The sequence below is a fragment of the Ramlibacter sp. genome (assembly GCF_036383835.1).
GTDB lineage: Bacteria > Pseudomonadota > Gammaproteobacteria > Burkholderiales > Burkholderiaceae_C > Ramlibacter.
Genome location: NZ_DASVNN010000109.1, coordinates 1 through 55676, shown reverse-complemented (window position 1 = coordinate 55676; position 55676 = coordinate 1). Strand labels below are relative to the sequence as shown.

Below are 55676 nucleotides of genomic sequence, written 5' to 3'. Positions count from 1 at the left end.
GCCCCCACTGCGCGCGGCTGCGCGGCCAGGCGGCGCGGGCGAGGAACGCCCACGCCAGGAAGGCCAGCACGGAAAGAACGTAGCGCAGCGCCAGGAACTTCATCGGCGGCGCATGCGGCATGCCGTAGCGCGCCACGATGAAGCCGGTGCTCCAGATCAGGACGAAGACGGCGGGCATCGCCCGCACCAGCGGGCCGCCGCGGTCCGCCGCGCTCATTTCACCCGCCGGCGGATCTCGGGCAGCGCCTTCTGCAGGTAGTAGATCATCGACCATACGGTGAGGATGGCCGACATCCAGATCAGCCAGGTGCCCCACACCTCGGTGTCGATCACGCCGAACAGCTGGCCGTCGAACAGCAGGAAGGGGATCGCGACCATCTGCACGGTGGTCTTGACCTTGCCCAGCATGTGCACGGCGACGCTCTTGGAGGCGCCGATCTGCGCCATCCACTCGCGCAGCGCGGAAATCGCGATCTCCCGCCCGATGATGATCAGGGCCACGAAGACGTCCGCACGTTTCAGGTGCACCAGCACCAGCAGCGAGGCGCACACCAGGAACTTGTCGGCGACCGGGTCGAGGAAGGCGCCGAAGGACGAAGTCTGGTTCAGGCGGCGCGCCAGGTAGCCATCGAGCCAGTCGGTCGCCGCGAAGACGATGAACATGACCGTGGCCACCAGGTTCTGCAGCCGCGGCTCCAGCCCGATGTAGAACACGCCGACCAGCAAGGGGATGGCGATGATGCGCGTCCAGGTGAGGAGCGTCGGGACCGTGAAGAACATGGGCACCGATTCTGGCATGCCCGGGACGAACTCAATGCAGCGCCCGGTAGATATCCTCCGCCAGCTCGCGCGAGATGCCTTCCACCGTGGCGATGTCCTCCACGCTGGCCGAGGCCACGCCGCGCACGCCGCCGAAGCGTTGCAGCAGCCGCGCCCGCTTCTTCGCGCCCACGCCGGGGATCTCCTCCAGCTGGCTGCCGCCCACGCGCACGCGGGCGCGGCGGGCCCGCATGCCCGTGATCGCGAAGCGGTGCGCCTCGTCCCGGATCTGCGCCACCAGCATCAGCGCCGCCGACTCGCGACCCAGGTAGACCTTCTCGCGGCCGTCGGCGAAGACCAGTTCCTCCAGGCCCACCTTGCGGCCCTCGCCCTTCTCCACCCCGACGATCACCGACAGATCGAGGCCCAGTTCGGCGAACACCTCGCGCGCCATGCTCACCTGGCCGCGGCCGCCGTCGACCAGCACGAGGTCCGGCAGGCGCTGGGCGCTGCCGCCGCCCCCGGGCTTCTCGCGCTTCGGCTTGGCGGGCGCGTCTGCCGGCACTTCGATCGTGGCCGCTTCGGCGGACACGGTTTCTGCCGCGACGACTTCGTCGGCGACGGCATCGCCGGCAACGGACTCGTCCTCCGGCGGCGTCGCATCCGGCGTGTCGCGCCCGGCCTGCGCCAGCCGCGCGTAACGCCGCGTCAGCACCTGCCGCATGGCGGCATAGTCGTCGCCCGGCGTGATCCCATCGATGTTGTAGCGGCGGTACTCGCGGTTCTGCATCACGTGGTGGTGGAACACCACGCAGGACGCCTGCGTCGCCTCGCCCGCCGTGTGCGAGATGTCGAAGCACTCGACCCGGAAGGTGTCGAGATGGTCGGGCGCGAGGTCGAGCGAGTCCACCAGGGCCCGGGTGCGGGCCTGCTGGGAACCCTCTTCCGCGAGCAGCCGCGCAAGCTGCAGCTGCCCGTTCTTCTGGGCCATCTCCAGCCACAGCCGCCGCTGCCCGCGCGGATTGTGGACGGCGCCGATGCGCACGCCCGTCTGCTCGGACAGCGCCTCGGTCAGCTCCGGCGCGACCGGGTGGCTGGTGATGAGGGCCGACGGCACCGGCACGCCGAGGTAGTGCTGCGCGATGAAGGCCTCGAGCACCTGCTCCTCGACGGGCCGCGCCTTCACCGCATCGGCCGCATCGTCGAACTCCTGCACCACACTCGCGTCTTCGACGTGGCTCGGGAAGTAGGCACGGTCGCCGAGGTGCCGGCCGCCGCGCACCATCGCCAGGTTGACGCAGGCCTTGCCGCCCTGCACCACCACCGCGAGGATGTCCACGTCCTTGTCGGAAACCGTCTCCACCGACTGCTGGTGCAGCACCTTGGACAGGGCCGCCATCTGGTTGCGCAGTTCGGCCGCCTGCTCGAACTCCAGCTTCCCGGCGTGCGCCACCATGCGCTGCTCCAGCTGGTTCAGCACGGCCTGGGTGTCGCCGCGCAGGAAGGCCTCCGCATTGAGCACGTCCTGGTGGTAGTCCTCGGGCGAGACGAGATTCACGCAGGGACCGGTGCAGCGCTTGATCTGGTACAGCAGGCAGGGCCGCGTGCGGTTGGCGAACACGGTGTCCTCGCAGGTGCGCAGGCGGAACACCTTCTGCAGCAGCTGGATCGACTCCTTCACCGCCCAGGCGCTGGGATAGGGGCCGAAGTAGCGGTGCTTGCGGTCGACCGAGCCGCGGTAGTAGGCCACGCGCGGGAACACCGCGGCGGACGGCCCACCCGCCTTGCCGTTCGAAGCGAAGCCGAGCTTGTCCGGCGAGCCGGTGATCTTCAGGTAGGGATAGCTCTTGTCGTCGCGGAACAGGATGTTGTAGCGCGGCGCGAGCGTCTTGATCAGGTTGTTCTCGAGCAGCAGCGCCTCGGCTTCCGAGCGCACCACCGTCGTTTCCAGCCGCGCGATCTTGCCGACCATGTGGCCGATGCGCGTCCCGCCATGGTTCTTCGTGAAGTAGCTCGAGACGCGCTTCTTCAGGTTGCGCGCCTTGCCCACGTAGAGCACGGTGTCCTGCGCGTCGAAATAGCGGTAGACGCCCGGCAGCGCCGGCAGCGCGGCGACCTGCGCCAGGAGTTCATCGGAGTGGTCCTGCACCATGGCCCTATTATCCGAGCCACATGAAGTGGGACCTTTTCTGCCGGGTGATCGACAACCACGGCGACGTGGGCGTGTGCTGGCGGGTGTCGGCGGAGCTGGCCGCGCGCGGGGAAGAAGTGCGCCTGTGGATCGACGATCCCTCGGCTTTGCAGTGGATGGCGCCCGGTGGCGCGCCGAGGGTCCAGGTCGTGCACTGGACCGGCGAATCCCCCGACCTCGGGCCCGGCGACGTCGCGGTCGAAGCCTTCGGCTGCGATCCGCCGCCGGCCTTCGTCGCGCGCATGGCCTCCGCGCAGCGGCCGCCGGCGTGGCTGAACCTCGAATACCTCTCGGCGGAACCTTATGTGGAGCGCAGCCACGGCCTGCCCTCGCCCGTGATGTCCGGGCCGGGCGCGGGCCTGACCAAGCACTTCGTCTACCCGGGCTTCACCGGCCGCACGGGCGGCCTGCTGCGCGAGGCCGACCTGCCCCGCCGCCGCTCGCAGTTCGACCGCGCCGGCTGGCGCGAACGCCACGGCATCCCCGTGGAAGGCAGCCGCGTGATCAGCCTGTTCTGCTACGAGCCGGACGCCTTGCCGGACCTGCTCGCGCACCTGGCGGGCCTGCCGGACCCCACGGACCTGCTCGTGACGGCAGGTCGGGCCACGGCGGCGGTGCGCCCCTACGAAGGCCAGTTGGGGAACGGCGTGCGCCTGCACTTCCTGCCCCTGATGAGCCAGCGCGCTTACGACGAACTGCTGTGGGCCTCCGACCTCAACTTCGTGCGCGGCGAGGATTCCTTCGTCCGCGGATTGCTGGCGGGCGTGCCCTTCGTCTGGCAGATCTACCCCCAGCAGGAGGACGACGCCCACCACGCCAAGCTGGAAGCATTCCTCGCCTGGCTGCAGCCGCCGCCCGACCTGCGTGATTTTTTCCTGGCGTGGAACGACGTGGTGGCCGCGCCCTTGCCCCCGCTGGACCCGGCGGGCTGGCGCGACACTTTCGCGCGGGCGCTGGAGCGGGCCCAGGCCCTGCCGGAGCTCGCCACCGAGCTGCAGCGATTCGCGGCCGGCCGGGTTAGAATATAGAGCTTTGCGCTTGCGGGCCCCACCGCTCGCGCGCATTCGCCGCCACCCGCAGAATTTCTTCAGCGCGAGCGCGGCTTCCACCCGAAGACACCGTCATGAAAATCGCCCAAGAAATCCGCGCCGGCAACGTGATCATGCAGAACGGCCAGCCGTGGGTCGTGCTGAAGACCGAATACTCCCGCGGTGGCCGCAACGCCGCCACCGTGCGCATGAAGCTCAAGTCCCTGCTGAACAACCAGGGCACCGAACTCGTCTTCAAGGCCGACGACAAGATGGACCAGGTCATCCTCGACAAGAAGGACTGCACCTACTCCTACTTCGCCGACCCGATGTACGTCTGGATGGACGCCGAGTACAACCAGTACGAGGTGGAGAAGGACAACATGGGCGACGCCCTGAACTACCTCGAGGACGGCCTGCCCGCCGAAGTGGTGTTCTACGAAGGCAAGGCCATCTCGGTCGAACTGCCCACCAGCGTCGAGCGCGAGATCACCTGGACCGAGCCCGCCGTCAAGGGCGATACCTCCGGCAAGGTGCTCAAGCCCGCCAAGATCGCCACCGGCTTCGAGATCGGCGTGCCGATCTTCGTGGCGCAGGGCGACAAGGTCGAAATCGACACGCGCACCGGCGAATACCGCCGCCGCGTGTAAGCTTCGCGCACATGACAGGAAGGCTCCGCAAGGAGCCTTTTTTGTGTCCGATGCCTGCCCCCCGCTTCGATCCCAACCGCATCGCCGTCCCGTTCCGCATGCAGCCCGGGCTGCAGCGGCTCGGCCCCGGCGCGACGCACCTGACGCCGCTCGCGCCGGGCAGTGCGCTGTGGCAGGAGAAGAAGCGCGTGCTGGACGCCGGCGCGAGCCGGCTCGCGGTCCCAGGCTTCGATGCACAGCCGGCGATCGCCGCGATCCTGGCGCGGGCGCGCGCCGAGGGCCTGGCCGCCGGCGAACCGATCGAACTCGCCTTCGAGGAGGATTTCGCCGTCCTCGACGGCGCCACCTCCACCCTGCCCTGGCTGTGCGTCTGCGTGCCGTCGCACTGGGCGCCGGAAGACAAGCTGGGACTGCACTTCGCCGCCGTGCACGCACCGGTGGCCGACAACCAGGCCATCCTCTCGGCCGGCCAGCATCTCGTGCAGCTGGTCACCGGCGGCGAGCGCTTCGAGCGCTCCGTGTGGACGATCACGCCCAGCTGCCGCCACGACCAGCATCCGCGGCGGCATCCGCGCGCGCCTTGGCCTTCCACACCGGACCCCGGGGGCTTCGCGCAGGCCTGCTTCCTGCGCGCCGAGCGCCAGACCTTCTTCCCGGTGGCCGGCGTGCCCGGCCAGGCCGTTTTCACGATCCACGTGATGCTGACGCCGCTCACGGAGGCGGTCGCCACGCGCGAGGACGCACTGCGCCTGCACGACGCGCTCGCTTCCATGAGCGAAGCCGTGCTCGCCTACAAGGGCCTGGCGCCGGCGCGCGCGCCACTGCTCGCATGGCTCGCGGACCAGGCGTCCTGAGCGCCGCCCCTCAGTGTTGCGTCAGCACCCAGACGAGCACGCCGCCCACCAGCAGCACGGTGCCCACGACCGCCGTCCACAACATGGGGTGCAGCGCACCGCCGCCCTGCCCGCGTGCCGCCAGCGGCTCGCTGCCCGGCCACGGCGCGGTGTAGGGCAGCTTCTCGGTGAGCTCGCCGGCCGCTTCCGGCGTGAACATCTCCAGCGTCACGCGCTGCAGGCCCTGCTTGGCATCGGCGGTGCGCACCCAGAGGTCGACCACGCTGCCGCGCAGGCGGGCATGGGCGATGTCGTCCAGCGGGAACTTCACGCGGTCTTCCTTCCACGACTTGCCCTCGCGGAAACGCCCCGCCACCCGCAGCACCTTGGTCTGCACCCGGACTTCCACCTCGCCCTGGAACTTCGGGATCTCGTAGCCCTTGCCCTCGACCTCGACGATGCTGCCGGACAGCGTGGACTGGATGATGGAATAGCTGCCGGTGCCCTCGCCGCGGCTGGGCTGGAACGCCGGAACGGGAGGCTGGCCGCGCACGAGCTCGCCCACCGTGAGACGCCCGCCGTCGGCATCGACGAGCACGTCCTGGCTGCTCAGCGTCTTCTTGATGCGCATGCCGACGATGGTGCGCCGGTCATACGGGCCGAGCGTGCGGCCCTCGAGCACCACGTGGTACACCGGATTCTCCAACCTCTTCCCCCCGGGTTGTTTGCGCCACAGCATACGCCTCCTCGACAGTCGCGGCCCCGCCCGGGCGGCGAATCCGGCCACAATCGGCGCTTATGTCTTCGACCCGCAACATCCACGACCGGCGCCTGGCCGATGCCTGGGCCACCCTGAAGTCCCATGCCGATGCCGGTCTGCCCCTCGATCCGGACGCCAGCCGTCTGGCCTTCGCCGACCCCGAATTCCTCCTGCGCCGCGAGACGCGCGGCATCCGCTTCCAGCTGGAACTGCTCAAGCCCGACCTCGAACAGCAGGCCCACGGCATCGAGAACACCATCGTCGTGTTCGGCAGCGCGCGCTTTCGCGACCAGCAGGAGGCCGACGCCCTGGTGCAGCAGGCCGCGGCCGCCGGCGCCGTGACGCAGCAGCCCGCCGGCGCCGACGCCGGCGGCGAGACCGGTCCCGGCAAGGTGGACGAACGCCGCGCCCGCGCCCTGGCCCGCAACGCGCACTACTACGAGAAGGCGCGCGCCTTCGGCCGGCTGGTGGCCGAGTACAGCGCGGACAAGGAGCCGCGCGACCAGCTGTTCGTCTGCACCGGCGGCGGCCCCGGCATCATGGAAGCGGCCAACCGCGGCGCCGACGAAGCCGGCGGCGTCAGCGTCGGCCTGTCGATCGCGCTGCCCATGGAGGAAGCCGCCAACCGGTACGTCACGCCGGCGCTGTCCTTCAAGTTCCACTACTTCGCGCTGCGCAAGATGCACTTCATGATGCGCGCGAAGGCGCTGGTCGCCTTCCCCGGCGGCTTCGGCACGCTGGACGAGCTGTTCGAGGTGATCACGCTGGTGCAGACGCGCAAGGCGCGCCAGGTGCCGATCGTGCTGTTCGGCTCCGACTACTGGAAGCGGCTGGTCAACTTCGAGATGCTGGTGGACGAAGGGGTGATCTCGCCGGCCGACCTGGACCTGTTCCAGTTCGCCGACGATCCCGAAACGGCCTGGAACCTGATCAAGACGTTCTATCGCCTTTGAGGCCGAAGGCGAGGCGGGAACCGGCGCCCACCATCGCCGCCACCGTCCAGAACACGGCGCTGATGCCCACGGCGGCGCCGGCCGCGCCGAACAGCATCGGCATCGCCACGCTCGAGGCGTTGATCACCATCAGCCGCATGCCCACCGCCTCGCCATGGCGGTGGTGCGGCGTGATCTGGTGCAGCATGCTCATGATCATCGGCTGCACGCAGCCCAGCGCGAGGCCGAGCAGCACCGAGCACACGCCCATGGTCACCGCCGTCTGCATGAAGGGATAGACGGCATAGATCATGGTCGTGGCCAGCATGGCGCCCGCCACCAGCGCCCACTCCTGGATGCGAGAAGCCAGGACCGGCAGCACCACGCGCAGCGCCGCCGCCGCGGCGGCGAAGGCGCCGAGGATGGTGCCGATCACCGAGGCCGACAGGCCGCGCTCGTTCCCCAGTACCGGCACCACGAAGGTGTGCACGTCCCAGGCCGAGGACAGGAACCAGTTGACCAGCAGCAGCCGCCGGAACATCGGGTCGCGCAGCAGGTCCCAGGCGCGCTGCCGCCCCGCGTTGGCGGAGCGTTCGGGCAGCGGCGCCTCATGCGCGCCGCGGATGAAGGCCCAGGCGAGCAGCGGCAGCACCGCCATCACGAAATAGGCCCAGCGGAAGCCGGCGTGGTCGATCACCAGCCCGGCCACGAAAGGCCCCAGGAAGTTGGAGAACGCCGGCCCGATCGCGAGCCAGGAGAACACCTGCTTCAGCTCCGTGGGCGTTTGCGCGGCTCGGCCCACGTGCCGCTGCAGCGCGATCACCGACGCGCCGGTGGCGCCGCCGGTGAGCAAGGCCGCGACGCACAGCACCGGGAACACGGGCCAGGCCACGGCCAGGCCTGCGCCCACGACCGCCGCGGTCACGCTCAGGCCCACCGGCCGCTTCAGGCCATGGCGGTCGGCGAAGCGCCCGGCCGGCAGCGCCAGGAACACCTGGGTCAGCGCGAACAGCGCCAGCAGCACGCCCACCGCCGCCGCGCTGTAGCCTGCGCGCAGCGCCATCAGCGGCGCGGCCAGCCGCATGCCCGCCATGCAGGCGTGCAGGAAGATCTGGCCGGAGATCAGGCGCGCGAGCTCGCGCCCCGTGCCGCGGGGGTCAGGCGTCGCTGTCGTCACCGTTGTCGGCCAGGGGCAGCAGCGCCTGGGCCTGGCCGTCCGGCAGCGCCTCGACGTTCTTCAGCGCGCGCCGCATCATCTTCGTGCGGGTGTCGGCCTTGTCGACGGTGTCCGCGGCCTTCTGCACCTGCTCCTTGATGCGCGCGACCCATTCGCCATAGCGGTCGAATTCGGTCTTCACCGCGCCGAGCACCTTCCACACCTCCGACGCCTGCTGCTCCAGCGCCAGCGTGCGGAAGCCCATGTGCAGGCTGTTGAGCATCGCCAGCAGCGTGGTGGGTCCGGCCAGCGTGACGCGGTAGTCGCGCTGGATCCGGTCCATCAGGCCGGGACGGCGCAGCACCTCGGCGTAGAGGCTCTCGATCGGAAGGAACAGGATCGCGAAGTCGGTGGTGTACGGCGGGCACAGGTAGTACTCGCAGATCGACTTGGCTTCCTCGCGGATGCGCACTTCCAGCGCGCGGCCCGCGCTTTCGACGCCGGCCGCATCGGCGCGGTCCTGCGCGTCGAGCAGGCGCTCGTAGTCCTCGCGCGGGAACTTGGCGTCGATCGGCAGCCACACCGACGAGCCGTCGGAGCTGCGGCCGGGGAACTTGATCGCGAAATCGACGCGCTGGTTGCTGCGCGGCTTGGTCTCGACCTGCTTGCCGTACTGCTCCAGCGTCAGCACCTGCTCCAGCAGCGCCTCGAGCTGCACCTCGCCGAACATGCCGCGGGTCTTCACGTTGGTGAGGACGCGTTGCAGGTCGCCGACGCCCTGCGCCAGGTTCTGCATCTGCCCCAGGCCGTGGTGCACCTGCTCCAGCCGCTCGGCCACCTGCTTGAAGCTCTCGCCCAGGCGCGCTTCCAGCGTGGACTGCAGCTTCTCGTCGACCGTCCTGCGCATCTCCTCGAGCTTCGCCGCGTTGGTCTGCTGCATCGCGTTGAGCTGCGTTTCCAGCGTCGCGCGCACCTCCGAAATGCGGCGGGCGTTGGCCTCGCTCAGGTCGCGCAGCGAATCGGCGATCGTCTTCTGCGTCAGCGCGAGCTGCTGCGCGAAGGCGTCGATCTGCGCGTTCTGCGTGCGGTTGGCTTCCTGGGCCTGCCGCATCAGCGTTTCCTGGAAGGTCGCGAGCGTCTGCGTCAGCTCGCTGCGCAGGCCCCGCGAGCTCTCGCTGATCTCGCGCCGCAGCTCGCGCTCGAGCCGTTCGTTGGCTGCCATCAGTTCGGCACGGCCGGTGTCCAGCACCGGCGGCTTGCGCATCAGCAAGGCCACCATCAACACGACGCTGGCCAGCGCCAGCGCCATCACGATCCAGATTTCCACTACTTCGTCAGTACTTCAGGGTTCAGGGGAGTGAGCGGCTTGCCGTTCACCAGGAAGCCGACCAGGTTGTCGGCGGCGAGGTTCGCCATCGCCTTGCGCGTGGGCACCGTCGCGCTCGCGATGTGCGGGGTCAGCACCACGTTGGGCACGGTCAGCAGGTCGGGGTGGACCTTGGGTTCGCCCTCGAACACGTCGAGCCCGGCGGCGGCGATGCGCTTGTCGCGCAGGGCCTGGGCCAGCGCGGCGTCGTCGACGATGCCGCCGCGGGCGACGTTCACCAGGGTGGCGGTCGGCTTCATCCGGGCCAGTTCCTGCGCGCCGATGGTGTGGTGCGACTCCACCGAATAAGGCAGCACCAGCACCAGGTGGTCGGCCGTCTTCAGCAGTTCATCCTTCGACACATAGCGCGCCTTGCACTCGGCTTCCAGCTCCGGCGAGAGGCGCGAGCGGTTGTGATAGATCACGTTCATGCCGAAGCCGTGGGCGCCGCGTTTGGCGATGCCCTGGCCGATGCGGCCCATGCCCAGGATGCCCAGCGTGCTGCCGTGCACCTCGGCGCCGGCGAACATGTCGTAGCTCCACTTGGTCCACTGGCCGGCGCGCAGGTAATGCTCGCTCTCGGTGATGCGGCGGGCCGTGGCCATCAGCAGCGCGAAGCCGAAGTCCGCCGTGGTCTCGGTCAGCACGTCGGGGGTGTTCGTGCCCAGGACCTTGCGCGCCGTCATCGCGGGGATGTCGAAGTTGTTGTAACCCACGGCCATGTTGGCGCAGATCTTCAGATCGGGGCAGGCGGCGAGCACCTCGGCGTCGATGCGCTCGGTGCCGGTGGTGAAGGCGCCGGCCTTGCCTTGCAGGCGCTGCGCGAGCTCCTGCCTGGTCCAGGTGGCGTCCGCCTGGTTGCTTTCCACCTCGAAGTGCTGCGAAAGGCGGGCTAGCGTTTCCGGGAACACGGCCCGGGCGACGAGGATGCGGGGTTTCGTCATGGTTTGTGTGGCTGGGTCTGGACGGGAGCAGGCGATTCGACCGACGGGGCGGACGGCTTCTGGCGCGCGTGGCCTTCGGGATCCCACCCGACGACGGCCAGCAGCACCGCGAACCCGAGGATATAGCCGACCGCCACGTGCCAGCCGCCGCGCAGCCAGGCGCCGACCGAACGGGCCTGCGGATACATGTTGGACAGCGCGACGCCGGCGGAAGAGCCGAACCAGATCATGGAGCCGCCGAAGCCCACCGCGAAGGCGAGGAAGCCCCAGTCGTAGCCGCCCTGGCGCAACGCCAGCGCGGTGAGCGGGATGTTGTCGAACACCGCGCTGACGAAGCCCAGGCCGAAGGTGGTGGCCCAGGTGGGTGCCGGCAGCGCCTTCACGGGCATCATGGCAGCGCACATCACCAGCGAGAGCAGGAAGACGCTGCCGCGCAGGGCCCCCGGCAGCAGGCTCCAGGTCGGCCGGCGCCAGCCCGCCGTGGCGAACAGCGCCACCCAGACCGCGATGCCGATGACGGGCAAGGCGTTGAGCACTTCCGGGTGCCGCAGGTTGAACCAGACGTTGGCCGCGATCGCGGTCGCCAGGATGATCGCCACGATCGCGAGGCGGGCGTGGTCGAGGTGGATGTCGCGCGGGTTGTCGCGCATGATCGGCTGGCAGGCGTGCTGCTGGCGGGCCGCGACCACGCCGAAGAACAGGGTCGCCACGATCGCGCCGGCGTAGGCCTCGAACACCTGCACCGGGGAAACGCCGGCGATCCACATCATCGTCGTGGTGGTGTCCCCGATCACGCTGCCGGCGCCGCCCGCGTTGCTCGCCGCCACGATGGCCGCCAGGTAGCCGACATGCACCCTGCCCGCGTACAACACGTGCGCCATGGCGCCGCCGATCATGGCCGCGGCGATGTTGTCGAGGAAGCTGGAGATCACGAAGATGATCAGCAGCAGCACGAAGCCGCCCTTCCAGTCGTCCGGCAGGATGCGGGGCAGCAGTTCGGTGACCTCGCTGCGCTCGAAGTGGTCCGCGAGCAGCGCGAACCCGAGCAGCAGCCCCAGCAGGTTCCCGAGCGTGACCCACTCGTGCGCCAGCAGGCCCAGCAGGCCCTGGACGCCGGGAACGCCGGCGAAATCGCCAAAGCCCAGCTTGTACAGCGCGATCGCCACCATCCCGGTCACGGCGACCGCCAGGGTGTGACGGTGGAACAGGGCCACGCCGAGCAGCGTCAGGGCGAACAGGACGAAGTCCAGCGGGAGGCCGGCCAGGGTCAAGAAGGCTCCTCGTCGTTCTTGTTGGGCAAAGCGCGCATTATCCGCCGGGCAGGACCTGCCGTCGCGCTGCAAGTGCCGGGCATGTCGGCCGCAGCCTACGGCGCGTGCGCGGAAGCTCCTACCTCGTGCGCAAGCTGTGCGATACGAAGATGCGCTGGAGGCGAAGGAGTGCAGTCATGAACCAGGATCGCATCGAGGGCCGCTGGAAGCAGTTGAAGGGCAAGGTCAAGGAACAGTGGGGCAAGCTGACCGACGACGACCTCGACGTGATCGCCGGCCGCCGCGACCAGCTGCTCGGGCGCATCCAGCAGCGCCACGGGCTGGCGAAGGACGAGGCCGACCGGCAGGTGCGCGAGTTCGAGCGAACCCACCCCGATGCCAGGCTCGAGGACAAGGAACGGCTGTAGCGTGGGCAACCGCGTTGCCCCTCGTTTCCGTCACTCCACCCAGTGCGTGAACGACGCCGCCGGCTCGCGCGGCGTGTGGAAGGCGTTCACCCGCGCTTCGAGGTCCGCGTAACCGAGCGACATCCCGCACACCAGCATCTCGTCCGGCCCGGCGCCCACGTGCGGCAGGATGATCCGCGCGAAGCCGTTCCAGGCGGCCTGCGGGCAGGTGTGCAGGCCCCGCGCGCGCGCGGCCACCATCACGTTCTCGATGAACATGCCGTAGTCCATCAGCGAGCCGCGCCCGAGGATGCGGTCCATGGTGAACATGAAGCCGACCGGCGCGTCGAAGAAGCGGAAGTTGCGCTGGTGCTGCGCATGCATCCTGTCCTTCTCGCCCTTGGCGATCCCGAGCAGGCCGTACAGGCTCCAGCCGTTCTCGCGCCGCCGGTCGATGTACGGCGACACCCACTTTGTCGGGTAGTAGTCGTATTCCTCGCGGTAATCTTCGGCGAGCGCCGGGTTCGCGTAGACCGCGTCGTGGGCCGCGCAGACTTTCTGCACCAGTTCGTCGCGCCTGGCGCCCTGCAGCACGTACACGCGCCAGGGCTGCGTGTTGGTCCCGGAGGGCGCGCGGCTCGCCACCGTCAGGATCTCCTCGATCAGGTGGCGCGCCACCGGCTTGCCGCGCAGGAAGGCGCGGCAGGAGAAGCGGCTGGCGATCGCCGCGTCGACGCTGGCCGTGTCGCCGACGACCGTGCCGACCTGGTTCATGAGGGTCACTGCAGCGCCTCCAGCACTTTCTTCAGCGGTGCCGGCAGCGCCGCCGGGCGGCGGCTGGCGCGGTCCACGTACACATGCACGAAGTGGCCCTTGGCCACGGTGAGCGGCTCGCCCTGCACGAACAGCCCCACCTCGTAGCGGACGCTGGAGGTGCCGATCCTCGCCACGCGCAGGCCCGCTTCGACGACCTGCGGGAATGCGACCGGCGCGAAGTAGTTGCACTGCGTCTCGATCACCAGGCCGATGGTCTCGCCGCGGCGGATGTCCAGCACGCCCTGCTCGATCAGGTGCGCGTTGACCGCGGTGTCGAACCAGCTGTAGTAGACGACGTTGTTGACGTGGCCGTAGGCGTCGTTGTCCATCCAGCGGGTGCTGATGGCGCGGAAGGCCTTGTAGCCTTCGCGTCCCTCGGGCTGCGGCTTGGCGTGCGATTCGCTCATCGCGGGCGATTGTGCCAGCGCCGCGCGTATGCGACTGCCCCGGCGAAGGTGTTCATCTGCACCTGCACGGTGTCCTCGATGCGGTGGCCGTAGCCGCCGGCCATCGCGAAGGCGAGCGGCACGCCGCGCTGCCAGGCCCAGTCGAACACGCGGCGGTCGCGCGCTTCGAGGCCGTCCCAGGTCAGCTTCAGGCGGCCGAGGCGATCGCCTTCGTGCGGGTCGGCCCCGGCGAGGTAGATCACCAGGTCGGGATCGAAGCGGTGCGACAGCTCCTCCAGCGCGCGTTCCAGCGCCTGGAGGTAGGGGTCGTCGCCGGTGCCGTCGGGGAGATCCACGTCGAGGTCGCTCGCTTCCTTGCGGAAGGGAAAGTTCTTCTGGCCGTGGATCGACAGCGTGAACACCGTGGGGTCGTCGCGGAAGATGCGCGCCGTGCCGTTGCCCTGGTGCACATCGAGGTCGACGATCGCCACTTTCAGGGGCGGGCGCCGCAGCCGCGTGTGCTCCGCCTGCATCAGGCGCGTGGCGACCGCCGCATCGTTGAACACGCAGAAGCCGCCGCCCTTGTCCGGATAGGAGTGATGGGTTCCCCCGGCGATGTTGGCGGCGATGCCTTGCCCAAATGCGGCGCGGCATGCGGAGATCGTCGCACCGACCGAACGGCGGGCGCGGTCCGCCATCGCCTGGCTCCACGGGAAACCGATCTCCCGCATGACCTGGGGGTCCACCGAACCATCGCTGATGGCCTCGATGTAGCCCGGCGTGTGGACCAGCGCCAGCTGGCCGTCGGTGGCGGGTTCTGCCCGCATGAGCTTGATGTCCGGCAGTTCGGCTGCAATCCGGTCCCGCAGCTGCCGGTACTTGGCCATGGGAAAGCGGTGGCCCGGCGGCAGCGGCAGGACGAACTGGTCGGCGTAGAAAACCTGCATCGACCCATTGTCCGGCCGGTCCGGAACTAGGGTCGGGCGCCTAGATTGTTGCATCGCAGCAAAAAACTCTTGAAATAGGCCGGGACGCCCGTATACTTCCTCCATGCTGCGCTGCAACATAGAGTTCAGGGCAGTGACCGAGAAGTCCGCTCCCCCACCCTTACCCGGAGAATTCCATGCTGACCGCTGAGCAAATCCTGGCCGCCCAGAAGGCGAACGTCGAAACCCTGTTCGGCCTGACCACCAGGGCCTTCGAAGGCGTCGAGAAGCTCGTCGAGCTGAACGTCACCGCTTCCCGTGCCGCCCTGGCCGAAGCCGCCGAAACCACCCAGACCATCCTGTCCGTCAAGGATGCGCAGGAACTGCTGGCCCTGCAAGCCGCCCTCTTCCAGCCCCTGGCCGAGAAGACCGCCGCCTACAGCCGCCACCTGTACGACATCACCTCCGCCACCGGCGCTGAATTCAGCAAGGCCGTGGAAGGCCAGTTCGCCGACGCCCAGAAGAAGTTCCTGGCCGTGGTCGACAACGCCGCCAAGAACGCGCCCGCCGGGTCCGAGACCGCCGTGGCCGTGTTCAAGAGCGCGGTGGCCGCCGGCAACAATGCCCTCGAGTCCGTGCAAAAGGCCGTGAAGCAGGCCACCGACGTCGCCGAAGCGAACTTCAACGCCGTGGCCAACACGGCCGTGAACGCCGCCAAGACCGGCAAGGCCAAGCGCGCCGCCTGAGGCTTGATTTGCAGGTTCCTGACACCACGTTGGTGGAGCAGGAACTCTGCGAACCGCGGTCCGTCTGACCCATACTCTCACGGACACTGAACGGGAGAGTTCTTCAGGTTGTCTCCTCGGGTCCTTTCGACACCTTCAATGGTTCAGGGATCCCTTGGCCCTCAGTCGCAAGACTGAGGGCTTTTTTCATTCCCTCAATGCGGCGCCGCCGTGCGGGTTTCCATCGCCGCCTTCAACTGCGGCAACAAGGACTGCATCGCCGCCCGCCCCGCATTGATCGCGCGCTGCTTGCCCGCGAAATCGCCGCTGCCCATGCCCACCAGCGAGGGCCGCACGACCAGGTCGGCGTCCTTCAACTCGAAGGTGTTGATGCTCTTGCCCATGATCGCGAAGGTCTGCAGCAGGATCTGCAGCGGGTCCGACGACGGGTTGCCTTCGGGCGCGCTCGAGATGTCGACGGCGATCACGAACTCGGCACCCATCTCGCGCGCATAGCGCACGGGCACCGGCGACACCAGGCCGCCGTCGACATACTCGTGCGTGCCGATGCGCACCGGGAGGAACACGGCCGGCACCGCGCTCGAGGCTCGCACCGCCGTGCCGGTATCGCCGCGTCGGAACAGCACGCCCTGTCCCGAATTCAGGTCGGTCGCGACGATCCCGAGCGGCAGCGCCATGTTCTCGATCAGCCGGTGGTTCACCTGCGTGTTGACGTAGCGCGCCAGCGCCTCGCCGCGCAGCACGCCGCGGCTGAAGATCGGCAGCGTCCAGTCGGCGAACGCGGCCTCGTCCATGTTGAGCGCCACGGATTGCAATTGCCCGCCCGAGCGCCCGCTCGCGTAGAGCGCCGCCACCAGCGAGCCCGCCGAGGTGCCCACCACCAGCGTCGGCTTGATCCCGGCCTCCTCGAGCACCTGGATCACGCCGACGTGCGCGAAGCCGCGCGCCGCGCCACCGCCCAGCGCCAGCCCGATCTTCGGCAGCGGCCTGGGCGCGGTCACCACCGGCGCCGGCGGCTCGGGCGGCTTGGCCGGGGGTGCGCTCGCGCAGGCGGCCAGCAGCCAGGCCATGACGCAGATCAAGCTGCGACGCGCCTGCGAGTCGCCTATCTTATTGAGAATGATTCGTGTTTGTCTTATGATGCTCTCCGTTCCAACCGACGTCCCCGAAAGGAAACTTCCATGATCTCCAAGGCCGCAGGCTTCGCGGTGCTGCTCGCCGCCGCCGCCACGTCCGCCGGCGCGCAGGAGCAGGTGCTGAACCTGTACTCCGCCCGCCACTACAACACCGACGAGGCGCTGTACAACAACTTCACCAAGGCCACCGGCATCAAGATCAATCGCGTCGACGCCGACGACGCCGGTATTCTGGCCCGCCTGAAGGCCGAAGGGACCGCCTCGCCCGCCGACGTGATCCTGCTGGTCGACGCCGCGCGTCTCTACCGCGGCGAAGTCGACGGCCTGTTCAAGCCGGTCAAGTCCAAGCTGCTGGAAGACGCGATCCCGGCGCAGTACCGCGGCGCGTCCACCGCCGAGGGCACCAGCTGGTTCGGCTTCTCCACCCGCGCGCGTGTGGTGGTGTACGACAAGGTCAAGGTCAAGCGCGAAGACGTCGACACCTACGAGGAACTCGCCGACGCGAAGAACAAGGGCAAGGTCTGCCTGCGTTCCGGCTCGCACCCGTACAACCTGTCGCTGTTCGGGTCCGTGATGCAGCACGTCGGCGAGCAGCAGACGGAAAGCTGGCTGAAGGGCATCGTGGCCAACATGGCGCGCGACCCCAAGGGCGGCGACACCGACCAGATCAAGGCGGTCGGCGCCGGCGAGTGCCAGATCGCCGTGACCAACACCTACTACATCGCGCGCCTCCTGCGCTCGAACGACGCGGCCGACAAGGCGCTGATGGAGCGCGTGGGCATCGTGTTTCCCAACCAGTCCACCTGGGGCACCCACCTGAACATCGCCGGCGGTGCGGTGGCGAAGAACGCGAAGAACACGGCCGCCGCGGTCAAGTTCCTCGAGTACCTCGCGAGCGCCGAAGCGCAGAACTACTTCGCCAACGGCAACAACGAGTGGCCCACGGTCAAGGGCGTGAAGGTGAACAACCCCGCGCTGCAGACCATCAGCGGCGGCGGCGACTTCAAGGCGGAAACGATCCCGCTGGCGGCCGTCGGCGCGAACACGGTGAAGATCCAGCAGATGCTGGACCGCGTCGGGTTCAAGTGACGTGCGCGTAGCGCCGCGTCGCGGCGCAAGGCACGTCATCCCCGCGCAGGCGGGGATCCAGGGCATTCGAAAAAGGCGGCCTGCGGGCCGCTTTTCCTTTGGACGCTCTGGGTTCCCGCCTGCGCGGGAATGACGTTGGACCATAATTGACGTTTACGTCAACGTCACCAGGAGCGAGAGATGGACATCCAGGGTAAGGTCTTCATTGTGACCGGCGGTGCATCCGGCCTCGGCGAAGGCACGGCGCGCATGCTGGCCGCCGCCGGCGGCAAGGTCGTCGTGGCCGACATGCAGGCCGACAGGGGCGAGGCCGTCGCGAAGGACATCGGCGGCGTCTTCGTCAAGTGCGACGTGAGCCAGGAAGCCGACGCGCAGGCCGTCGTCGCCAAGGCCGTCTCCCTCGGCAAGCTGGTGGGCCTCGTCAACTGCGCCGGCATCGCGCCCGCGGAGAAGACCGTCGGCAAGAACGGCGCGCACAACCTCGGTGTGTTCAGCAAGACCATCATGGTCAACCTGGTGGGCAGCTTCAACATGATCCGCCTGGCCGCCGAGGCGATGGCGAAGAACGAGCCCGAGTCCACCGGCGAGCGCGGCTGCATGATCTCCACCGCCTCGGTCGCGGCCTACGACGGCCAGATCGGCCAGGCCGCGTACAGCGCCTCCAAGGGCGGCGTGGTCGGCATGACGCTGCCCATCGCGCGCGACCTCGCGCGCAACGGCATCCGCAACATGACGATCGCCCCCGGCATCTTCGGCACGCCCATGCTGTTCGGCATGCCCAAGGAAGTGCAGGACGCGCTCGCTGCCAGCGTGCCCTTCCCCTCGCGCCTCGGCACCCCCGAGGATTACGCGAAGCTGGCGAAGCACATCTTCGAGAACGACATGCTCAACGGCGAGGTGATCCGCCTGGATGGCGCGATCCGGCTGGCGCCGAAGTAACCCGGCCCCCGGCGCGGGCGGCGCGCCCTATAGTCGCTGGACAAGACATCCAACGACAGGAGCCACGATGCGCCGCCCGATCCTGACCTGGCTGGCTGCCGCCAGCCTGCTGGCCGCTTGCACCAGCACGCCGCCCTCCACCGCGCCGTCGGCGCGCGCGGGCAGCTTCAGCTACAACGTCCCGCAACAACCCGAGGCGGCCTCGGGCCTCACGGCCAAGCCGGGATGGGCGACGACCAAGTTCGCCGTCGCCGCCGCCAATCCGCTGGCCACCGACGCCGGCTACCAGGTGCTCAAGGCAGGCGGCTCCGCGATCGACGCGGCGATCGCCGTGCAGATGGTGCTGACGCTGGTGGAGCCGCAGTCCAGCGGCATCGGCGGCGGCGCCTTCCTGCTGCACTACAACGGCCGCGACGTCGAGGCCTTCGACGGCCGCGAAGTGGCGCCGATGGCGGTGGACGAGCGCCTGTTCATCGGCGCCGACGGCAAGCCGCTCGCCTTCTACGACGCCGTGGTCGGCGGCCGCTCGGTCGGCGTGCCCGGTGCGGTGCGCATGCTGGAGATGGCGCACAAGCAGTACGGCAAGCTGCCCTGGGCCGCGCTGTTCCAGCCCGCCATCCGGCTGGCCGAAGGCGGCTTCCGGGTGAGCCCGCGCCTGAACACCCTGCTGGCCGGCGAAGCGCACCTGAAGAAGGATCCCACCGCGCTCGCCTACTTCTACCAGGCGAACGGCGAGCCGCAGGCCGTCGGCACCCTGCTGCGCAACCCGGAACTGGCGGCGGTGCTGCGGCGCATCGCGGCCGACGGCTCGCGCGCGCTGCACGAGGGCGACATCGCCCGTGCGATCGTCGACAAGGTGCAGAAGCATGCCTCCAATCCCGGCAGGATGACGCTGTCGGACCTCGCGGCCTACCAGCCGAAGAAGCGCGCGCCGATCTGCTACGACTACCGCACGCCGCCGCGCGAGTACCGGGTCTGCGGCTTCCCGCCGCCCAGCTCGGGCGCGATCGCGATCGGCCAGATCCTCGGCATCCTGTCCAACACCACCGCGGAATCGCTGCCGCTGGAGGACGGCTTGCCCTCGGCCGACTGGCTGCATCTCTATACCGAGGCGGCGCGCCTGGCCTTCGCCGACCGCGCGCAATACCTGGGCGATCCCGACTTCGTGCAGCCGCCCGGGGGCAACTGGATGAGCCTGCTGAACCCCGCCTACCTCGCGTCGCGCACCAGCCTGATCGGGCCGCAAAGCATGAAGGTCGCGCAGCCGGGCAATCCCGCCGCGCGCGCCAGCCTGTACGGGCCGGGCGCCGAGCAGATCGAGCACGGCACCTCGCACATCAGCATCGTCGACCCCTTCGGCAACGCGATCGCCATGACGACCACCATCGAAGACCAGTTCGGCGCCCGCCAGATGGTGCGCGGCTTCCTCCTGAACAACGAGCTCACCGACTTCAGCTTCGCGCCCGCCGACGCGCAGAACCGGCCCGTCGCCAATCGGGTGCAGGCCGGCAAGCGTCCGCGCTCCTCGATGGCGCCCACGCTGGTGTTCGACAAGGCCACCGGCCAGCTCGTGATGAGCGGCGGCAGCCCCGGCGGCGCGCTGATCATCCACTACACGGCGAAGACGCTGTACGGCGTGCTGCACTGGGGCCTGACGCCGCAGCAGGCGGTGGACCTGCCGAACTTCGGCTCCACCAACGGCCCCACGCTGCTGGAAGAAAAGCGCTTCCCGCCGGCGACCGTGCAGGCGCTGCAGGCCCGCGGCCACGAGGTGCGCGAGATGAACATGACCAGTGGATTGCAGGCGATCACGATCGGCAACGTGCACGGACGGCAGATGCTGCTCGGAGGCGCCGACCCGCGCCGCGAAGGCATCGTGATGGGCGACTGAGATTGTCATTGCGGGCCAGCCCCGCAATCCATGGGTCCCGGGTCGAGCCCGGGACGACAATCATTGGCGGTCGAGCCGCTCGTACTCCGAGATCACCTGCGCCCCCAGCAACAAGAGGGTCGCGGCGATCTCCAGGCTGAACAGCACCACGATCGCCGTGGTGAGCGAGCCGTACACCACGCTCACCTGCGACAGGGTGCTGAAGTACCACACCAGCACCCTGCGCGTGACCTCCCACAGCAGGGCCGCGGTGACGCCGCCGACGAAGGCATGGCGCCAGTGCAGCCGGCCCACCGGCATCACCATGTAGATCGAGGTGAGCAGGAAGATCTCGCCCATCAGCCCGAGCAGGTACAGCAGCAGACCCGACACGCCCTGCAGCGACCACTCCCCCCCGAGGAAGTGGATGGTGTTCTCCCCCATCGCCTGGATCGCGCCCGCCACGAAGGTCACCACCAGCAGGCCCACGCCCAGCGACAGGATGTAGAGATAGGGCAGCAGCGCCGACACCAGGAAGTGCCGGCGCCGCACGGCGAAGCGGTGCAGGAAGATCACCGACATCGCCTTTTCCAGCACCGTGAAGGCGAGCGAGCTGAAGAACAGCATCGTCACGAACAGCACCCAGCCGACCACCTCGCGGTGCTGGACGAAGTTGGACAGCTCCTCGATGATCGCCTTCGACTGTCCCGGCACGACCCATTCGAGGTAGCGCCCCAGCGTGGTGAGCAGCTCGGCCCGCTCCACGAAATGCGACAAGCCGATCACCGTGAGGATCAGGAGCGGCACCACCGACAGCAGCGCGTAATAGGCGACCGCGCCGGCCAGCAGCAGGCCCTGGTTGGACTGGAAGCCCTTGAGCACCCGGCGGGCGAAGGTGCCGGGGTGGGCGATGACGTAGGTCCCCGCGGCGCTGAACACAGGCATGGCGGCGAGTATGCCGCGCGTGCGTGTCGCAGGGGCGACCCGGCCCCGGGCTTTCCCCGCCTTGCCTGCGCGGAGCCCTGTCCTACATTCGGCGACGAGAACACAGGAGACCGCCATGCACCAACCCGACCGTTCGCGCCGCCGCCTCGTGCAGGCCGCGCTGGCCGCGCCCGCGGCGATCGCGCTGCCGTCATTCGCCCAGGCAGCCTTCCCCTCGCGTCCGATCCGGCTGATCTGCCCCTGGCCCGCGGGAGGGTCCACCGACGCCGTGCTGCGCGCGCTGGGCCAGAGCGCGTCCAGGACGCTCGGCCAGCCGATCGTGGTGGAGAACAAGGGCGGCGCCGGCGGCATGCTGGGCGCCATCGACCTCGTGACCGCCGCTCCCGACGGCTACACGCTGAGCCAGCTGCCCCACGGCGTGTTCCGCATCCCGCACATGCAGAAGGTCGCCTTCGACACCCAGAAGGACTTCACCTGGATCGTCTGCCTCACCGGCTACACCTTCGGCCTCGTGGTGCCGGCCGACTCGCCGATCAAGTCGGTGAAGGACCTCGTCGACTACGCCAAGGCCCATCCCGGCAAGTTCACCTACGGCTCCACCGGCATCGGCACCAGCCCCCACCTGGCCGTGGAGGAGTTCTCGCAGCGCGCCGGCATCCAGCTCAATCACGTTCCCTTCAAGGGCAACGCGGAAAACATGCAGGCCATCCTCGGCGGCCACATCATGGCCGCGAGCGATGCGACCGGCTGGGCGCCGCACGTGGAATCCGGCAAGCTGCGCCTGATCGCCACCTACGGCAGCAAGCGCACCAAGCGCTGGCCCACCGTGCCCACGCTGGACGAACTGGGCTACAAGACCGTGTCCGATTCGCCTTTCGGCGTGTGCGGCCCCAAGGGCATGGACCCCGCGGTCGTGCGCACCCTGCACGACGCCTTCCGCAAGACGCTGGAAGACCCCGCGGTGATGGCCACCTTCGACAAGTACGACCAGACGGTCGTCTACATGAACACCGAGGCGTACACGAAGTGGGCGCGCGAGACGTATGCGGCCGAGCGCGCCACGATGGAACGCCTGGGGCTGACGCAGAAGATCTAGTTCACACGTCGATCGCCGACGCCGACCCCGCCTTCTTCCGCAATTCGAATTTCTGGATCTTCCCCGTGGAGGTCTTCGGCAGTTCGCCGAAGACCACCGCCCTGGGCACCTTGAAGGCCGCCAGGTGCCGGCGGCAATGCGCCACCACTTCCTCCGGGGTGAGCGTGGCGCCGGGCTTCAGTTCGACGAAGGCGCAGGGCGTCTCGCCCCACTTCGGGTCCGGCCTGGCCACCACCGCCGCGGCGAGCACGGCGGGATGGCGGTACAGCACGTCCTCCACCTCGATCGACGAGATGTTCTCGCCGCCGGAGATGATGATGTCCTTGCTGCGGTCCTTGATCTTGATGTAGCCGTCGGGGTACTGCACGGCGAGGTCGCCCGTGTGGTACCAGCCGCCGGCGAAAGCCTCCTGCGTCGCCTTCGCGTTCTTCAGGTAGCCCTTCATCGTGATGTTGCCGCGGAACATGATCTCGCCCATGGTCTCGCCGTCCAGCGGCACCGGCTGCATCGTCTGCGGATCGATCACGCGGGCGCTGCGCTGCAGGTGGTAGCGCACGCCCTGCCGCGCATTCAGGCGAGCCCGCTCGCCGATGTCCAGGCCGTCCCATTCCTCGTGCCTGGGGCAGGCGGTCGCCGGGCCGTACACCTCGGTGAGGCCGTAGACGTGCGTCAGGTCGAAGCCGAGCGTCTCCATGCCTTCGATCAGCGAAGCGGGCGGCGCCGCACCGGCGACCATCGCTTTCACGCCGCGCGGCAGCCCCTGCCTCAGCTCCGGGGGCGCGTTCACCAGCAGGCCGTGCACGATGGGCGCGCCGCAGTAGTGCGTCACGCCGTATTCGCGGATCGCGTCGGCCATCGCCCTGGCTTCCACCTTGCGCAGGCAGACATTGACGCCGGCGCGCGCGGCCACCGTCCACGGGAAGCACCAGCCGTTGCAATGGAACATGGGCAGCGTCCAAAGGTAGACCGGATGCTTGGGCATGTCCCATTCGAGGATGTTGGAGATCGCGTTGATCGCCGCGCCGCGGTGGTGGTAGACCACGCCCTTGGGGTTGCCGGTCGTGCCGCTGGTGTAGTTCAGCGCGATGGCATCCCACTCGTCGGCGGGCAGCTCCCAGGCGAAGGCCGGGTCGCCCTGGGCGAGGAAGTCCTCGTAGGTCGTGCTGCCGATGCGCTGCGCCGTTCCGGTGAAAAGTGCGTCCTCGGCGTCGATCACCAGCAAGGGCCGCGCTTCCTTGCGCAGCGCGATCGCCTTCTGCATCGCCGGCGCGAACTCGGGATCGACGATCACCGCCTTCGCCTCGCCGTGGTCCAGCATGAAGGCGACCGTCTCCGGGTCCAGCCGGGTGTTGAGCGCGTTGAGCACCGCCCCGGCCATCGGGATGCCGAAGTGCGCCTCCACCATGGGCGGGGTGTTGGGCAGCATCACGGCCACCGTATCGCCCTTGCCGAGTCCTGCCTGCCGCAGCGCGCTGGCCAGGCGCCGGCAGCGCTCGTCCACCTGCTGCCAGCTGCGGCGCAGCGGCCCGTGGACGACGGCCGTGCGTTGCGGATAGACCTCGGCGGCGCGCTCCAGGAAGGACAGCGGCGACAGCGGCGTGAAGTTCGCCTCGTTGCGCGGGAGGTCCTGGTCGAAAATGCTGGCCATCGCGGTCTCCTGGGATGATTCTCGGTCGGAGCGTAGCCCCTTTCGCCCCGGTGCAGAATACGCATCCCCGTGGCCATCCCCCAGAACTTCATCCAGGAACTGATTGCACGCGCCGACGTCGTCGAGATCGTCGGCCGCCACGTGCAGTTGAAGAAGACCGGGGCCAACTTCTCCGGGCTCTGCCCCTTCCACACCGAGAAGTCGCCCTCCTTCACGGTGAGCCCCTCCAAGCAGTTCTACCACTGCTTCGGCTGCGGCAAGAACGGCAACGCCATCGGTTTCCTGATGGACCACGCCGGCATGAACTTCGTGGAGGCGGTGAAGGACCTGGCCGGCCAGTACGGCATGCAGGTGCCCGAGGAAAACGTGTCCCCGGCGGAACGCGCCCGCCAGGTGGAGCAGCGGCAGAAGCAGGCGACGCTCACCGACGTGCTGGAAAAGGCCGGCGCGGCCTACCGCAAGCAGCTGAAGAACTCGAGGAAGGCCATCGACTACTTCAAGGGCCGCGGCGTGTCGGGCGAGATCGCCAGGCAGTTCGGCCTGGGCTACGCGCCCGAGGGCTGGCGCTCGCTGGCCAGCGTCTTCCCGAACTACGACGATGCCCTGCTGGCCGAAAGCGGCCTGGTGATCGTCGGAGAAATGGATCCCGGGTCGAGCCCGGGACAGGCCAAGCGCTACGACCGCTTCCGCGACCGGGTGATGTTCCCGATCCGCAACGTCAAGGGCGAATGCATCGGATTCGGCGGCCGGGTCCTCGGCGACGAGAAGCCGAAGTACCTCAACTCGCCCGAAACGCCCATCTTCAGCAAGGGCCGCGAGCTGTACGGCCTCTGGGAGGCGCGCAACGCCCTGCGCGAACACGGCTACGTGCTGGTCACCGAGGGCTACATGGACGTCGTGGCGCTCGCCCAGCTCGGGTTTCCCAATGCCGTCGCCACCCTGGGCACCGCCTGCACCACCGAGCACGTGCAGAAGCTGTTCCGCTTCACCGACAGCGTGGTCTTCAGCTTCGACGGCGACGCCGCCGGCCGCCGGGCGGCCCGCAAGGCGCTGGACGGCGCCCTGCCCTACGCCAGCGACGTGCGCTCGGTGAAGTTCCTGTTCCTGCCGCCCGAGCACGACCCGGACAGCTACATCCGCGAGAACGGGCAGGACGCCTTCGCCCGCTTCGTCCGCGGCGCCGTCCCCCTGAGCGAGTTCCTGCTGGAAGCGGCGGCCGAGGGCTGCGACCTGGCGACGGTCGAAGGCCGTTCGAAGATGGTGAGCAACGCCAACCCGCTCTGGAAGCTCCTTCCCGAAGGCGCGCTGAAGAAGCAACTGCTCGGGGCGATCGCCGACCGGGCGCAGCTGGGGGAGCACGACCTGCTCGAACTCTGGGGACTGGCCCGGCGGGAACCGGCGCGGGGCTCCAGGCCGCGCAAATCCTCGGAGTCGCCGTACAAGCGGCGGGCCTACGGCGCCGGCCCGCGGCACACGATCAAGCCCAAGACGATCGCGATGGCGGAGCACATCGCCCGGGCGGTCCTGCGCAATTCGCAGGCCTGGGAGATGTTCGGCAACGACGAACACCACCTGCTGTGCGAGCTGCAGTCGCCCCACGGCGACCTCTTTTCCTGGATCGACGGCCGGCACCACGAGCATGGCGGCGAACCGTGGGCCGTCCTGCAGCTCGGACTGGAAGGTCAGCCGTTTTCCGAGCTGGCCTCCCGCCTGAACGCGCTCGACGACTTGCAGCCGATCGGCCGGATGCTGGACGTGGAGGAGATCGACGAGTCCGACCTGCGGCGATCGCTGCGGGCCATCCAGGTGGACGCGGTCAAGGAGGAAATGGACGAAGCCGCCAGGCTTCCGGGGACGGATCCCTCCCGCATGGAACGGCTCTACAACCTCAGCCGCAAGCTGCAGGCGTTGCTGGAAGCACAAAAACCCGGCAGCAAGCCTTGAAATCCGCCGGCGACCCTATAATGTAGGGTTTGCTGGCGGCAAGAGCGACAGCAGCACCTCCGGACCGGCCGGCCCTCGAGCACGAGCGGCGCCCCCCAGCGGGCCCAGGCCAAATCACCGCAAGGGCTGCACACCAAATGTTCGCCCACCCATCTTGCCCCTGAGAGTCGAGGCCCTGGTCGGCCTCCTGCACCCGCGCCGGGTTCGTCGTGGCGCTTTTTTGTTCCTGCTGTCCTTCTCCGAGGTCGTATGCCCGTTCAAAAATCCGCCAAGGCGTCCCCTGCTGCGAAACCCGCCGACCGAAAGCCACTCCAAACACCATCGAAGTCCGCGGCCAAGGCCCAGCTGAAAGTCGTCAAGAGCGACGGCAAGCAGGCCTCCGCCAAGTCCGCAACGAAAGTAGCCAAGCCCGTGCCCACGAAGTCCCCTGCCAAGGTCGAGAAGGCCTCCGCCAAGGAAGAAACGAAGAAGTCCGCCAAGACTGCCATCGTCGCCGATGAACCGGTGAAGAAGAAGCCTGGCCGCCCGCCGAAGGCGACCGCGGAAGTCGACACGCCCCCGAAGGCCACCGGCGCCAAGCGCGGCCGCAAGCCCAAGGCCGCCGAAGGGAAGGCGGCGGACGAGACCGACCTCGCCGACGTCGAGGCCGACTTCGAGGACAGCGAGCCGGCCGTCGAGGAACCCGCGGCCGTCGTCGAGAAGGTCAAGCCGCTGCGCATGAAGATCAGCAAGGCGAAGGAACGCGCCTTGATGAAGGAATTCGGGCTGGACGAGGCGGTCCTGTCCGAGGAAGACATGGCCAAGCGCCGCCAGCGCCTGAAGAGCCTGATCACGCTCGGCAAGACGCGCGGCTACCTCACGCACGCGGAAATCACCGACCACCTGCCCGAGAAGCTGGTGGACGCCGAGACGCTGGAAGTCGTCGTCTCGATGCTCAACGACATGGGTGTGGCCGTCTACGAGCAGACGCCCGATGCCGAGACGCTGCTGCTGACGAACACCGGCCCGACCGCCGCGACGGTGGAAGAGGCGGAAGAGGAAGCCGAAGCCGCCCTGTCCACGGTGGACAGCGAATTCGGCCGCACCACCGACCCCGTGCGCATGTACATGCGCGAGATGGGCACGGTGGAACTGCTCACGCGCGAGGGCGAGATCGAGATCGCCAAGCGCATCGAAGGCGGCCTGATGGCGATGATGGAGGCGATCTCCGCCTCGCCCGCCACCATCGCCGAGATCCTGCGCCTGGCCGCGGAGATCCGCGAAGGCAAGATCGTCATCTCCACCGTCGTCGACGGCTTCTCCAACCCGAACGAAGCCGACGACTATGTCGCGGAAGAAGACTTCGACGAGTTCGACGCCGACGACGACGACGACGGCTCCGGCGGCTCCAAGGCGCTGACCCGGAAGCTGGAGGAACTCAAGGCCGCCGCGCTGGAGAGGTTCGACAAGATCGCCAGCCTGTTCGAGAAGGTGCACAAGGCCTACGACAAGGAAGGCTGGAGCTCCGCCACGTACCAGAAGTGCCAGCACGCGCTGTCCGAGGAGCTGATGACCATCCGCTTCACGGCCAAGACCATCGAGAAGCTGTGCGACATGGTGCGCGGCCAGGTCGACGACATCCGCAAGAAGGAGCGCGAGCTGCGCCGGATCATCGTCGACAAGTGCGGCATGCCGCAGGAAACCTTCATCAAGGAATTCCCGCCCAACCTGCTGAACCGCCAGTGGGTGGAGAAGCAGGCGCAGGCCGGCAAGCCGTGGAGCGTCATCATCCAGCGCAACATCCCGGCCATCCAGGAGCTGCAGCAGAAGCTGACCGACCTGCAGTCGCAGGTGGTCGTGCCGCTGGCGGAGCTCAAGGAGATCAACCGCCGCATGAACGAGGGCGAGGCCTCGTCGCGCGAAGCGAAGAAGGAGATGATCGAGGCCAACCTGCGCCTCGTGATCTCGATCGCCAAGAAGTACACGAACCGCGGCCTGCAGTTCCTGGACCTGATCCAGGAAGGCAACATCGGCCTGATGAAGGCGGTCGACAAGTTCGAGTACCGCCGCGGCTACAAATTCTCGACCTATGCGACGTGGTGGATCCGCCAGGCCATCACCCGCTCGATCGCGGACCAGGCCCGCACGATCCGCATCCCGGTGCACATGATCGAGACGATCAACAAGATGAACCGCATCTCGCGCCAGCACCTGCAGGAGTTCGGCTTCGAGCCGGACGCCAGCATCCTGGCGGCCAAGATGGAGATCCCGGAAGACAAGATCCGCAAGATCATGAAGATCGCCAAGGAGCCGATCTCCATGGAAACGCCGATCGGGGACGACGACGATTCCCACCTGGGCGATTTCATCGAGGACACCGGCAACACCGCGCCGATCGAAGCCGCCATGCAGGCCGGCCTGCGCGACGTGGTGAAGGACATCCTCGACTCGCTGACCCCGCGCGAAGCCAAGGTGCTGCGCATGCGCTTCGGCATCGAGATGAGCACGGACCACACGCTGGAGGAAGTCGGCAAGCAGTTCGACGTCACCCGCGAGCGGATCCGCCAGATCGAGGCGAAGGCGCTGCGCAAGCTGAAGCACCCGAGCCGTTCGGACAAGCTGCGGTCGTTCATCGACACGCTGTAATCCGCTGCAGCAACGACAAAGGGCCCCTCGGGGCCCTTTGTCATTCTCCCTCCCCCTCCGGGGGAGGGTTGGGGTGGGGGCGCTCCCCCGCGATCAGCGCTTGGGCAGCAACGGCTGCGTCACGCCCTCCACGCCCACCAGCGACAGGATCGTCAGCAGCTCGCTCTGCGGGCCCAGCCACGCATTGACCGGCGAATACCACTCGCCGGGGCCGTGCGAACCGCCGCCCACGCCGCCGCTCCCCAGCGTCACCGCCGGGATGCCCAGGCTGATCGGCAGGTTGGAATCGGTGCTCGAAGCCATGATCGACTTCACCTCGCCGCCGACCGACGCGATGCCCTTGCGCGCGGCATGCAGCATCGGCGAATCCATGGAGCTCGCGCCGGCCGGGCGGTCGCCCACCAGCTTGAATTCCACCTTGATCACGTCCTTCTGGTTCCAGCGGGCGTTCTCCTCGGCGGCGGCGTCCTTCGCCAGCGCGAGGATCTTCTCTTCCAGCTTCTTCAGTTCGTCCGCGCTGTTGGAGCGCATGTCGAGACCGAGTTCCGCTTCCGCGGCGATCGCGTTCACCGAGGTGCCGCCCTTGAGCGTGCCGACGGTGAAGGTCGTCTTCGGGTTCTCCGTCGTGCGCACTTCGGCGATCTTGGCGATCGCGCGGCCCAGCGCATGCGTCGCCGACGGCAGGCCGAAGGCGGAGAAGCTGTGGCCGCCCGGGCCCGTGTAGACGATGCGCCAGCGGCGGCTGCCCGTGGCCTGGTTGACGATGCGGCTGATGTCCACGCCGTCGAAGGAGATGAAGCCGTCGACGTTCTTGTGGTCGCGGAAGAAGGCCTTCACGCCGCGCAGGTCGCCCAGTTCCTCCTCGCCGACGGTACCGACGAAGACGATGTCGCCCACGGTCCTGATCTTCGCGTGGTCCAGAGCGCGCACCACGGTCAGCAGCGAGGCGAGGCCGCGGCCGTCGTCGTAGATGCCGGGGGCGTGGTACTTGTTGTCCTTGACCTTCACCTTGACGTCCGTGCCCTCGGGGAACACGGTGTCGAGGTGTGCCGAGACCACCAGCACCGGGCCGCGGCCGGTGCCCTTGCGCAAGGCGATCACGTTGCCTTCGGCATCGATGCGCGCATCGGCCAGGCCGAGCGCCTTCAGGCGCTTCTGGTATTCGGCCGCCCGCACCGACTCCTTGAAGGGCGGCGCCGGGATCTCGGTCAGCTCGATCTGGTCCTTCAGCGTGCGCTCGTCCTCGGCCTTGATGAAGTCCAGCGCCTGCTTCACGGGCGCGTGGCCGCCCAGCTTGCCGAAGGCGGCTTCGGTCGCGGCGTTGATGGGGGGCGCGCTCTGCGCCCAGGCGAACGGGCTCTGCGCCAGGAGCGCCACCGCGCACGCGGCGACGAGTTGTCTTCTCTTCATTTTGTCTCTCTCGGGTTGGGAAAAATGCGATCAGAGCGCGGACGGCTCCGCTTCGACGAGCCGGTAGAACATGCCGGACGCGTCGTTCTCCAGCAGCTCGAGCCGGCCTTGCACCACCACCGGTTCGAGCGAGTATTTCACTTCCTTGCGCGCCTTCACTTCCACCATCGCCTCGGGGCCGGCGGTCAGGCAGAACGGACAGCTCGGCGACCACGCCGACAGCAGGAAGCGCCGGTGCGTCTGGCCGGCCTCCAGCGGCAGGATGTAGCCTTGCAGCTTCACCGTCTTGCCGTTCAGGGGCCGCAGCGCCGCGGGGAAGTCGGGGCCCAGCTTGCCGTCGACCTTGCGGATCGCGGTCTTCGCCAGCAGGGACCAGCCCACCGCGCCCTTGGCATCGGGGAGCATCTGCGTCATCGGATCGTGCGGCGGCGGTGCCGGCGACTCGGCCAGGGCGCCCGTCACGGCCAGCGCCGACAGCAGCACGGCGCGGGCGGCGAAGCGGCCGGCAGCGGTGAGAATGCGGGACATGCCGCGAGTGTAGCGGCGTTAGCATGCTAACCACATGAGCGAAAGCACGGATTACCTCGTCGTCGGGGGCGGCATCGCCGGCGCCTCGGTCGGCTACTTCCTGGCGCCGCACGGCCGCGTAGTGGTGCTGGAGCGCGAGTCGCAGCCCGGCTACCACTCCACCGGCCGCTCGGCCGCCCTCTTCCTGGAAAGCTATGGCACGCCGCAGGTGCGGGCATTGACCGGCGCGAGCCGCGCCTTCCTCGAGCAGCCGCCGGCGGGCTTCGCCGAACATCCGGTGCTCGCCGCGCGCGGCTGCCTGCTGGTGGCCCAGCCCGGCCAGGAACGGGAACTCGCGGCGCACTGGGACCTGCTGCGCGCCATGACGCCGCATGCGCGCCGGCTCACGCCCGACGAGGCGCTGGCGATGGTGCCGGCGCTGCGCCGCGAACGCCTGGTCGGCGCGGTGCTGGAGCCCGGCGCGATGGACATGGACGTGCATGCCATCCACCAGGGCTACCTGCGCGGCCTGCGCCACGCGGGCGGATCGGTGATGTGCGATGCGGAAGTCACCGCGCTCGCCCGCATCGGTGGCGACTGGGAAGTGACGACGAGGGCCGGCACCTGGCGCGCGCCGGTGGTGATCGATGCGGCCGGCGCCTGGTGCGACGTGGTCGCCGGGCTCGCGGGCGTGCCCTCCATCGGCCTGCAGCCCAAGCGCCGCTCTGCCTTCACCTTCGCGCCGCCCGCGGGCATGGACACGCGCGCCTGGCCCTGCGTGATCGGCGCCGACGAGTCCTGGTACATCAAGCAGGACGCCGGCATGCTGCTCGGCTCGCCCGCCAACGCCGACCCCGTGCCGCCGCAGGACGTGCAGCCGGAGGAGCTCGATATCGCGCTGGCGATCGCCCGCATCCAGGAGATGACGACGCTGGAGATCCGCCGGCCGTCGCGCACCTGGGCGGGCCTGCGCTCGTTCGTCGCCGATGGCGGCCTGGTGGGTGGATTCGATCCGGCGGCGCCGGGGTTCTTCTGGCTGGCGGCCCAGGGCGGCTACGGGATCCAGACGTCGCCGGCGATGGGCGAAGCTTGCGCGGCGCTGGCGAGGGGACTGCCGTTGCCGGGGAGGATCGCGGCCTTCGGGCTCACCGAGGCGATGTTGTCGCCGGCGCGCTTGCGGTGACCTAGAACATGGTGTCCTGGTACCGGTCCGTCTTGCCGTCCCGCCGCTTTTCCAGCAACTCCACCCCGGGCCGGTGCGCCGCGCCGGTCTCGTAGCGCATGCCGCATTCCGGGCAGGCGTATTCCTCCAGGTGGTCCGCGAACGGCCCGTGCTGCACCAAAACGCGGAAGAACGCCCCGCAGTAGGCGCATGACTTCTCGAAGGTGTTGTCGGGCATGGTGTCCTCCCGTGCCGAGTGGACCCAGCCAGTATGCGCCCGCGGGGACGCGCATTCAAGAAGCCGCATTCCTGCGTGGCGGCGCCCGCGGCGGCCTTCGCTGGCCACCCCTTAAGATCGTTCCCCGATGACATCCCCCGCCCCGGAGGCGCTGCGCGCCGCCAACCGCCGCGGCGTGCTGGCCATGGCGGCCGGCATGGCCAGCTTCGTGAGCAACGACGCCCTCGTGAAATTCGTGAGCCAGTCGCTTCCCGCCGCCCAGCTGATCGTCGTGCGCGGCCTCTTCGCCACCGCGCTGCTGCTGGCGATCGCGCATGCGATGGGCGCGACCGACCGGATGCGCGCCCTGCTCGATCGCAAGGTGCTGCTGCGCGCCGGCTTCGACGCCTTCGCGACCATGACCTACCTCACCTCGCTGTTCCACCTGCCGATCGGCAATGCGACGGCGATCAACATGGCCACGCCACTGTTTCTCACGCTGTTCGCGGTGATCGCGTTCAACGAACGGGTCCGCGCGGGCCGCTGGATGGCGATCGCCACCGGCTTCGCGGGCGTGCTGCTGGTGGTGCAGCCAAGCGGCACCGCCTTCAACGCTTACGCCCTGCTCTGCCTTGGCGGCACGCTGCTGCACGCGAGCCGCGACCTGATGACGCGCACGATCGACCGGAGCATCCCGTCGATCCTGATCACGCTGAGCACCGCGGTGGCGGTCACGCTGCTGGCTGCGGTGTTCGGGCTGTTCCAGGACTGGAAGCCGGTGACGTGGCAACAGCTCGCGTTGCTGGCGACGGCCAGCGCGTTCCTCTCCAGCGGCTATTTCCTGCTGACGGTCGCGATGCGCAGCGGCGAGATGAGCGTGATCGCGCCCTTCCGTTACACCGGGCTGCTGTTCGCGCTGGTGCTGGGATTCGTCGTGTGGGGCGACGTGCCGAATGGAGTGGCGTGGGCTGGCATCGGCTTGCTGGTGGCGGCGGGCCTGTATGTGCTGCACAGCGAGCGCAGCCGGGTGCCTCCGCTCGTCGTTCCCGCGCAGGTGGGAAGCCAGGGCATTGCAAACGAAGGCGGAAGCCCTGGGTCCCCGCCTGCGCGGGGATGACCATCACTTTCCCCGGAACTTCGGCTTGCGCTTCTCCATGAACGCCTGCCGTCCTTCGACGTAATCCTGGCTGGCGAAACACTGCGCGACGACTTCTTCGCACAAGGCCATGTCCCGCTCCGACTCCGGCTTCAAGGTCTGCGCCACCAGCGTCTTGATCGACGCCACCGTCAAGGGCGCATTGGCCGCGATCGCCGCCGCGTAATCGCGCACGTAAGACTCCAGCCCGTCCACCGGCACCACCCGGTTCACCAGCCCCATCGCCAGCGCTTCGGCCGCCGTGAACTGCCGCGCCGTGTAGAAGATCTCGCGCGCGAACGCGGGACCCACCACGTCGACCAGCTTCTTCACGCCGTCGAACTCGTAGCCGAGTCCCAGCCTGGCCGCCGGAACCGCGAACGACGAGCCCTCCGCCGCGATGCGCATGTCGCACGACAACGCCAGCGAAACGCCGCCGCCCACGCAGTAACCGCGGACCATCGCGATGGTCGGCTTGTTCACGTGGCGCAGCGCATGGTTCGCGCGCTGCGCCTGCTCGTTGTAGATCGCCGTGGTCTCGGCGCTGGAGCGCTTCTCCTCGAACTCCGAGATGTCGGCGCCCGAGACGAAGGCCTTCTCGCCGGCGCCCTTCACCACGATCACGCGAATTTCCGGATCGGCCGCGTAGTCCGTGACGATCTCCTCCAGCGCCTCCCACATCGCCATCGACACGGCGTTGTGGCGCGCGGGGTTGTTGAAGACGATCCAGCCGACCGCGCCGTCCTTCTGCGCGATCATGCGGTCGGTTTTCAGCGCGATCACGGCAGCGCCGTGGCCTTCACCACGCCTTTGGACAACATGCCGTCGGTGTCGCCGTCGGCGTAGCCCAGCTCGCGCAGCACCTCGCGGGTGTGCTGGCCGAGCAGCGGCGCCGGCTTGCGGATCTGCGTCAGGTCGCCGTTGGACTTCACCGGCAGGCCCAGCGTCTTCATCGGCCCGATCACGGGGTGCTCGATGTCGTAGACCATGCGGCGGTGCTGCACCTGCGGATCCGACATCGTCTGCTCGTAGGTGTAGACCGGGCCGCCGGGCACGCCGGCCGCGTCCAGCTTTTCCACCCAGTGCGCCGTCGGCTGCGTGGTGAAGATGGCTTCGATCAACTCCTGCAGCGCATCGGCGTTCTTCACGCGCAGCGGGTTGCGCGCGAAGCGCTCGTCGTCCAGCCACCCGGGCTGCTGCACCACCTGCTCCACGAAGGCGCGCCACAGCTTGTCGCCGCTGGCGCCCACCGTGACGTAGCCGTCCTGCGTGCGGAAGGCCTGGTAAGGCGCGGAGCGGCGGTGCCGCGTGCCGGTGGCCGTGGGCTTCTCGCCTCCGCCGAACCAGGCGCCGAATTCCCAGATGCTCCAGGCGAGGCCCGCTTCCAGCAGCGAGGTCTCCAGGTACTGGCCCTGGCCGTGGCGCAGCTTGCCGATGAAGGCGCCGAGGATGCCGTACAGCGTGGTCACGCCGCAGGCGATGTCGTTCATGGCGATGCCGACCTTGGCCGGCCGGCCGCCCGGGTGGCCCGTCATCATCATGATGCCGGACATGCCCTGGGCGATGATGTCGAATCCGCCCTTGCGCCCGTAGGGGCCGGTCTGGCCGAAGCCGGACATCGAGGCGTAGATCAGTCCCGGATTGACCTGCTTGAGGCTCTCGTAGTCGATCCCGAGTTTCTTCACCACGCCGGGACGGAAGTTCTCCATCACGATGTCGCTGCGCGCAGCCAGGCGCATCACGATGTCCTTGCCCGCGGCGGACTTCATGTCCACCGAGATGCTCTTCTTGTTGCGGTTCAGGACCGCGAAGCAGTAGGACTCGTCGTTGACCTTGGGTTCGAAGTTGCGGGTGCTGTCGCCGTCCAGGCTTTCCAGCTTGATCACCTCGGCGCCGAGGTCCCCCAGCACCATGCTGCAGTAGGGACCCGCCATGACGTTGGTGAGGTCGAGGACACGGACGCCTTCGAGGGGCAGAGGCATGAGCGAGGTTTCCTTGTGGACGTTGCTGTCAGCTGACGAGGGTGATCTGCGAAGTGTCGAACTCGGCATAGATTGTCTGCCCGACTTCGAAGACATCGCCCGGCCGCGCCGTCACGCGGATCGGTTCGAGCGCCGGAGCGAGGGAGATGTGGTAATCCCACGACTCCCCGAGGTAGGAGCGGCGCTGGACGCTGGCCGGCACGCAGTAGCGCTCGTCGCGCTCGGCGGGCCTGTCGCGCAGCAGCTGCACCGCCTGCGGGCGGATCGACACCTGCACTTCCGCCGGCAGTTGGCCATCGGCGGCCAAGGCGCGGGCCGGCAGCCGGAAGCCGCCGAAATCCACGGCATCCTCGCGCCGCGCGCCGGTCAGGAAGTTCGTGCGGCCGATGAAGCCCGCCACGAAGCGCGTCTTCGGCCGGCTGTACAGCTCGAAGGGCGCGTCGAGCTGCTCGATGCGGCCCTTGTTCATCACCGCGATCCGGTCGGAGGTGACCATCGCCTCGGCCTGGTCGTGCGTGACGTAGACCATGGTCATCTGGAATTCGTCGTGCAGGCGGCGGATCTCGAAGCGCATTTCCTCGCGCAGGTTGGCGTCGAGGTTGGACAGCGGCTCGTCGAGCAGCAGCACCGCCGGATTCACCACGATCGCGCGGGCCAGCGCCACGCGCTGCTGCTGGCCGCCGCTCAATTCGGCGGGGTAGCGATCGCGCAGGGCCTTGAGTTTCACCACGTCGAGGATCTTGTCGACGCGCTGCTTCGCTTCGGCCGCCGGCACCTTCTGCAGCTTCAGGCCGAAGGCGACGTTCTGCTCCACCGTCATGTTCGGCCAGATCGCGTAGCTCTGGAAGATCATGGACATGCCGCGCTTTTCCGGCGGCAGGCTCGATTGCGGCGAGGAGATCACCTTGCCATCGAGCTCGATGGTGCCGGCCGACGGCGAGATGAAGCCCGCGATCATGCGCAGCGTCGTCGTCTTGCCGCAGCCCGAAGGCCCCAGCAGCGACACCAGCTCGCCCTCGCGCAGCGACAGGTTCAGGCCATCGACGGCGACGAAGTCGCCGAAAGTGCGCGACACATTGCGCAATACCAACTGGCTCATGCCACCGTCCTCCTCAGCATGAAGTCGCGCCCCATCAGCCGGAATCCCAGCAGGATCAGGGCCACCGTGATCACCACCAGCACCAGGCCGATGGAAGCGAGCATCTCGAAATTGCCTTCGTCGCTCTTGTCGAACAGCAGAACGGAGAGTACCTGCGTATTGATCGAGTAGAGGAAGATCGCCGTGCTCAGCTCGCGCGTGGCGGGGATGAACACCAGGATGAAGGCGCCGGCCATGCTGCGCTTGAGCACCGGCAGCACCACGTGGCGGATCGCCGTCAGGCGCGAGCCGCCCAGCGTGCGCACGGCCTCTTCCAGTTCCGGGTTGATGCTGCGGATCGCCGCGTTGCTGTTGACGAAGGCGATCGGCAGGAAGCGCGTGGTGAAGGCCAGGATCAGGATCCACGCCGTGCCGTACAACAGCAGCGGCGGCCGCGTGTAGGCCGCGTAGAAGCCGATCGCCAGCACGATGCCCGGCACCACGAAGGGCGCCATGGTCAGGAAGCCCAGCACGCCGCTCACGTGCCGGTTCACCAGGTTGCGGTTGGTGACATAGGCGACGCACAGCGCCAGCACCAGTGCGATCGCCGAGGCCGCGCCCGCATAGAGGAAGGTGTGCAGCGTGGCCGTGCGCGTCAGGTCGTTGTCGAACAGCACCGCATGCAGGTTGCGCAGCGTCAGGTTGTCCAGCGAGAAGCCGCGTCCCCAGGCCTTGGCGAAGGCCGCCTGGCAGATCACCGCCAGCGGCATGAAGAAGGACATCGTGGTCACCAGCAGGCACCAGCCCAGCATCAGCCACTTCCACGGTCCCAGCGACATCGGCCGCCGCTCGCCGCCCTTGCCGGTGAGCGACACGTAGCCCTTGCGGTGCGTGATGCGCCGCTGCACCCAGAACAGGAAGACGGTGATCAGCAGCAGCGGCATCGCATACGCCGAGGCCACGCCGATCTTGGGCGGGAACTCGAAGAACTGCCACAGCTGCGTGGTCACCACGTGGAAGCGCGCCGGCAGCGCGATCAGCGCCGGCGAGCCGAACAGCGCGATCGCTTCCAGGAACACCAGGATGAAGGCGCCCAGGATCGCCGGCAGCACCAGCGGCAGCGTGATCAGCAGCGTGGTCTTCAGGTTGCCCGCGCCCAGGATGTTCGCCGCGTCCTCCATCTCGGACGACACCAGGTCCAGCGCCGACTTCGTCAGCACGAAGACGTAGGGGAAGCTGTAGCAGGCGATCACCAGCACCAGCCCCGGCATCGAGTAGACGTTGAAGGGGCCGGCGCCCGCGCCGGTGAGCGCCATCCAGGCCTTGTTCAACCAGCCCGCGTTCGGCCCCGCCAGCAGGATCCAGCCGACCGCCCCGAGGTACGGCGGGATGATGAAGGTGCCGAGGATCGCGATCCAGATCAGTCCCTTGAACGGCATGTCGGTGCGCGACAGCGCCCAGGCCATGGGCACGCCGAACACCAGGCACAGCGCCCCGGCCGACACGCCCAGGATCAGCGAGTTGAGCAGCGCCTCCAGGTAGCGCGAGCGGCTGTAGGCGGCAACGTAGTTGGCGAGCGTGAAGGCGCCGTTGGCGTCCTGGAAGCTGACCACGAACAACCGCAGCAGCGGATTGACGACCAGGAAGACGAGGAAGGCGATGGCGACGATCCAGACGATCGTCGTCTTGTCCCAGTGCTTCCAGCGCTGCTCGAACCGCCCGGGGAGGCTGGCCTCCTCGAGCGTGGTCTTGGCGTAGGCCATGGAACGCGGGGCCCGCGCTCAGATGCCGAAGGTATCGCGGAACTTCTCCTTCACCTCGGGGATGCCCTTGGTGATTTCGTCCTCGGTCGGCCGCGCCACCTTGATCTGCTCCAGCGGCTTGGCGCCGGGCGCGGGCGCGACGCCCTTCATGACGGCGAGCGAGTGCGACTTCACCTGCACCTCGCCCGCTTCCTTCGACAGCAGGAATTCCATGTACAGCTTGCCGGCGTTCGGCGAAGGCGCGTTCTTCGGGATCGCGCTGGGCGACACCATCAGCAGCGCGCCGTCGGTGGGGTACACCACCGCGAGCGGATTGCCCTTGTCGCGGCTCAGGAGCGTGGTGGCCTCCGGCCCGGCGGCCACCGCGCGCTCCTTGGAGTTGAGCATCGTCACGGTGTCGTTCACCGAGCGGCCGATCTGCGGCTGGTTCTTCTCCAGCCTGGTGAAGTAGTCCCAGCCATAGAGCTTCTGCATCATCACCACCCAGGTGCCGACGTAGCCGCTGAAGGCCGGATGGCCGATCGACACCTTGCCCTTCCACTTCGGGTCGAGCAGGTCGGGCCAGTTCTTCGGCGCGTCCTTCTCGGCGACCATCTGCGTGTTGTAGGTCAGGAGCATGAGCGCCGCGGCCGTCACCCAGTAGTGGCCGTCCTTGTCGTTGTACGACTTGAGCGAATCCACCATGTTGGCGGCATTGCGCGGCGTGTACTTCTGCAGCAGCCCCTTCTTCTCCAGCTCCGGGTAGTGGCTCACGTCGGTGCTGCTGAAGACGGAGGCCACCGGCGTGTTGGCCTGGATGTCCTGCTGCAGCCGCTGGTAGGCCACCTGCGCGGTCGTGCGCACGAAGTTGCACTTCAGGTCCGGGTACTTCTTCTCGAAGGCGCTGCACAGGGCGGCCGCCTCCTCGGTGTTGTAGTGGGCCGTGTACACGGTGACCGGCTTTTCCTTCTTCGCCGCGTCGTACAGCTCCTTTTCCCAGGGCTGCATCTGCGCGCTCGCCGCGCCGCCGGCCAGCGCGAAGGCAGCCGTCATGCACACGAGGAAGGTCCGGCGGAACGGGGTGGGCATGGCTCGTCTCCTGGCGGCGGGGGCCGCTCCTATATTTGTGGGGCCGCCCACTCTAGGCCCATGCACCGGCACGAGGCATCCGCACTTACCTGCATGCGGAGCGAACCGGAAAGTTCGCCTACCGGCCGCGGAAGACCGGCTTGCGCTTCTCGCCGAAGGCGCGCACGCCCTCGCGGTAGTCCTCGCTGGCGTTGGCCGCGCCGGCGGCCGCCTCCGCCTCTTCGCGCAGGGCCGTGCCGAGGAAGGCATTCACGCTGAGCTTCACCGCCTTCATGGTGAGCGGCGCGTTGTCGGCCATGTTCCCCACCAGCTCGCCGACCGCACGGTCGAGTTCTTCGGGCGCGACCACGCGGCTGACGAACCCCATGCGCAGGGCCTCCTCCGCCCCGAAGACGCGGGCCGAGAGGAAGATGTCCAGCGTGTCCTGCACGCCGATCAGCGCGATGAAGCGCTCCACACCCGCCGGTTTGTAGCCCAGGCCCAGGCGCGCCGCCGGCATGCGGAAGCGCGCATCGGACGCGCAGATGCGCAGGTCGCAGCCGGCCGCCAGGCCCAGCCCGCCGCCCATGCAGATGCCGCGGATCTTCGCGATCACCGGCTTGCCCGCGCGCACCGGCGCGAGGTATGCCGCATCGTAGATGTCTCCATAACGCTGCTGCGCCTCGGCGTCGCCCCGCTGGGATTCGAACTGCGAGATGTCGGCGCCCGAGACGAAAGCCTGCGTGCCCTCGCCCGTCAGCACGATCACCGAGATGCCCGCATCCGCATCGAGCTCCTCGATCACCCGCGTGAGGTCCTGCCACATGGCCACCGTCATCGCGTTGAACTTGTCCGGGTTGGACACGGTGACGGTGCCGACGTGGCCGTCGCGGCGGACGCGGATCTCCGGCATCAGAACACCTCGGTGTCCACTTCGCGGTTGGCCTGTTCGCTGTAGCGGTTGCCGGCCACCGTCTTCTCGTTGACCAGGGCTTCCAGCCGCTGCAGCAGTCCCGCGTCCAGCTTCACGTCGGCCGCCGCCAGGTCTTCCTCCAGGTGGTCGACGCTGGTGGTGCCCGGGATCGGAATCACGTGCTCGCTCTTGTGCAGCAACCAGGCGAGCGCCAGTTGCGCCGGCGTGCAGCCCGCTTCGCGCGCGAGCTCCCGGTAGGCGGGCAGCAGCTTCAGGTTCCTCGCGTGGTTCTCGGCGTCGAAGCGCGGCATGGTGCGGCGGATGTCCTTGGCCTCGAAACCGGTCACGTCGGGCACGGCGTCGCACAGGAAACCGCGCGCCACAGGGCTGAAGGCCACGAAGGCGATGCCCAGCTCCTTCGTCGCCTGCAGCGAGGCGATCTCCGGATTGCGCGTCCACAGCGAATACTCGTTCTGCACCGCGGCGATCGGATGCACCGCATGCGCCTTGCGGATCGTGGCCGCCGACACCTCCGACAGGCCCAGCGCGCGCACCTTGCCCTGCTCCACCAGCCGGCTCATGGCGCCCACGCTCTCCTCGACCGGCACCTTCTTGTCCCAGCGATGCAGGTAGTAGACGTCGATCACGTCCGTCTGCAGGCGGCGCAGGCTGTCCTCGCAGTTCCTGCGCAGCGTCTCCGGGCGGCCGTCGATCACGCGCTTGAGCACGCCGTTCTCGTCCGGCACGCCGGCCAGCCCGCCCTTGCTGCACAGCGTGAACGCGTGGCGGTGCGGCTTGAGCACGCGGCCGACCAGCGTCTCGTTGGCGCCGAAGCCGTAGAGCGCGGCGGTGTCGAACAGCGTCACGCCCGCATCGAGCGCCGCGCGCAGGACGCGCTCGCCCTGCTCGGCCGGCGGCGGCGTGCCGTAGGCGTGACTGAGGTTCATGCAGCCGAGGCCGATGGCGGTGACGGGGAAAGCCCCGATCTTTCTGGTGTGCATGGCGGCGAAGCTTACGTCATACTGGGCCGGTCGCCGCTTCTCTGCCGCACCATGGGACGCCTGCCCTCCACGCTCCGCGCATCCGCCGCAGCCTGGGTGCTGCTCGCCGCGACCGCCGCCTCCGCGTCGACGGCCGCGTCGACCGACGACCCGGTGACCGACCTGCAGGCGGCCTATGCGAGGGCGCTGCCCCCCGGCGAACGGGCCGACTTCTACAAGGAACTGTTCGCCACCGTGCTGCAGCGGGTGCAGCGCAGCTACGCGACCGAGGTCGACCTCCACAAGCTCGCGGCGGCGGCCCGCCAATCGATCGAACAGCCGCGTGCCGGCGAGGCCGAGCCCGCCGAAGTGTTCGGACAGGCGATGAACGCCGCCCTGCGCACGCTCGACAACTATTCGCGCTACCTCGATCCGCGCGCCCGCGGCGACGACCGCGATTCCATGAGCGGCAACTTCGGCGGCCTCGGGCTCGAAGTGGAAGCGGGCGAAGGCGCGGTGCGCGTCGTGGCGCCGGTGCCTGACGGTCCCGCCTGGAAGGCAGGCGTGCAAAGCGGCGACCTGATCGTGCGGGTGGACGACCAGCCGCTGGCGGGCGTGCCGCTCGCCGACGCGATCGCCCGCATGCGCGGCCACCCCGGCACGCCGGTGACGCTCACCCTCCGCCGCGGCGCCCGGTCGCAGGAGTTCACGGTCGCCCTCACCCGCGACATCATCCGCCGCCAGGTCCTGCGCTGGAACATGGAGGGCGACGTACTGGTGCTGCGCCTGGGCGTCTTCAGCGGCGCGGTGTCGGCCGCGCTGCAGCGGGCGATCGAAGAAGCGACCGCCACGCAGGCGCCGCGCGCGGTGGTGCTGGACCTGCGGGGCAATCCCGGCGGCCTGCTGCGCGAAGCCGTGCTGACGGCCGATACTTTCCTCAGCCAGGGCGCAATCGTGTCGCTGCACGGACGCACCCCGAGCAACCAGCGCAGCTGGCAGGCCGATGCCGCCGAACTGCTGCCCGGCGTGCCGATGGTGGTGCTGATCGACCGGCGCTCCGCCTCCGCCTCGGAGCTGGTGGCCGCGGCCTTGCAGGAGAACGGGCGCGCCGTCGTCATGGGCCAGCGCAGCTTCGGCAAGGGCACGGTGCAGACGACCTTCTCGCTCGGCGAGGAGACCAAGGGCGCGCTGAAGCTCACCACGTCCTACTACCACGCGCCGTCCGGCCGCGCGGTGCAGACCACCGGCGTCACGCCCGACGTCGAACTGCTGGCGCCGACGGCCGCCGCCGTGGCCGCCGCGGCAAGCGAGCAGGCACCGCGTGCGCGGGTGGAGCAGGCCCGCTGCGGCGCCACGATCAAGGCACCGGATCCTGCGCTGGCCTGCGCCGTCGCCTACCTGGAGGCGGGCAGCATCGACCGCTTCGTGTCGCTGCTGGGCGCGCCGGCTCCCTGACGCCGCCCGCAGCGGCGATCCTCACTTGGCCGGCACCGCCTCCGGCTGCGCCTGCGCCTGCGCCTGCTTCAGCGCGCGTTCCGCGCTGCGCATCTTGTCCGTGTAGGCCTGCTGCCACTCCACCGAGGTCGGCATCTCGAAGTAGCCGCTGCGCGCGGCCATCAGCGTCGCCGGATCGCTCACGCCCGGGGCCGGCGTGCCGGCGGCGAAGGCGCGCGCCGCCTGCAGCGCGCGCCGGCGGGTGCGCGCGATCATCAGGTCGCCGGGGCCGAGGTGCTCGCGCATGTGGTCGGTGATCGGCCCCATGCTTTCCGTCACCGCCTGGTCCTGCAGGCCGATGTGGTCGATGCCGGAGTAGATGCGGTTGGTGCGCTGCGCCTCGCGGTCCATCAGCCAGTCGTTGGACTCGTTGGCCACCACGCGGTAGCGGCCCAGCCAGCTGGTGTCGATGGGCTGGAAGTCCGGCGCCGGTCTCGCGCCGCCCAGCGGCTTGCCGTTCTTCAGCGGCTCCAGCGTGCTGCGCGGGCCGCCGGTGCGGCGGCGCACGAAGATCGCCATGGTGTGCGTGTCGTCCAGCGGCACCCAGGCGCGCGCCTGGATGTTCACCGGGAACTCGCCCTGCGGCGTCTGCGTCCAGAACGGGAACATGTAGTTGGCGAAGCGCCAGTAGTAGGTGTCCGGCTTCACCGTGCGGTAGGCGCCGTAGGTCGTGCCCCAGGCGCTGTCGCGCACGTGGTACTCGGGTGCGCGCTCGCCGGCGGTGTGCTCCAGCGGATGGCCTTCCGGCACCTCGTCCGGATCGAGGTGGCCAACGTGCAGGAAGCCGAAGTGCGAGGTGTCGATGTCGCCTTCCAGGGCCTGCATCCAGTTGCAGCTGCGCATCATGAACTGGATGTCGACGTCCTTCTCGTCCAGCAGCGTCGCCTCGATCATCGGCATCGGCGGCGGATCGTCCTGGCGCGGGCCCATGTAGACCCAGATGATCCCGTTGCGGTCCGCCGCCTTGTACGCGGTGGCCTTCACCTTCTCCTTGAAGCACTGGTGCGGCGCCACGCTGGGCATGTCCACGCACTGGCCGTCCACGTCGAACTTCCAGCCGTGGTAGATGCAGCGGATGCCGCCTTCCTCGTTGCGGCCCAGCACGAGCGAGGCATTGCGGTGCGGGCAGAGGTGGTCCATCACGCCGACGCGGCCCTCGGAGTCGCGGAAGGCGACCAGCTTCTCACCCAGCAGCAGCAAGCGGATCGGCGTGCCGTCCTTCTGCAGTTCCGAGGACCGGGCGGCCGGGATCCAGTACTGCCGCATGAAGTTGCCCATCACGGTGCCGGGGCCCACGCGGGTGAGGTCGTGGCTGTCTTGAGGTGTCATCGTTGCTCCATCAGAAATCGGTTGCTCATTGGGGCTGCGCGCCGCGCAGCATGCGGATGCCGTCGACCTGGCCTTGCGGGCCCAGGCCGGCATAACCTTCGACGCGGTCGAGGTCCACCACCACGGCCACGCCCAGCATCGCGAAGTCGTGGGCGCGTTCGGCGGCGGGCGCGCGCTCGAACACGCGTCGGCGCTCGGCCTCGTCCTGCGTCACGCGCGCGCGGCCCTGGAACTGGTAGGTGGCCTTGGCGTCCTCGTCGCGGTACATCAGCGCCACGCGCGGGTTCTCGCGGATGGCGCGGATGAAGCCGCCGTCGGCTGCGCGGATCCACAGCGCGAGCTGGTCGTCGCCGAACACCTGGACCGAACCGCGAAAGCTCAGGATCGGCTGGCCCTGCGCGTCGACGTGCGACATCAGCATCGGATGGCGCTCCGCCAGCGCGTTGTCGATGCGGCGCTTCAGGGCTTCCGGCAAAGCGAGGGGCTGTGCTTCCGGCGGCGGCGCCGGCGTGCGCTGCTCCTGCACCAGGGTGATGGCGTCGCCCTCGAAGCCGAGCGTGACCACCAGGCCGCGGTCGCGCGTGCCGGCGCGCCGCTCGCCCGCCAGGCGCACCTCGTGGCCATGCTTTTCCGGTGCGTGCCAGTCGAGGCGGCGGGACAGTTCGCCGTTATGGCCGGCCAGCAGTTCGGCCGCCACCGCTTCGGCGCCGGCCAGTTCCTTGCCGAGCACCATGTAGCGCACCTCGGGATGCAGCAAGGCGAGCAGCTCACCGCGGGCGTCGGCGCCGTTGCTGCGGGCCTGCTGGAATTTGCGTGCGAGGGCGAGGATCACAGCGTCTCCGGCACGTAGCCGCTCGCCTTGGTGAGCCCTTCGTAGCGCTTGCGCTCGGCGGCGAGCCAGGCGGCCAGCTGCGTGCCGTTCAGCGGTTGCGGCGTCATGCCCTGGCCGGCGAGCTTGTCCAGCGCGTCCGGCCGCTGCAGCATCGCCATGGTCGCGGCATGCACCCGCTCGACGATCTCGCGCGGCAGCTTCGCCGGGCCGTACAGCGCCGCGGAGTTCTCCAGCACGACGTCGAAGCCCTGCTCCTTGAACGTAGGCACTTCCGGCGCCAGCGGCGAGCGCTTCTCGCCGGAGACGGCCACCATCCGGATCTTGCCGGCCTTGTGCTGCACCGCGACGGGGCTGGTGCCGGTGATCAGCATCGGCAGGCGCCCCGAAGCGAGGTCGATGATACCGACGCCGCTGTCCTTGTAGTGCACGGGCTTGAGCGGCAAGCCCGTCGCCTGCGCCAGCGCGATGCCGACGAAGTGCGAGGACGAGCCGGCGCCCGGGGCCGCGCCGTAGACCGGGGCGGGACCCTGGGCCTTGGTCCAGGCCATCAGCTGCTTCAGGTCGGCGGCGCTGGTCATGGGCCCGGTGGCCATGCCGAGGTCGAACAGGCTGACGCCCGCGATCGGCGTGAAGTCGGCGACCGGGTCGTAATCCAGTTTGGTGTAGACGTGCGGATAGATCGCGAAGGCGCTGCTGGTGGAGAACATCAGCGTGCGGCCGTCGGGGGCCGAGCGCTTCAGCTCGTTGAGCGCCACGCGGCCGCCGGCGCCGAGCTTGCTGACCACCACCACGGGCCGGTTCAGGGCGTCTTTCAGGTGCTCCGCGAGCAAGCGCGCGGTGAAGTCCATGGAGGACGCGGCGCCCACCAGGATCGTGACCGGCGAGTTGTCCTGCGCGCGCAGCGCGGGCGCGGCGACGGCCGCGGCGCCCGCGGCGAGCGAATGCAATACGGTACGGCGGCGCATCATGCGTCCTCCTTCTGGTAGCCGACGGCCTTCACGAGTTGTTCGAAGCGCTTGCGCTCCTCGGCGATCGAGGCGGCGAACTGCTGCGGCGTGGCGGGCCACGCGGTCATGCTGATGGCGGCGAGCTTGTCGCGGAACGCCTGCGAGCGATGCAGCGGTGCCACCGCCTCGGACACCCGCCTGGCGAACTCGGGGGACAGGTGCGCCGGGCCGAACAGGCCGGTGCTGGTAGCGCTGCTCAGGTCGAGGCCGGCCTCCTTCAGCGTCGGCACGTCGGGCGTGCGCGGCGAACGCTGCTCGCCGGACACGGCCAGCAGGCGCACGCGGCCCGCCTTGTGCATCTCGACGAAGCTGTTGGAGCCGGTGATCATCACCGGCACGCGCCCTTCGGCGAGGTCCAGCACGCCGATGCCGCTGTCCTTGTACGGCACGTGTTCGGTCTTGAGTTTCGCCGCCAGCCCGATGGACAGGCCGACAAAGTGCGACAGCGAACCGTTGCCCGGTGAACCGAACACCATCTCGCCGCCCTTCTTCGCCCGCACCCACTCCATCAGCTGCTTCAGGTCGGTGGCGCCGCTGGCCGGGCCGGTGGCGATGCCGACGTCGAAACTGGACACACCCGCGATCGGCGTGAAGTCCGCCACCGGGTCGTAGTCCAGCTTCCGGTAGATGTTCGGATAGATCGCGAACGGACCGTTGGTGCTGAAAAGAAGCATGCGGCCATCCGGCGCGGCGCGCCGCACTTCGCCGACCGCGATGCGCTGGCCGGCGCCGAACTTCGGCAGCACCACCACCGTGCGGCCGAGCACTTCCTTCAACTGTTCGGCCACGATGCGCGCGGCGGCTTCCACCGAAGCGCCGGCGCCGACCACGATGGTGATGGGCGACTTGTCTTCCTGCGCCCGGAGCGCCGGCAGTGCGAGCGCTGCCGCACCGGCCGCCGCCGACTGCAGCATCGCGCGCCGGCGCATCACGCATCCTCCCGCTGGTAGCCGCTGGCCTTGACCAGGTGCTCGAAGCGCTTGCGTTCCTCGACCAGCAGCGCCGAGACCTGCTGGCCCGTGGCCGGCCACGGCGTCATCGCGAGCTGCGCGAGCTTCTCATTCATCGCCGCGTTGGTCAGCATGGGCACGATCGCGTCGTGCAGGCGCTTCACCACGTCGGCAGGCATCTTCGCCGGGCCGAACACGCCGGTGTAGGTGCTGCTGACCACGTCGACGCCGGCCTCCTTCAGCGTCGGCACTTCGGGCACCAGCGGCGAGCGTACGTCGCCGGACACGGCCATGATCCGGATCTTGCCGGCCTTGTGCATCTCGATCAGGGGCTGCAGGCCGGTGATCAGCATCGGCAGCCGGCCGGCGGCGAGGTCGACGATGCCGACGCCGCTGTCCTTGTAGGGCACGTGCGTCATCGGCACCCTGGTCGCCAGGCTGGTGGAGATGCCCACGAAATGCGACAGCGAGCCGTTGCCCGGCGCGGAAGCGAACACGGCGTCCTTCTTCGCGCGCTGCCATTCCATCAGCTGCTTGAGGTCGCCCGCGCCGGTCATCGGGCCGGTGGCGATCGCGACGTCGAAGTAGGAGATGCCCACGATGGGCGTGAAGTCCGCCACCGGGTCGTAATCGAGCTTGTTGTAGATGTAGGGGTAGACGGAGAACGGCCCGCTGGTGGCGAACACGAGGGTGCGGCCGTCCGGTGCCGCGCGCTTGCATTCGCCGAGCGCCACGCGCTGGCCCGCGCCGAGCTTGCTCAGGACGACGGCGGGGCGGCCCAGCGCGCTGCGCAGCTGGTCGGCGACGAGGCGGGCGGTGGCGTCCATCGAGGACGCTGCGCCCACCAGCACGTTGATGGCGGTGTTGTCCTGCGCGAGCACGGGGCCAGCCAGCGCGGCGGCGGCGCCGGCGGCAAGGCCGCGCAATGCGGTGCGGCGGGTGGTCATGGGTCTTGTCTCCTAAGGGTGGAAGGGGGAGTCGAGCGCCGCCAGCGCCGGCCATTGCCGGTCCGCGGGAAACACCCAGGCCGGCTGGTCGCCGCAGGGCCAGGCAATGCCCAGCGCCGCGTCGTTCCACAGCAGGCCGCCCGCGTGGTCGCGGTTGTTGTAGTCGGTCAGTCGAAAGGCGATCTCGGTGTCGGGCTCGAGCGTGCAGAAGCCGTGGGCGAAACCCGGGGGCACGTGCAGCTGGCGCCAGTCGCCCGCCGCGAGTTCCACGCATGCGTGTTTTCCATAGGTGGGCGAACCGACCCGCACGTCCACGCAGACGTCCCAGATGCGGCCGCTCGCCACGCGCACGACCTTGGTCTGCGCGTGCGGCGGCTGCTGGAAATGCAGCCCGCGCACCGTGTGGCGCAGCGGATAGCGCGAAGCGTGCTCCTGCACGAAGCGCGCCGTCACGCCCACGGCGGCGAAGTCGCGTTCGCTGAAGTAGTAGCTGTAGCGGCCGTGGTCGTCCGAGCTCGCCACGGGCTCGAGGACGAACAGGCCTTCCAGGCCCAGGGGGGTCGTCTCCATGCGGTCTTGGGGTTTTCTTTGACGGCGGCTTTGATCTAAATCAAAATCTAATTCCATTTTTCGAACACCGCAACCGGAATGCCCCCATGGGGCGCAAGACCACATGTCCAAGATCGTCCTGGGGATCGGTACGTCGCACACGCCCATGCTCAACGCGCCCGTGGGGGACTGGGGGCGTTTCATCGAACGCGACCGCCAGCGTCCGCACCTGACCCGGGAGGGGCGCCCGGTGAGCTACGCCGAGCTGGAAAAGCTGGCGCCGCCTGAGCTGGGCGCGGAGCTCACGCCCGAAGCCTTCGCCGACAAGCACCAGCGGGCGCTGGCCGAACTCGAGCGCCTCGGCGCGGTGGTGCGCAACGCCAGGCTCGACACGCTGGTCGTCGTGGGCGACGACCAGAAGGAGCTTTACGACGACGACAACATGCCGTCGATCCTGCTCTACCGTGGCGAGACGATCCGCAACGTGCCGCTCAAGAGCCACCCCGGGCCGGACTGGGCGCGCTACGCCTCCGCGAAATATTTCGAGCGCGACGTGCCGCGGGATTACCCGGTGGACGCGAAGCTGGCGGAACACCTCATCGCGCACCTACTGGAGGACTTCGACCTGTCCTGCGCCAACACGCTGGCGCCCGGCTACGGCGAAGGCCACGCCTTCGGCTTCGTGCACAACCGGCTGCTGGCGGGCCAGACGATCCCGGTCGTGCCGGTGTTCCTCAACACCTACTACCCGCCCAACCAGCCGACGCCGGCCCGCTGCTACAAGCTGGGCCAGGCGATCCGCGCCGCGGTGGAGCGCTTCCCGGGCGAGCTGCGCGTCGGCGTGCTGGCCTCGGGGGGCCTCAGCCACTTCACGGTGGACCCCGACCTGGACGGCCGCGTCATGCAGGCGCTGCGCGAGCGCGACGTCGCCGGCATCGCCGCCCTGCCCCGCGGGCAGCTGAACTCCGGCAGCTCCGAGATCCGCAACTGGATCTGCATGGCGGGCGCCGTGGAGCACCTGGAGCTGCGCCGCATGGAATACATCCCGGCCTATCGCACGCCCGCCGGAACGGGCACCGGGCTGTGTTTCGCCGACTGGAGCTGACGTGGACGCCTGCAGTCCCGTGACCACCACCTTCTCCACGCCCGCCACCGCGACGCTCCAGGCGCGGCTCACCGCGATCCGCTACGCCGCCGAAGGCATCCACCTGTTCGAGTTCTGCGCCCTCGATGGCCGCGCCCTGCCCGCCTTCACGGCCGGCGCGCACGTCGACCTGCACCTGCCCAACGGCCTGGTGCGCCAGTACTCGCTGTGCAACCCGCAGGGGGAGACGCACCGCTACGTCGTCGGCATCAAGCGCGATGCCGCGAGCCGCGGCGGCTCGGCCTGGATCCACGACCAGCTGAAGGTCGGCACCGTGCTCACGCTCGGCGGGCCGCGCAGCCACTTTGCCCTGCACGAGGCCGCGCCGCACACGGTGCTGGTCGCGGGCGGCATCGGCGTGACCCCGATCGCCTGCATGGCGCAGCGGCTGCGCGCGCTGGGCGCCTCCTTCGAGGTGCACTACAGCGTGCGCCGGCGCGCCGAAGCCGCCTTCCTCGACGTGCTCGCCGGCTGCAACCTGCACCTGCACGTGGACTGCGAGCACGGCAACACGCCGCTGCCGCTGGCGGCGATCGCGGCGAACGCGCCTGCCGATGCGCACCTGTACTGCTGCGGCCCGGCGCCCATGCTCGATGCCTTCGAATCCGCCACCGCCGGCCGTCCCGCGGGGCACGCGCACCTGGAGCGCTTCAGCGCCGCCGCGCCGGCCGCCGCCGAAGGCGGCTTCACCGTGCAGCTCGCGCGCGCGGGGCGCAGCATCTTCATCGCCAAGGGCTGCACCATCCTCGACACCCTGCGGGTGGAAGGCGTCGCGGTGCAGGCGTCCTGCGAACAGGGCATCTGCGGCAGTTGCGAGACGCGCGTGCTCTCCGGCCGCCCCGACCACCGGGACTCGCTGCTCTCCGACGAGGAGAAGCAGTCCAACCAGGTGATGATGGTGTGCTGCTCCGGCAGCAAGGATCCCGTCCTCGTCCTGGACATCTGACCATGGGCCGCCTCGACACGCCGGTAGACTTGCGGGGTTGGACGCATGACAGGAGAGGACACGTGGGGCGCCCCAGCCGCAAGGACAAACCGGTCCTGCCGGATTATTCCGAAGGCATCCAGATCAGGACGGAGGACGAGGATCCGCGTTTCAACAACGCGCTGGCCCGCGGGCTGGCGATCCTGCGGACCTTCCAGTTCGACCGCAAGCTGCTCGGGAACATCGAGATCGCGGCGGCCACCGCGCTGCCCAAGCCCACCGTCTCGCGCCTGACGTACACGCTCACGCAACTGGGCTACCTGCGCTACCTGCCGGAATTCGGCAAGTACGAGCTCGCCGCCGGCGTGGTGAGCCTGGCCTACCCCTATCTGGTGAACATGCCGGTGCCCGCCATCGCGCGCCCGCTGATGGAAGACCTGGCGGAGCGGACGAAGACCAACGTCGGCCTCGGCGTGCACGAGGGCCTGAGCATCCTCTACCTGGAATACGCGCTGGGCGAGACCAACCCCAACCGCCGGCAGCGCGTGGGCTTCCGCGTGCCCCTGATCCGCACGGCCATGGGCCGCGCCTGCATCGCCGCGATGCAGCCGCAGGAGCGCGGGCAGCTGTACGACGAACTGAAGGACCACTACCGCAAGGAGTGGCCGCAGCTGCAGGGCGAACTCGACGACGCGGTGGAACAGGTGGACCGGCGCGGCTTCTGCATCGCCGCGGGCACCTTCCAGAAGACCACCAATTCCGTGGCCGCGCCTTTCGTGCACATCGACGGCCGCACGCTGATGGCCTTCAACTCGCAGGCGAACGCCACGCAGCAGACCCAGGCGGCCATGGAACGCAACGGCAAGCGGCTGGTGGAGCTCGCGGCCGAAGTGCGGCGCCGGCTCGCCGCCGAACCCCCCACGCCTTCGCTGGGACGACGCTGATTTTCCGGAGGAACGCGATGCGCGTTGCAGGTGAGTACGTCACGATCGAAACCGCGTCCGGCCACCTGCGCGGCCTGCGCTCGGGCGCGGAAGGCGCCGTCTTCCAGGGCATTCCTTATGCCGCCGCGCCGGTGGGTGCCTTGCGCTGGCGCGCGCCGCAACCGGCACCGCGCTGGGACGGCGTGCGCGACGCGCTGGCGTTCGGGCCCGATTTCCCGCAGGCCGCGAATCCGCGCAACCGGGCGCCGCGGCAGGACGAGGACTGCCTGTACCTCAACATCTGGACGCCCGCCCTGGGCCACGACGCGAAGTTGCCGGTGATGGTGTGGATCCACGGCGGCGGCTTCACCGCCGGCAGTGGATCGGACCTCCGCACCGACGGCGAACGGCTCGCGGCGGAAGGCGCCGTGGTCGTGACACTCAACTACCGCAGCGGCCTGTTCGGCTTCCTGGCCCACCCTGGCCTCAGCCGCGAATCGCCGCGGCAGGTCTCGGGCAACTATGGGCTGCTGGACCAGCTGGCGGCGCTCGCGTGGGTGCGCGAGAACATCGCGGGCTTCGGCGGCGATCCGGACCGCATCACGGCCTTCGGCGTGTCGGCGGGCTCCGCGTCGATCTCCCTGCTGCTCGCCGCGCCGTCCGCGCGCGGCGCCTTCGACCGCGCGATCCTGCACAGCCCGGGCGCGGGTCGGCCGCTCGCGACCCTGCGCGAAGCCGAGGAAGCGGGCCTGAAGCTCGGCCCGGACCTCGCCACCCTGCGCTCGCTATCGGCCACCGACGTCCTGGCGCGCACCTCGGTGCTGAATCCGTCCGTGCGCGGCCTGACCACGCCGCGCGTGCTGCGGCCCATCCGCGACGGCTGGCTGCTGCCCGAGGACGAACGTCCCGCCTTTCGCACCGGGCGCATGAACGCGATGCCGCTGATCGTGGGCAGCAACAGCGACGAAGGCACCCTGCTCACGAAAACCTGGCCGGCCGACACGCTGGCCGCGTACCGGCAGCAGGTCGACACCAATTTCGGCCCGGCGGCGGCCGAGGCCATGGCGCTGTATCCGGCGCGCGGCGATGCCGATGCGCGTGCCGCAGTGGCCGCCATGTTCGCCGACACGCAGTTCAACTACGGCACGCGCCTGCTCGCCCAGTGCATGGCGCGGCTGGAGCCGCGCACCTTCAAGTACCTGTTCGAACGGCGCCGCCCGAACCAGCAGGGCGGGCCGCATCACGGCGAAGAGGTGACGCACGCGTTCGGCAACTACGACCGGGCGCCGCCCGGCGAAACGGCGCGTTTCGACGCGGTCGACGAAGCACTCTCGGCGACGATGCGCAAGGCGTGGGTGGCGTTCGCGGCGAGCGGGGATCCGAACACATCCGGCGTGCCGCGGTGGGAGGCGTATCGGCCGGGCGACGACAACCATCTTTCGCTGTGCGACACCGTGCGTCCCGGCGCGAACTGGCGGCAGGCGCAGCTCGATTTCCTCGAGCGGTTCTACTCGCAATGAACCGTCATCCCCGCGCAGGCGGGGATCCAGGGCGTCCCAAAGCAAAAAGCGGCGCGCTGCGCCGCTTTTTCATGCTCTGGGTCCCCGCCTGCGCGAGGATGGCGTCCTAGCGAGGCACCCGTGTCGCCTCCCGCAGCTTCTCGCGATAGGCCTGCTGCCAATCGGCCTCCCCCGGCGTATGGAACGAGCCGCTGCGCGCTTCCCACATCACCTGCGGATCGCTCACGCCGGGCGGCAGCGTGCCTTCCTGGCGCAGCGCCACTGCGGCCTTGAGCACGCGGCGGCGCGTGCGCGCCACCATCTGGTCGCTCGGCACCAGGTGCTCGAGGGAGTGGTCGGTGATCGCGCCCATCGATTCGGTGACCGCCTGGTCCTGCATGAACACCATGCGGATGCCGGTGTAGATCTCGTTGCTGCGCTGCGCCTCGCGGTCGATCTCGTAGTCGTTCTCGGCACGCGCCACCGGCCGCCAGCGGCCGTGCCAGTCCGTGCTGTTCGGCAGGTAGTCCACCGCCGGCGCGAAGCCGGGGATGGGCTTGCCGTTCTTCAGCGGGATGCCGGTGTAGGCGCCCGGCGACTTCTTCCACCCCAGCATCACCACCATGGTGTGCTCGTCGTCCATCGGCACCCAGGCGCGCACGCCCACGTTGCTCATGAAGTCCGAGTTCGGCGCCTGCGTGAAGAAGGGGAACAGGAAGTTGGCCACGCGCCAGGACATGCGGCCGTCCGCTTCCTCGCGGTAGGCGCCGTAGCTGGTGCCCCAGGGCGTGTCGGTCACATGGTATTCCGGCGCCCGGTTGGTCACCGTGTGCCGCATCGGGTGGTCGTCCTGGAAGTCGTCCGGCCCGGCGTGCCCGGCATGCAGGAATCCGAAGTGCGAGGTGTCGATGTCGCCCTCCAGCGCCTGCAGCCAGTTGCAGGAACGCTGCACGAAGCGCACGCTGGCCTCGCTCTCGGGCACCATCGCGGCCTCCAGCATCGGCAGCGGCGGCACCTGGTCCTGCGGTCCCATGTAGACCCACACGACGCCGGCGCGCTCGGCCGACTTGTAGGCCCTGGCTTTCACCTTCGCCTTGAGCTCGTCGCCGTTCTGCACGTTGGGCATGTCCAGGCAGTTGCCGTCGACGTCGAACTTCCAGCCGTGGTACACGCAGCGCATGCCGTCGTGCTCGTTGCGGCCGAAAAAGAGCGAGGCGCAGCGATGCGGGCAGCGGTGGTCCATCACGCCCACGCGGCCGCTCGAATCGCGGAAGGCGATCAGCTTCTCGCCGAGCAGCATGAGGCGCACCGGATCGCCGTCGGGCTTCAGTTCGCCGGAGGCGAGCGCCGGCAGCCAGTAGCGGCGCATCAGGTCGCCCATCACGGTGCCGGGGCCGACGCGGGTCATCATCTCGGAGTTGCCGGGCGCCGGGCCCGTTGCTTGCGCGGTCAAGTCGAGGTCTCCTTCGTCACTCGGGGGTGTAGCCGCTGGCCTTGACGAGGCCGGCGTACTGCTTGTGTTCCGCCTGCAGCACCGCCATCAGCTCCTGCGGCGTCGCTGGCTTGGGGAACACGTTGAAAGGCGCCAGCTTCTCGCGGTACTCCGGCGTGCTGGCGATGGCCATGATCGCCGCGGTGAGCGGCCGCACGACTTCGGGCGGCATGCCGGCGGGCCCGAAGATGCCCACCGTGGACGTGGTGTTCACGTTGACGCCCGCTTCCGTCATCGTCGGCACGTCCGGCAGCAGCGGCGAGCGCGTGCTGCCCGAGGACGCGATGACGCGGATCTTGCCGGCCTTGTGCAGCTCGATCATTCCCGACAGGCCCGTCATCATCATCGGCAGCCGGCCGGCGGACACGTCCAGCAGGCCGATCGGGCTGTCCTTGTACGGCACGTGCGTGAGCGGCTGCTGCAGCGCGAGCGACATCGAGATGCCGACGAAGTGCGACAGCGACCCGGTGCCCGGCGCGGAGCCGTAGGTCGCCTGCTTCGGATTGGCGCGGAGCCACTGCACCAGTTCCTTCATGCTGCCCGCGCCCGTCGCGGGGCCGGTGGCGATGCCGACGTCGAAGGCCGACACGCCGGCCACCGGCGTGAAGTCCTTCAGCGGGTCGTAATCGAGCCTGGTGTAGATGTGCGGATAGATCGAGAAGGGCGCGCTGGTCACCAGCATCAGCGTGCGGCCGTCGGGGGGCGCCTTCTGCAGTTCGTTGAGCGCGACGCGCTGCCCGGCGCCGAGCTTTTGCATCACCACCACCGGCCGTCCCAGCGCTTCACGCAGCTTCTCGGCGATCAGTCGGGCGGTGAAGTCGGTGCCGGAGGACGCGCCGACCAGCAGCTTGATGGGCGATTTGTCGTCCTGCGCCGCCAGCGGCAAGGCGCAAAGCGCGGCAGCCATGCTGCCGGCGTGCACGAGGACACGGCGTCTCGTGGGCATGGGGGTCTCCGAGGGGAAATGCGAAAAATGGAATTTTCTTCCATGAACGCATCGCGCACAGGGGGACTTACCCGCAGCGAATGGACTCGGAATGCGCCAAAAGGTGGGCAAGCCAAGCTTGCCCACCCTACACGGTGGATTCGTATCCCGTAGGGTGGGCAACTTCGTTGCCCACCAGGGATCTCAATTGCTGCCGGACGTCGCCGCCGCGCCGGCGCCCAGCCGCGTCTGCGCGCTGCGGCTGCCCAGGCTCACGGCACGCTGGAGCCAGCGCTGCGCCTGCGCCGGATCCTTGGAGACGGTCACGCCGTCCTGGTAGGCCACGCCCAGGAAGTAGCTCATCTCCTGGCGGCCCATCGCGATGCCGCGCTCGGAGGACTTGCCGGAGCGCTTCACGATCGTCGGGATGTCGCCCTGCCCGTCCGCGAAGGCCTGCATCTCGCCGATCGTGCGCGCCAGGAAGCGGTCACGCGATTGCGCCGCGCGCGCCTTGTCCGGCATCACGGCCACGAGCTCGTCGGCCAGGATCGGCAGCACCTCGAAGGGTGTCATGCCGCCGGTGGCCTTGGGCGAGTACCAGGCACGCAGCATCGCCTTGTCCAGTTGCGTGAGGCCTTCCGTCTGCGTCGCGAAGTAGCTCAGCACCGTGTTGCCTTCCGGATGCCCGCGCACGCCCATGACGTGCATGGACTCGTGATAGGCGCAGCGGCGCGCGTCCATGTTGCGCATCTTCATCGTCACGGAGTCGATGCGGGTCTCGCTCTTGAAGTTCAGCCGCGTCTCGCAGGGCTGCATCTCGCTGAGCTGGGAGTCGGGCACGATCTCGATGCTGACGTTGGCGACTTCCGCGGCGTCGGGCCGGTCGGTCACGTCCACGACCGTCCGGCCGGATTCCCTGGCGACCTCGTTCAGCGCGCGCAGCGTGAACTGCCGGTGCTGAGCCACGTTCACGCCGGCGATGCGCACCTGCAGGGGTTGCTCCCAGCGCACCAGCCGCGTGGCG

51 protein-coding genes and 1 pseudogene (1 of these 52 running past the window's edge) are annotated in these 55676 nt (G+C 69.0%); 19 read left to right on the top strand and 33 right to left on the bottom strand.

What is annotated here, in order from left to right; translation table 11 throughout:
- The 3 genes in view from VF522_RS17430 to uvrC are tightly spaced (at most 31 nt apart) and all read right to left on the bottom strand, a layout consistent with a single transcriptional unit that may run on beyond the window.
- Positions 1 to 217, bottom strand: the 5' end (the start) of a protein-coding gene (locus VF522_RS17430; RefSeq protein ID WP_330909566.1) for a DMT family transporter. 686 nt of this gene lie to the left of the window's left edge; only the first 217 of its 903 coding nucleotides appear in the window; it begins with the start codon at positions 215 to 217; the stop codon falls past the left edge of the window.
- Positions 214 to 780, bottom strand: coding sequence for a CDP-diacylglycerol--glycerol-3-phosphate 3-phosphatidyltransferase (gene pgsA, locus VF522_RS17425; RefSeq protein ID WP_330909565.1), 567 nt, complete (start codon positions 778 to 780; stop codon positions 214 to 216). Before pgsA ends, VF522_RS17430 begins: the two co-directional genes overlap by 4 nt.
- Positions 781 to 811: 31 nt before the next feature.
- Positions 812 to 2911: an excinuclease ABC subunit UvrC gene (uvrC, locus tag VF522_RS17420; RefSeq protein ID WP_330909564.1), complete on the bottom strand. Its 2100-nt coding sequence runs from the start codon at positions 2909 to 2911 to the stop codon at positions 812 to 814.
- A gap of 20 nt (positions 2912 to 2931) precedes the next feature.
- Here uvrC and earP point away from each other — a divergent pair, with 20 nt between their 5' ends.
- The 3 genes from earP to VF522_RS17405 all read left to right on the top strand — a co-directional run bounded on the left by earP (position 2932) and on the right by VF522_RS17405 (position 5482).
- Positions 2932 to 3978, top strand: a complete 1047-nt coding sequence (gene earP, locus VF522_RS17415) for an elongation factor P maturation arginine rhamnosyltransferase EarP (protein ID WP_330909563.1) — start codon at positions 2932 to 2934, stop codon at positions 3976 to 3978.
- 95 nt (positions 3979 to 4073) lie between these two features.
- Complete coding sequence (gene efp / locus VF522_RS17410) at positions 4074 to 4628, top strand: elongation factor P (protein WP_330909562.1); 555 nt, start codon at positions 4074 to 4076, stop codon at positions 4626 to 4628.
- Positions 4629 to 4678: 50 nt separating this feature from the next.
- A complete protein-coding gene (locus tag VF522_RS17405; protein WP_330909561.1) occupies positions 4679 to 5482 on the top strand; it encodes a heme-dependent oxidative N-demethylase subunit alpha family protein in 804 nt (267 codons plus the stop codon).
- 10 nt (positions 5483 to 5492) lie between these two features.
- On the opposite strand, the gene VF522_RS17400 is transcribed toward VF522_RS17405, so the two are convergent.
- Positions 5493 to 6155, bottom strand: a complete 663-nt coding sequence (locus VF522_RS17400) for a hypothetical protein (RefSeq protein WP_330909560.1) — start codon at positions 6153 to 6155, stop codon at positions 5493 to 5495.
- A 104-nt stretch (positions 6156 to 6259) separates the two neighbouring features.
- On the opposite strand from VF522_RS17400, the gene VF522_RS17395 reads away from it, so the two are divergent.
- On the top strand, positions 6260 to 7174 hold the full coding sequence (locus tag VF522_RS17395; protein WP_330909559.1) for a TIGR00730 family Rossman fold protein: 915 nt from the start codon (positions 6260 to 6262) through the stop codon (positions 7172 to 7174).
- Here the strand turns inward: VF522_RS17395 and VF522_RS17390 are convergent.
- Genes VF522_RS17390 through VF522_RS17375 form a run of 4 tightly spaced genes read right to left on the bottom strand, consistent with a single transcriptional unit; the run spans position 7152 to position 11890 of the window.
- Positions 7152 to 8330 (bottom strand): MFS transporter, encoded by a 1179-nt coding sequence (locus VF522_RS17390; RefSeq protein WP_330909558.1) that lies wholly within the window; start codon positions 8328 to 8330, stop codon positions 7152 to 7154. The genes VF522_RS17395 and VF522_RS17390 overlap by 23 nt on opposite strands.
- Positions 8311 to 9618, bottom strand: a complete 1308-nt coding sequence (locus VF522_RS17385) for a DNA recombination protein RmuC (protein WP_414709553.1) — start codon at positions 9616 to 9618, stop codon at positions 8311 to 8313. Before VF522_RS17385 ends, VF522_RS17390 begins: the two co-directional genes overlap by 20 nt.
- Positions 9619 to 9635: 17 nt before the next feature.
- On the bottom strand, positions 9636 to 10619 hold the full coding sequence (locus VF522_RS17380) for a D-glycerate dehydrogenase (RefSeq protein ID WP_330909556.1): 984 nt from the start codon (positions 10617 to 10619) through the stop codon (positions 9636 to 9638).
- Positions 10616 to 11890, bottom strand: a complete 1275-nt coding sequence (locus VF522_RS17375) for a citrate transporter (RefSeq protein WP_330909555.1) — start codon at positions 11888 to 11890, stop codon at positions 10616 to 10618. The genes VF522_RS17380 and VF522_RS17375 overlap by 4 nt, the downstream gene beginning before the upstream one ends.
- Before the next feature lie 176 nt (positions 11891 to 12066).
- Between VF522_RS17375 and VF522_RS17370 the strand changes: the two genes are divergently transcribed.
- Positions 12067 to 12297, top strand: a complete 231-nt coding sequence (locus VF522_RS17370) for a CsbD family protein (RefSeq protein WP_330909554.1) — start codon at positions 12067 to 12069, stop codon at positions 12295 to 12297.
- 30 nt (positions 12298 to 12327) lie between these two features.
- Here VF522_RS17370 and VF522_RS17365 read toward each other — a convergent pair whose 3' ends face one another.
- The 3 genes from VF522_RS17365 to VF522_RS17355 are packed head-to-tail and all read right to left on the bottom strand — an operon-like array spanning position 12328 to position 14425.
- Entirely contained in the window at positions 12328 to 13050 is a 723-nt protein-coding gene (locus VF522_RS17365) for a nitroreductase (RefSeq protein WP_330909576.1), read from the bottom strand.
- 5 nt (positions 13051 to 13055) lie between these two features.
- Positions 13056 to 13499, bottom strand: coding sequence for a thioesterase family protein (locus VF522_RS17360; RefSeq protein ID WP_330909553.1), 444 nt, complete (start codon positions 13497 to 13499; stop codon positions 13056 to 13058).
- On the bottom strand, positions 13496 to 14425 hold the full coding sequence (locus VF522_RS17355; protein ID WP_330909552.1) for a histone deacetylase: 930 nt from the start codon (positions 14423 to 14425) through the stop codon (positions 13496 to 13498). The genes VF522_RS17360 and VF522_RS17355 overlap by 4 nt, the downstream gene beginning before the upstream one ends.
- Positions 14426 to 14601: 176 nt before the next feature.
- On the opposite strand from VF522_RS17355, the gene VF522_RS17350 reads away from it, so the two are divergent.
- On the top strand, positions 14602 to 15150 hold the full coding sequence (locus VF522_RS17350; protein ID WP_330909551.1) for a phasin family protein: 549 nt from the start codon (positions 14602 to 14604) through the stop codon (positions 15148 to 15150).
- A gap of 194 nt (positions 15151 to 15344) precedes the next feature.
- Here the strand turns inward: VF522_RS17350 and VF522_RS17345 are convergent, their stop codons facing one another.
- A complete protein-coding gene (locus VF522_RS17345) occupies positions 15345 to 16220 on the bottom strand; it encodes a patatin-like phospholipase family protein (RefSeq protein ID WP_330909550.1) in 876 nt (291 codons plus the stop codon).
- 111 nt (positions 16221 to 16331) lie between these two features.
- On the opposite strand from VF522_RS17345, the gene VF522_RS17340 reads away from it, so the two are divergent.
- The 3 genes from VF522_RS17340 (at position 16332) to ggt (ending at position 20205) form a co-directional block, all read left to right on the top strand.
- The gene (locus VF522_RS17340) at positions 16332 to 17375 is read left to right on the top strand and encodes an extracellular solute-binding protein (protein WP_330909549.1); all 1044 of its coding nucleotides are present in this window, start codon (positions 16332 to 16334) and stop codon (positions 17373 to 17375) included.
- Between the two features lie 180 nt (positions 17376 to 17555).
- Positions 17556 to 18314, top strand: a complete 759-nt coding sequence (locus VF522_RS17335) for a 3-hydroxyacyl-CoA dehydrogenase (protein ID WP_330909548.1) — start codon at positions 17556 to 17558, stop codon at positions 18312 to 18314.
- A gap of 67 nt (positions 18315 to 18381) precedes the next feature.
- On the top strand, positions 18382 to 20205 hold the full coding sequence (ggt, locus tag VF522_RS17330; RefSeq protein ID WP_330909547.1) for a gamma-glutamyltransferase: 1824 nt from the start codon (positions 18382 to 18384) through the stop codon (positions 20203 to 20205).
- Positions 20206 to 20265: 60 nt separating this feature from the next.
- Here ggt and VF522_RS17325 read toward each other — a convergent pair whose 3' ends face one another.
- Complete coding sequence (locus VF522_RS17325; RefSeq protein WP_330909546.1) at positions 20266 to 21129, bottom strand: YihY/virulence factor BrkB family protein; 864 nt, start codon at positions 21127 to 21129, stop codon at positions 20266 to 20268.
- Positions 21130 to 21244: 115 nt separating this feature from the next.
- Here VF522_RS17325 and VF522_RS17320 point away from each other — a divergent pair, with 115 nt between their 5' ends.
- On the top strand, positions 21245 to 22225 hold the full coding sequence (locus VF522_RS17320; protein WP_330909545.1) for a tripartite tricarboxylate transporter substrate binding protein: 981 nt from the start codon (positions 21245 to 21247) through the stop codon (positions 22223 to 22225).
- 1 nt (position 22226) lies between these two features.
- Here VF522_RS17320 and VF522_RS17315 read toward each other — a convergent pair whose 3' ends face one another.
- Positions 22227 to 23873, bottom strand: a complete 1647-nt coding sequence (locus VF522_RS17315) for an acyl-CoA synthetase (RefSeq protein ID WP_330909544.1) — start codon at positions 23871 to 23873, stop codon at positions 22227 to 22229.
- A gap of 69 nt (positions 23874 to 23942) precedes the next feature.
- On the opposite strand from VF522_RS17315, the gene dnaG reads away from it, so the two are divergent.
- Positions 23943 to 25817, top strand: a complete 1875-nt coding sequence (gene dnaG, locus VF522_RS17310; protein WP_330909543.1) for a DNA primase — start codon at positions 23943 to 23945, stop codon at positions 25815 to 25817.
- Positions 25818 to 26066: 249 nt separating this feature from the next.
- Positions 26067 to 28442: an RNA polymerase sigma factor RpoD gene (rpoD, locus tag VF522_RS17305; RefSeq protein ID WP_330909542.1), complete on the top strand. Its 2376-nt coding sequence runs from the start codon at positions 26067 to 26069 to the stop codon at positions 28440 to 28442.
- 93 nt (positions 28443 to 28535) lie between these two features.
- Here rpoD and VF522_RS17300 read toward each other — a convergent pair whose 3' ends face one another.
- Together VF522_RS17300 and VF522_RS17295 are read right to left on the bottom strand one after the other, a co-directional pair.
- Positions 28536 to 29852, bottom strand: a complete 1317-nt coding sequence (locus VF522_RS17300) for a M20/M25/M40 family metallo-hydrolase (RefSeq protein WP_330909541.1) — start codon at positions 29850 to 29852, stop codon at positions 28536 to 28538.
- A gap of 30 nt (positions 29853 to 29882) precedes the next feature.
- Positions 29883 to 30380: a DUF3299 domain-containing protein gene (locus tag VF522_RS17295; protein ID WP_330909540.1), complete on the bottom strand. Its 498-nt coding sequence runs from the start codon at positions 30378 to 30380 to the stop codon at positions 29883 to 29885.
- 34 nt (positions 30381 to 30414) lie between these two features.
- On the opposite strand from VF522_RS17295, the gene VF522_RS17290 reads away from it, so the two are divergent.
- Entirely contained in the window at positions 30415 to 31542 is a 1128-nt protein-coding gene (locus VF522_RS17290; RefSeq protein ID WP_330909539.1) for an FAD-binding oxidoreductase, read from the top strand.
- Between the two features lies 1 nt (position 31543).
- Here VF522_RS17290 and VF522_RS17285 read toward each other — a convergent pair whose 3' ends face one another.
- The gene (locus VF522_RS17285) at positions 31544 to 31759 is read right to left on the bottom strand and encodes a hypothetical protein (RefSeq protein WP_330909538.1); all 216 of its coding nucleotides are present in this window, start codon (positions 31757 to 31759) and stop codon (positions 31544 to 31546) included.
- 127 nt (positions 31760 to 31886) lie between these two features.
- On the opposite strand from VF522_RS17285, the gene VF522_RS17280 reads away from it, so the two are divergent.
- Positions 31887 to 32855 carry a DMT family transporter gene (locus VF522_RS17280; RefSeq protein WP_330909537.1) on the top strand — a complete coding sequence of 323 codons (969 nt, stop codon included), beginning with the start codon at positions 31887 to 31889 and terminating at the stop codon, positions 32853 to 32855.
- A gap of 3 nt (positions 32856 to 32858) precedes the next feature.
- Here VF522_RS17280 and VF522_RS17275 read toward each other — a convergent pair whose 3' ends face one another.
- The 7 genes from VF522_RS17275 to VF522_RS17245 all read right to left on the bottom strand — a co-directional run bounded on the left by VF522_RS17275 (position 32859) and on the right by VF522_RS17245 (position 40657).
- On the bottom strand, positions 32859 to 33656 hold the full coding sequence (locus VF522_RS17275; protein WP_330909536.1) for an enoyl-CoA hydratase: 798 nt from the start codon (positions 33654 to 33656) through the stop codon (positions 32859 to 32861).
- Positions 33653 to 34855: a CoA transferase gene (locus VF522_RS17270; protein WP_330909535.1), complete on the bottom strand. Its 1203-nt coding sequence runs from the start codon at positions 34853 to 34855 to the stop codon at positions 33653 to 33655. Before VF522_RS17270 ends, VF522_RS17275 begins: the two co-directional genes overlap by 4 nt.
- Positions 34856 to 34883: 28 nt before the next feature.
- Entirely contained in the window at positions 34884 to 35954 is a 1071-nt protein-coding gene (locus tag VF522_RS17265; RefSeq protein WP_330909534.1) for an ABC transporter ATP-binding protein, read from the bottom strand.
- Entirely contained in the window at positions 35951 to 37696 is a 1746-nt protein-coding gene (locus VF522_RS17260) for an iron ABC transporter permease (protein WP_330909533.1), read from the bottom strand. Before VF522_RS17260 ends, VF522_RS17265 begins: the two co-directional genes overlap by 4 nt.
- An 18-nt stretch (positions 37697 to 37714) precedes the next feature.
- The gene (locus VF522_RS17255) at positions 37715 to 38764 is read right to left on the bottom strand and encodes an ABC transporter substrate-binding protein (protein ID WP_330909532.1); all 1050 of its coding nucleotides are present in this window, start codon (positions 38762 to 38764) and stop codon (positions 37715 to 37717) included.
- 118 nt (positions 38765 to 38882) lie between these two features.
- The gene (locus VF522_RS17250) at positions 38883 to 39656 is read right to left on the bottom strand and encodes an enoyl-CoA hydratase (protein ID WP_330909531.1); all 774 of its coding nucleotides are present in this window, start codon (positions 39654 to 39656) and stop codon (positions 38883 to 38885) included.
- Positions 39656 to 40657: an aldo/keto reductase gene (locus VF522_RS17245; protein ID WP_330909530.1), complete on the bottom strand. Its 1002-nt coding sequence runs from the start codon at positions 40655 to 40657 to the stop codon at positions 39656 to 39658. Before VF522_RS17245 ends, VF522_RS17250 begins: the two co-directional genes overlap by 1 nt.
- A gap of 51 nt (positions 40658 to 40708) precedes the next feature.
- Between VF522_RS17245 and VF522_RS17240 the strand changes: the two genes are divergently transcribed.
- The gene (locus VF522_RS17240) at positions 40709 to 42091 is read left to right on the top strand and encodes a S41 family peptidase (protein ID WP_330909529.1); all 1383 of its coding nucleotides are present in this window, start codon (positions 40709 to 40711) and stop codon (positions 42089 to 42091) included.
- A 21-nt stretch (positions 42092 to 42112) separates the two neighbouring features.
- Here the strand turns inward: VF522_RS17240 and VF522_RS17235 are convergent, their stop codons facing one another.
- The 6 genes from VF522_RS17235 to rfbC are packed head-to-tail and all read right to left on the bottom strand — an operon-like array spanning position 42113 to position 47765.
- Complete coding sequence (locus VF522_RS17235; RefSeq protein ID WP_330909528.1) at positions 42113 to 43459, bottom strand: Rieske 2Fe-2S domain-containing protein; 1347 nt, start codon at positions 43457 to 43459, stop codon at positions 42113 to 42115.
- Positions 43460 to 43484: 25 nt separating this feature from the next.
- Complete coding sequence (locus VF522_RS17230; protein ID WP_330909527.1) at positions 43485 to 44291, bottom strand: pyridoxamine 5'-phosphate oxidase family protein; 807 nt, start codon at positions 44289 to 44291, stop codon at positions 43485 to 43487.
- On the bottom strand, positions 44288 to 45259 hold the full coding sequence (locus VF522_RS17225; protein ID WP_330909526.1) for a Bug family tripartite tricarboxylate transporter substrate binding protein: 972 nt from the start codon (positions 45257 to 45259) through the stop codon (positions 44288 to 44290). The genes VF522_RS17230 and VF522_RS17225 overlap by 4 nt, the downstream gene beginning before the upstream one ends.
- Positions 45256 to 46227, bottom strand: a complete 972-nt coding sequence (locus VF522_RS17220) for a Bug family tripartite tricarboxylate transporter substrate binding protein (RefSeq protein ID WP_330909575.1) — start codon at positions 46225 to 46227, stop codon at positions 45256 to 45258. Before VF522_RS17220 ends, VF522_RS17225 begins: the two co-directional genes overlap by 4 nt.
- Positions 46227 to 47195, bottom strand: coding sequence for a Bug family tripartite tricarboxylate transporter substrate binding protein (locus VF522_RS17215; protein WP_330909525.1), 969 nt, complete (start codon positions 47193 to 47195; stop codon positions 46227 to 46229). Before VF522_RS17215 ends, VF522_RS17220 begins: the two co-directional genes overlap by 1 nt.
- Before the next feature lie 12 nt (positions 47196 to 47207).
- Positions 47208 to 47765: a dTDP-4-dehydrorhamnose 3,5-epimerase gene (gene rfbC, locus VF522_RS17210; RefSeq protein WP_330909524.1), complete on the bottom strand. Its 558-nt coding sequence runs from the start codon at positions 47763 to 47765 to the stop codon at positions 47208 to 47210.
- A 103-nt stretch (positions 47766 to 47868) separates the two neighbouring features.
- Between rfbC and VF522_RS17205 the strand changes: the two genes are divergently transcribed.
- The 4 genes from VF522_RS17205 (at position 47869) to VF522_RS17190 (ending at position 52256) form a co-directional block, all read left to right on the top strand.
- The gene (locus VF522_RS17205; protein WP_330909523.1) at positions 47869 to 48849 is read left to right on the top strand and encodes a protocatechuate 3,4-dioxygenase; all 981 of its coding nucleotides are present in this window, start codon (positions 47869 to 47871) and stop codon (positions 48847 to 48849) included.
- A gap of 1 nt (position 48850) precedes the next feature.
- On the top strand, positions 48851 to 49834 hold the full coding sequence (locus tag VF522_RS17200; RefSeq protein WP_330909522.1) for a PDR/VanB family oxidoreductase: 984 nt from the start codon (positions 48851 to 48853) through the stop codon (positions 49832 to 49834).
- A 62-nt stretch (positions 49835 to 49896) separates the two neighbouring features.
- Entirely contained in the window at positions 49897 to 50757 is an 861-nt protein-coding gene (locus tag VF522_RS17195) for an IclR family transcriptional regulator (RefSeq protein WP_330909521.1), read from the top strand.
- Between the two features lie 17 nt (positions 50758 to 50774).
- Positions 50775 to 52256: a carboxylesterase/lipase family protein gene (locus VF522_RS17190; protein WP_330909520.1), complete on the top strand. Its 1482-nt coding sequence runs from the start codon at positions 50775 to 50777 to the stop codon at positions 52254 to 52256.
- Positions 52257 to 52362: 106 nt separating this feature from the next.
- Here the strand turns inward: VF522_RS17190 and VF522_RS17185 are convergent, their stop codons facing one another.
- From VF522_RS17185 to VF522_RS17175, 3 genes and pseudogenes are all read right to left on the bottom strand, one after another.
- Positions 52363 to 53688, bottom strand: coding sequence for a Rieske 2Fe-2S domain-containing protein (locus VF522_RS17185; RefSeq protein WP_330909519.1), 1326 nt, complete (start codon positions 53686 to 53688; stop codon positions 52363 to 52365).
- 16 nt (positions 53689 to 53704) lie between these two features.
- Positions 53705 to 54673: a Bug family tripartite tricarboxylate transporter substrate binding protein gene (locus tag VF522_RS17180; protein ID WP_330909518.1), complete on the bottom strand. Its 969-nt coding sequence runs from the start codon at positions 54671 to 54673 to the stop codon at positions 53705 to 53707.
- A 183-nt stretch (positions 54674 to 54856) separates the two neighbouring features.
- Positions 54857 to 55676, bottom strand: a pseudogene (locus tag VF522_RS17175) (hypothetical protein); the annotation flags it as partial.

Excerpts from the sequence above, each read along its gene's own strand:
- pgsA (WP_330909565.1), bottom strand. The coding sequence starts at position 780 with ATGTTCTTCACGGTCCCGACGCTCCTCACCTGGACGCGCATCATCGCC.
- uvrC (WP_330909564.1), bottom strand. The coding sequence starts at position 2,911 with ATGGTGCAGGACCACTCCGATGAACTCCTGGCGCAGGTCGCCGCGCTG.
- earP (WP_330909563.1), top strand. The coding sequence starts at position 2,932 with ATGAAGTGGGACCTTTTCTGCCGGGTGATCGACAACCACGGCGACGTG.
- efp (WP_330909562.1), top strand. The coding sequence starts at position 4,074 with ATGAAAATCGCCCAAGAAATCCGCGCCGGCAACGTGATCATGCAGAAC.
- VF522_RS17405 (WP_330909561.1), top strand. The coding sequence starts at position 4,679 with ATGCCTGCCCCCCGCTTCGATCCCAACCGCATCGCCGTCCCGTTCCGC.
- VF522_RS17395 (WP_330909559.1), top strand. The coding sequence starts at position 6,260 with ATGTCTTCGACCCGCAACATCCACGACCGGCGCCTGGCCGATGCCTGG.
- VF522_RS17385 (WP_414709553.1), bottom strand. The coding sequence starts at position 9,618 with ATGGCGCTGGCGCTGGCCAGCGTCGTGTTGATGGTGGCCTTGCTGATG.
- VF522_RS17380 (WP_330909556.1), bottom strand. The coding sequence starts at position 10,619 with ATGACGAAACCCCGCATCCTCGTCGCCCGGGCCGTGTTCCCGGAAACG.
- VF522_RS17370 (WP_330909554.1), top strand. The coding sequence starts at position 12,067 with ATGAACCAGGATCGCATCGAGGGCCGCTGGAAGCAGTTGAAGGGCAAG.
- VF522_RS17365 (WP_330909576.1), bottom strand. The coding sequence starts at position 13,050 with ATGAACCAGGTCGGCACGGTCGTCGGCGACACGGCCAGCGTCGACGCG.
- VF522_RS17360 (WP_330909553.1), bottom strand. The coding sequence starts at position 13,499 with ATGAGCGAATCGCACGCCAAGCCGCAGCCCGAGGGACGCGAAGGCTAC.
- VF522_RS17355 (WP_330909552.1), bottom strand. The coding sequence starts at position 14,425 with ATGCAGGTTTTCTACGCCGACCAGTTCGTCCTGCCGCTGCCGCCGGGC.
- VF522_RS17350 (WP_330909551.1), top strand. The coding sequence starts at position 14,602 with ATGCTGACCGCTGAGCAAATCCTGGCCGCCCAGAAGGCGAACGTCGAA.
- VF522_RS17345 (WP_330909550.1), bottom strand. The coding sequence starts at position 16,220 with ATGGCCTGGCTGCTGGCCGCCTGCGCGAGCGCACCCCCGGCCAAGCCG.
- VF522_RS17340 (WP_330909549.1), top strand. The coding sequence starts at position 16,332 with ATGATCTCCAAGGCCGCAGGCTTCGCGGTGCTGCTCGCCGCCGCCGCC.
- VF522_RS17335 (WP_330909548.1), top strand. The coding sequence starts at position 17,556 with ATGGACATCCAGGGTAAGGTCTTCATTGTGACCGGCGGTGCATCCGGC.
- ggt (WP_330909547.1), top strand. The coding sequence starts at position 18,382 with ATGCGCCGCCCGATCCTGACCTGGCTGGCTGCCGCCAGCCTGCTGGCC.
- VF522_RS17325 (WP_330909546.1), bottom strand. The coding sequence starts at position 21,129 with ATGCCTGTGTTCAGCGCCGCGGGGACCTACGTCATCGCCCACCCCGGC.
- VF522_RS17320 (WP_330909545.1), top strand. The coding sequence starts at position 21,245 with ATGCACCAACCCGACCGTTCGCGCCGCCGCCTCGTGCAGGCCGCGCTG.
- VF522_RS17315 (WP_330909544.1), bottom strand. The coding sequence starts at position 23,873 with ATGGCCAGCATTTTCGACCAGGACCTCCCGCGCAACGAGGCGAACTTC.
- rpoD (WP_330909542.1), top strand. The coding sequence starts at position 26,067 with ATGCCCGTTCAAAAATCCGCCAAGGCGTCCCCTGCTGCGAAACCCGCC.
- VF522_RS17300 (WP_330909541.1), bottom strand. The coding sequence starts at position 29,852 with ATGAAGAGAAGACAACTCGTCGCCGCGTGCGCGGTGGCGCTCCTGGCG.
- VF522_RS17295 (WP_330909540.1), bottom strand. The coding sequence starts at position 30,380 with ATGTCCCGCATTCTCACCGCTGCCGGCCGCTTCGCCGCCCGCGCCGTG.
- VF522_RS17290 (WP_330909539.1), top strand. The coding sequence starts at position 30,415 with ATGAGCGAAAGCACGGATTACCTCGTCGTCGGGGGCGGCATCGCCGGC.
- VF522_RS17285 (WP_330909538.1), bottom strand. The coding sequence starts at position 31,759 with ATGCCCGACAACACCTTCGAGAAGTCATGCGCCTACTGCGGGGCGTTC.
- VF522_RS17280 (WP_330909537.1), top strand. The coding sequence starts at position 31,887 with ATGACATCCCCCGCCCCGGAGGCGCTGCGCGCCGCCAACCGCCGCGGC.
- VF522_RS17270 (WP_330909535.1), bottom strand. The coding sequence starts at position 34,855 with ATGCCTCTGCCCCTCGAAGGCGTCCGTGTCCTCGACCTCACCAACGTC.
- VF522_RS17265 (WP_330909534.1), bottom strand. The coding sequence starts at position 35,954 with ATGAGCCAGTTGGTATTGCGCAATGTGTCGCGCACTTTCGGCGACTTC.
- VF522_RS17260 (WP_330909533.1), bottom strand. The coding sequence starts at position 37,696 with ATGGCCTACGCCAAGACCACGCTCGAGGAGGCCAGCCTCCCCGGGCGG.
- VF522_RS17255 (WP_330909532.1), bottom strand. The coding sequence starts at position 38,764 with ATGCCCACCCCGTTCCGCCGGACCTTCCTCGTGTGCATGACGGCTGCC.
- VF522_RS17250 (WP_330909531.1), bottom strand. The coding sequence starts at position 39,656 with ATGCCGGAGATCCGCGTCCGCCGCGACGGCCACGTCGGCACCGTCACC.
- VF522_RS17245 (WP_330909530.1), bottom strand. The coding sequence starts at position 40,657 with ATGCACACCAGAAAGATCGGGGCTTTCCCCGTCACCGCCATCGGCCTC.
- VF522_RS17240 (WP_330909529.1), top strand. The coding sequence starts at position 40,709 with ATGGGACGCCTGCCCTCCACGCTCCGCGCATCCGCCGCAGCCTGGGTG.
- VF522_RS17235 (WP_330909528.1), bottom strand. The coding sequence starts at position 43,459 with ATGACACCTCAAGACAGCCACGACCTCACCCGCGTGGGCCCCGGCACC.
- VF522_RS17225 (WP_330909526.1), bottom strand. The coding sequence starts at position 45,259 with ATGATGCGCCGCCGTACCGTATTGCATTCGCTCGCCGCGGGCGCCGCG.
- VF522_RS17220 (WP_330909575.1), bottom strand. The coding sequence starts at position 46,227 with ATGCGCCGGCGCGCGATGCTGCAGTCGGCGGCGGCCGGTGCGGCAGCG.
- VF522_RS17215 (WP_330909525.1), bottom strand. The coding sequence starts at position 47,195 with ATGACCACCCGCCGCACCGCATTGCGCGGCCTTGCCGCCGGCGCCGCC.
- rfbC (WP_330909524.1), bottom strand. The coding sequence starts at position 47,765 with ATGGAGACGACCCCCCTGGGCCTGGAAGGCCTGTTCGTCCTCGAGCCC.
- VF522_RS17205 (WP_330909523.1), top strand. The coding sequence starts at position 47,869 with ATGTCCAAGATCGTCCTGGGGATCGGTACGTCGCACACGCCCATGCTC.
- VF522_RS17190 (WP_330909520.1), top strand. The coding sequence starts at position 50,775 with ATGCGCGTTGCAGGTGAGTACGTCACGATCGAAACCGCGTCCGGCCAC.
- VF522_RS17180 (WP_330909518.1), bottom strand. The coding sequence starts at position 54,673 with ATGCCCACGAGACGCCGTGTCCTCGTGCACGCCGGCAGCATGGCTGCC.